This window comes from Corynebacterium sp. HMSC058E07, assembly GCF_001809885.1.
GTDB classification, from domain to species: Bacteria; Actinomycetota; Actinomycetes; order Mycobacteriales; family Mycobacteriaceae; genus Corynebacterium; species Corynebacterium macclintockiae.
The window spans coordinates 2,539-60,209 of record NZ_KV799279.1 but is presented as its reverse complement, the minus strand read 5'-3'; the positions used below and the strand labels follow the sequence as shown (position 1 = coordinate 60,209).

Below are 57,671 nucleotides of genomic sequence, written 5' to 3'. Positions count from 1 at the left end.
GAAGTGGACAGCGCGCAGCCAACCATGTGATCGAGCAGTTAGGCCTTTAGGTCTGTAAATCGCTTTATCCTTCCAGTGCGCGTAGGCTTGGGCAACGATGAGTGATACTGAAAACGTCACCGGCGACGTAAACCAGCCGGCCAATGACGAGGTGGTATCTCAGAGTGAACTGCAGGGTGACATCACGGAGAATTCTTCGCAGGATTCTGCCGTAGAAAAGCAAGAGTCACAGAGTGTGACCAATGAGGCAGTAGAGTCTGAGAACGCCGAAGCGAAAGTTCCAGATAACGACCCAGACAACGACCCGGTCAACGATCCGGTCAAGACCCCAGACAAGGGCGACGAGCGACCCTCTTTTGACGGCCTAGGACTACCAGACAACGTTCTAGCTGCGGTCAAGAAGGTCGGTTTCGAAGTACCATCCCCGATTCAGGCAGAGACCATTCCGGTGCTGATGGAAGGCCACGACGTGGTCGGCCTCGCGCAGACCGGTACCGGTAAGACGGCAGCATTTGCGCTGCCGATTCTGTCCCGCATTGACGTGTCGAAGCGTCACCCCCAAGCGCTTGTATTGGCGCCGACGCGCGAGCTTGCGCTGCAGGTTGCCGAGAGCTTCCAGTCTTTCGCCGAGCACCTGGGTGGCATTCACGTGCTGCCGATCTACGGCGGCCAGGCTTATGGCGTGCAGCTGTCCGGCCTGCGCCGTGGCGCGCACATTGTGGTTGGTACCCCCGGCCGTGTGATTGATCACCTGGAAAAGGGCAGCCTGGATATCTCCGAGCTGCGCTTCATGGTGCTCGACGAAGCCGACGAGATGCTGAACATGGGCTTCCAGGAGGACGTCGAGCGCATCCTGGAGGATACGCCCAGCGACAAGCAGGTTGCGCTGTTCTCTGCGACTATGCCCTCCGGCATTCGCCGCCTATCGAAGCAGTACCTGAATGATCCGCAGGAAATCACGGTCAAGGCTACTCAGCGGACTAGCGAAAACATCGAGCAGGATTACCTGTTGGTCAGCCACCGCGACAAGCTGGACGCGCTGACCCGCATCCTCGAGGTCACTGAGTTCGAGGCCATGATCATGTTCGTGCGCACGAAGAACGAGACCGAGGAGCTGGCCGAGCGCCTGCGCGCCCGCGGTTTCAACGCGGCTGCCATCAATGGCGATATCCCGCAGAACCTGCGTGAACGCACTGTGGACCAGTTGAAGGACGGCCGCTTGGATATCCTCGTGGCCACCGATGTTGCTGCCCGCGGCCTGGATGTCGATCGCATCACGCACGTGTTCAACTACGACATTCCGCACGATACCGAGTCCTATGTGCACCGCATTGGTCGCACGGGCCGTGCAGGTCGCAAGGGTCGCGCTGTTTTGTTTGTGACGCCCCGTGAACGCCGCCTACTGAAGGCCATCGAAAGGGCAACTAAGTCTCGGCTGAATGAGATTGAGCTGCCCACGGTGGACGCGGTGAACGAGGCTCGCAAGGAGAAGTTCCGCGACAGCTTGACCGAGTCTCTGGCAGATCCGCAGATCGGCATCTTCCGCGACCTGGTGAAGGAATACGCGGAGTCCAACGAGGTGGAGCTTGCGGATATCGCCGCAGCTCTGGCCGCCCAGCTGCAGGCGGGCGAGGACTTCCTGATGAAGGAGAAGCCGAAGGAGGAGCGCCCGCGGCGCCGCCGGGAGGGCCGCTATGGCGACGATTCCCGCAACGGCGGCGGAGCCTACAGGCCGATCGACGAGCGCTTCAACAAGGAAGCTCCGCGCATCACGGACCGCAGTGGCAAGGAATTTGCCGTGTACCGTCTGTCGGTGGGGCACCGTCAGCGAGTCCGCCCGGGTGCCATTGTGGGTGCTTTGGCCAACGAGGGCGGTATGAACTCCCGCGACTTCGGTCGTATCAGCATTTTCGCGGAGCACTCCCTGGTGGAGCTTCCGGTGGATCTGCCGATGGAGGTCTTCCACGCGCTGGATCAGACCCGCGTGTCCGGTCAGTTGATCAATATCGAACCGGATCCGGGTGCGCCGTCTGGCCGTCCGGGCAGCCATAAGCGCCAGCACCGCAATGACTTCGGCGATCGCGATCGTGGCGACCGCGGTGGGCGTGGTTATGATCGTGGCGGACGTGGCGACCGTGATCACGGTGGCCGCGGCGACCGCGGGGGACGGGACCGCGGCGGTCGCGGGTTCGACCGCCGGGACGACCGTGGTGATTGGAATGGCCGCGGTGGTCGCGATCGAGGTGGTCGCGATGACCGTAATGGCCGCGGTGGTCGCGGCGGACACGGTGGTCGAGGAGGTCACGGTTTTAAGGGCGACCGCGGGCACCGAGGTGGCCGCCACTAGCAATGAAGGCCGGCACCCCTTGGTAGGGGCGCCGGCTCTTTTGCGCCCTAGAAGGCTGTCCCAGCGACATCAAACAAAAACGCACCCCGAGGGGTGCGTTTCTCGGTCTGAGCGACCGTCTAAAAAATTTTTTGGCTAGATGAACATCAGGATTGCAGTGATCAGCCACAGCAGATTGAAGATGCCGGCGAACATTGCAGCCTGACCCGGGATCTTGGAGGTATCTGCGTCCGCAGCCTTGGCAGCTTCAGTCTCGGAAGCCGGAGCGTCGCCAGCCTCGACAGCATTCAGTGCAACCAGGCCTTTGCGCTGGCTGGGGATAACCAGGGCGATAAGGATGCCCCAGGCGACGATGGCCAGCAGCAGGGCGAAGTGCAGGGCGTGCTCCTTCATTGCTCCATCGACGGTGAAGAATGCAACCAGACCCAGCACCGGAACCAGCAGAGAAACAAACCCGTATGCGCGGGTGATGCGGTGAACCAGGCGCAACGCGCCGACAGCAGCTTGGTCACCGGACTGCGCCTTGCGGAACTGCGGCGCGTACATGGAAGAAGCGATGGCAACGGGGCCGATCAGCAGGATCGCAGCCAGAACGTGAAGGGCAACAATAAAAGTAGACATGTCCTCTACTTTGACAGATCAGCAGGTGACTTGTCACTTTGACAGCCCACCCATTCCCGCACGTCCGCCGGGCGCTTCATGCGCCCCCGAGCTACCCCAGAGCTACCACATCGCGAACCTAGAGCGACCGCGGAGCATAAGCGAGGGAGGCAGAGTCAAATGTCGCAGGACTCACGAGCAGCGCGCGCGTCTGCCTCCGCCAAGGCCAGGCCATAGTCGCCGATTACCCGCACGAAGCGTGCGCTATAAGCACACTGGTCTACGGGAGGCAGCCACTCGCTCAGCGTGGCATCGGACTTTTCCCGGTTCACCGCAGAGTCCGTGACCACCAAGTTCCGCAGCGTATCGTTGGCAAACTCTTGCCGCTGTGCCTCCGGCCAAGCATAGGCTCCCAGGTCCCACGCCGCCGCTAGTGGGACGATGTGGTCGATGTCGACGTTCTGGCGGTCCATGTCTTGATGTGTATAGGGATCGACGCCCCCTCGTTCCCCCGATGCACCGCCTGCGTTGTTGCTGGCACATCCGCCGGAGGAACCCCCGAAGGTTTGCACCAACAACAGGTGGCGGGTGGTGCAGATACCCAGGTTTGTGACCTGCATGCCCCATCCATCGCCGAAGCGTTCCCGCGAATAGCCAATCACCCGGGGACGGGCGGGAATTTGGTGGATGCGTTGCAGGTATTCCGTGACCGCTTGTTGATCTTGGGGGTGGTGACGATGTGGCGTCCTCACCCAAGCAACACCAGCGACCAGCACGGCCAGGAGAAGGCAGTAAATGGTGAAGGGGGCGGGGCGAAAGAGAGTGGGGCGGGAAGAAGGCAAGAAAAAGCGCCGCATGCAGTAATAGACTGCAGCGGCGCTAGAAAGGTTCGCTTGGATTTCAAGCAATTAACCTTGGGTGACTACTTGGCGACAACCTCGGCGGCTTCCTCGAAGTCGATGTCCTTCTTCGTAGCGACCTTGGACAGCTTGGCTGCCTCGTCGAAGGTATCGGTAATCGCCTTGGACGGAGCCTTCGTGAGCAGGGTGACGGTGACCATGACGATGACGTTCAGAGCCACGCCCGGGATCATCTCGTACAGGCCGAACGGTTTTTCCATGACGCCGAACTGTGGCAGGCCACCCCAGATAAAGGCGACGATAGCGCCGGTGACCAAACCTGCAGCAGCACCCGCACCGTTGAGGCGACGCCAGTACAGCGATGCCAGGATGACCGGGCCGAAGGAGGCGCCGAATCCTGCCCAGGCGAACTCGACGAGGCCGAGGATTCCGGAATCCGGGTTGAGGGCAATCAAACCAGCTAGGACGGCGACCACTAGCACCGATACGCGGGAGAGGTTCTTCAGGGACTGATCGGATGCGTTCTTGTTGATCAGGCCGTTGTAGATGTCCTCGATCAGCGCGGAGGAAACCACCAGCAGCTGCGAGGAAATGGTGGACATGATGGCAGCCAGTACCGCGGTCAGAATCAGACCGGCCAACAATGGGTGGAACAGGATGCGGCCCATATCCAGGAAGATGGTCTCGAAGTTCTCCTGGTCAGTGATGGCGATGGACGGATCCATGCCGAAGAATGCCGGGCCGATGATAGCAACCATAACGGTGCCGACCAGGCACAGGAACATCCAGCCAACGCCGTAACGCATACCTGCGCGGGCATCGGACGGGCTGCGAAGCGCCATGAAGCGCACGATGATGTGTGGCTGGCCGAAGTAGCCCAGGCCCCATGCCAGGTTGGAGATGATGGTGACAAAGGAAACGCCGGTAAACAGGGAAAACCAGTCCGGGTTCGGCTCAATGGAATCGAGACCGTAAGAGTTTTCCAGCTGGTAGGTCCAGATCGCGCCTGGGTCGTCCATATACAGGAGTGCCACGACGGGCACCAGCAGCAAGGAGACAAACATGATGCAGCCCTGGACGGTATCGGTGAAGGATACGGCCAGGAAGCCACCGATGAAGGTATAAGCCACGGTGACGGCGGCGATGATGATCATGCCCGTCATGTAGTCGCCTTCGAAGGTGGACTCAAAGTAACGGCCGCCGGCGACCATGCCGGAGGATACGTAGAAGGTGAAGAACACCAGAATGATGATGCCGGCGGCGATGCGCAGGAAGTGGCTGCGATCGTTAAAGCGATTCTCCAGGAAGGAGGGGATCGTGATCGAGTTATTTGCCACCTCGGTGTAGGAACGGAGGCGCGGAGCGGTGACTAGCCAGTTCACCGCAGCACCAGCCAGCAAGCCGATGGCCATCCACATCTCGGAGAAACCGAGCATGTACAGTGCGCCCGGCAGGCCCATCAACAGCCAGCCGGACATGTCTGAAGCGCCGGCGGACAAAGCGGCGACGAAGGGGTGCAGGTTGCGTCCGCCGAGCATGTAATCCTCATACTCGTCGGTCTGGTTGAAACTATAAAGTCCAATCAGCAGCATGATGAACAGATAGATCACCATGGCTATGACAAACCATGTCTGGTCAGTCATAAACAGTCATCTCCTCAAGTTGAATGTATAAGTTCTATACGTCAGCTTTCGGGCTCTCTGTGCTCCGAAGTACAGAAGGCGCGCGCATGTGTGACGCGCACAACTCCGTATCCACGTTAGCGAACAGTTCTGCGCTGCGAAGGTTGTCTGGGGTACGTGGTAAAACTTCCACCATGGGATACACGCATCAGATGCACGTTGTTGCACCCACATCGGGCGGGCTGTGGTTGTGGGTAGAGCGCGTTGCAGGCCACGGGGTGGTGCTCGATATAGATGAACTTGAATCAGGCGATCTGCCTGCGGTTTGTATGGAAATCCTGGGGTCCCGACCGTGGCGAAATCGGGGTGGAATGTGGCTGGCCACGCCCCGTGGGCGGGTGAAGGAATTGCCGGTTCCTGCGGTGGCTCTAACGCCCGAAGAATCTGTTGGGTTAATGGGGTCATTATGCGAGTATGCGAATAATAATATTAGTTCTGGGCATGGTACTAAATCTGGACTGATCGATGGACTCGGTGCGGAAGTTACATTTCTTATGCAGCTCTGCACTTTCGTTGAGGAAGCGGTACTTGCTGGGCGGGTAATGGTGCGCATGGAACGCGTCGACGATCAGTGGTTCCCCCGGTGGACTCTGTCGCCGGCGGGCGACCACATGCGGGTGCTGCAAGAATTCCGCACGCGCGTGCCTGGGGTGCTCACGCGAAACGGCGGCGCCGATGTGGTGGAGCGGATTGCCGACGAGTTTGCTCACTGGATCGCTGTGGCGCACCTGCGCCGCGAGCTGGGCGACTTTACCTCCGACTTCGTCCGCGCCCTGGCGACGGGCACGGCCACCCGACGTGGAGGGGCCAGCACCGTCGTCAACCTGGGGCAGTGGCGGCGCGAGGCTGAAGCGCAGGCCGGGCAGCTGGTCTTTCTGTTGTCTACTCCGTCGGAGGTGCAGGAAGAACAGGAAGAACAGGAAGAAGAGACCGCCGACAATCCAGCAGTAGGCGGTGCTACGCCGAGTTGGTGGCTACAGATCGCCTATTCGCTGAATGGTGGCCCCTTTGAACCTCTCAACCCCGCCACCATGGACGAAGAGCTCAGGGAGCAGATCATCCGTGGCCTCTACCGGGCAGAGGAAGCGTGGAAAGAGTTCAACCCGCACGTGCGTAGCCTGCTGACGTGGATCAACATTGGCGCGAATCCACAGCAGCGGGGATGGTGGCGTCCAGAAGAATTGCCGAGCGAACAGCCGACCTTGGGCACGAACCTGGACATCACCGAGCTCGCGAGCTTCCTAGAAGAAGGAGCGCCGGCGCTGCGGGAGGCCGGGTTCGGCGTGATGATCCCGCGCGAATGGGGCAAGGTGCGCCCGCGGGTGAAGGCGACGGCGACTCCGGTGGGGCAGGGGCCGGGATCGGGAAAGTTGGGGATGGACCAGCTGATGAACTTCTCGTGGGAGGTCAGCCTGGGCGGCGATGGTGCCGGCGGTGCTGGTGGGGCAGACGGGGATCTCGACGAGGCCACGCGCCAGGAGCTGCTCAATGCGGCCGAAGCGATCGTGCGCATCAACGGCGAATACGTGTTCCTGGACCAGGAAGCCCTGTCGGCCGCCCGCAAGTGGTTCGCGGAGGTGACAAAGGAGCAGGATGCGCCCGTCGGCGACGTCACCGTTAGTGTGCGGGACATTGTGGAAGCCGACCTGTTAAGCGCCGCCGAGGTGGTCGATACCGACCATGAGTTCCGGGTGGTTGCCGACGGATGGGTGGCGCGACTGCTGGATGGTGAGGCGCAACTGGATCCTCCGGAGCCGGTGCAGGTGCCCGCTGCGGTGCGAACCACGCTGCGCGACCACCAGCGCCGCGGCTTAAGCTGGCTGGCCTGGATGCACCGCCACCGCATCGGCGCGATCCTGGCCGATGACATGGGTCTGGGCAAGACTCTGCAGGTGCTGTCGCTGCTGGCCTGGGAGCGTGAGGTCGACGACTGCGAAGGTCCGACCCTTGTCGTTGCGCCCACCACCGTTGTGGAAGCGTGGCGTGCCGAGGCTGCCCTGCACGTGCCGAGCCTGGAGGTCCTGGTCGATCACGGTTCGGGGTTGCTCGCTGATGAGGAGTTTGGTGACGCCACGTCTCGGGGGCTAGAGGGCACAGCGAAGCAGCCGGATCTGGTGGTGACAACCTACGGGCGCGTGGCCCGGAACACTGCCCGTTACCAGCAAGTTCAGTGGGGAAGAGTGGTAGCCGACGAGGCGCAGGCGATTAAGAACCCGGCGACGAAGCAGTCCCGGGCGGTGCGCTCGCTGGGAGCTGCGACCCACATTGCGTTGACGGGCACCCCGGTGGAAAACCGGTTGAGCGACCTGTACGCCATCATGGACTTCGCGAACCCAGGGATCTTCGGATCCGCCGCGGCATTCCAGAATCGCTTGGCCATCCCCATTGAGCGCTACGGGGATGAGGAAGCCAAGCGGCGGTTACGTGGGCTGGTACAGCCGTTTATTCTGCGCCGGTTGAAGGGCGACGCTGCGATTGGTCTGGACTTGCCGGAGAAGCAGGACATCGTAGAACGCGTGCCATTGTCCAGGGAACAGGCGGCGCTGTACGAGTCCTTCATTAAGGACATGGAGATGCGCCTGCAGCTGCCCGGCGGCAAACGGCGCGCCAACATCCTGGGCGCATTGGTGAAGATCAAGCAGATTTGTAACCACCCGGCGCATTTTGCGGGTGACGGGTCGGGGATTTTGGCAGACGGGAAGCACCGTTCGGCGAAGATCGAGCGCATCTTCGAGATCACCGGCCAGGCGCTGGAACAAGGCAAGAAGGTACTGATGTTCACCCAGTTCCCGACCTTCGGCAAGATGCTGGCACCGGAACTGCAGAGCACCTTCGGCGTGGAGGTTCCCGTGCTGCACGGCGGCCTGTCGCGTGGCAAGCGCACGCAGATGGTCCGCGTTTTCCAGAGCGCCGATGGGCCGCCGATTATGATCCTGTCGGTGCGGGCGGGCGGTACTGGCATCACCCTGACCGAAGCCTCGGTAGTGATTCACATCGACCGCTGGTGGAATCCGGCGGTGGAAGACCAGGCCACAGATCGCGCCTACCGAATCGGCCAGAACAAGTCCGTGGAGGTTTATAAGCTGGTGGTGCAGGGCACCATCGACGAAAGAATCCACGACATCATCATGAGCAAACGCGAGCTGGCGGGGGACATTGTCGGTGCAGGCGAAGGGTGGATCGCCAACCTCGATGACGCGGAGCTCAGTGAACTGCTGCAGCTGCGCGAGTCCACCCAGCTGGAGGATAACGATGGTTAACAAGCAGCCGAGGAAACGCACGCGCACCGATGCGACCTGGGGTGAGAACGTGGTGCTCGCCGATTTTGGAGCTAAACGACGCCAGGAGATGAACCGCCTGCGCGATCAGCACGGCACGCACATCCGCGGTGAGGATAGCTGGGCTAGTTCGCAGCTGATGGAGGCAATATCTAGGTCGACGGATTCCGGGCGGCTGGCGCGCGGTCGAGAGTACTTCCGGGGTGGGAAGGTCCTGAGCGTGGAGTTTGCGGAGAACGTCGTAGCCGGCTTGATCCACGGCTCGCAGCTGGAGCCGTTTGAAACGTCCATTCATCTGCGCAGGCTTACGGATCGGCAGAGGGATTTCGTACACCACGAGATGCTGACCGATAGCTCGCATGTCCGCTCCCTCCTGGGTGGCGGCGCGCCGGGCTTGGACGTTGCATCGGTGCTGCTACATCCCGGGCACGTCAACCGGGTGAGCTGTACGTGCCCGGACAAGTCCGCGATCTGCAAACACGTGGTGGCGCTGGCCTACTCGGCGGCTGAGAGGCTGGATCGGGACCCCAGTCTCCTTCTGAAATGGCGGGGACTGAACCCACAGGAGCTGCTGCGCCCAGTGCAGGGCTGGGGTGGAGGGGGCGTGGGGGCGTCCCCAAATAGGCAACCGCAAGAACAGGAACGCTTAGACAAGCAGGCTAACCAGCCGGAACAAGTCGATTCGGAAGCATTCTGGGGCACGTCGGCGGAACCAATCGAATGGGAGCCGCTGCGGTGGGAATCCGGGATGGAACAGGGGGACCAGAAGGCTTTGAATGAGGCTCTGCGGTCGGTGACATGGCATGCGGTAGATCAGCTGAAGGCGAAGCATGAGCTGGAGGTTTGCTACGAAACCTTAGAAAATGTCGAACCTATGTTCTATTATGAAACTAGGTTGTCCGGGTCGATTGATAAAACTGCGGACGAGGTAAGCGACGAGGACGGAACGAACAGTACGGAAAGAACAGGTAGGGCAGACACGTGACACAAGCAATGGCGGCAACGTCCGCGCATCGGGCGCGGATCCTGCACACGTCGGACTGGCAATTGGGGATGAAGCGCCACTTTTTGAGTGGGGAGGCGCAGTCGCGCTTCGACGAATCGCGGCTGGCGGCGATCGAGGCGTTGCTGGAGCTCGCGGAGGAAAGGCAATGTGACGCCGTCGTGGTGGCCGGTGACGTTTTCGACGATAACCTGCTGAAACCAGAGATTTACGGGCGTGCGATGGATGTGCTGAAGGGCTCGACAGTGCCCGTATTTCTGCTGCCTGGAAACCACGATCCGCTGGATGCAGCGAGTGTGTATCACCGGAAGGAGTTCGACAAACTGGCGAATGTCTTCGTGCTGAAGGATTCGGAGCCGGTGGCGGTGCCAAAGTCCGGTGGTGGTAGAGCAGAGGGTGCAGCTGCCCTGGAGATCGTCGGCGCCCCATTGCGTGGAAAAACCGCGGACGAGGACTTGGTTGCGGCCGCATTGAGTGGTCTCGATCCGGTGGAGGGGGCCGGGATCCGCGTGCTGGTTGGGCATGGCGGGGTGAGCTCTTTCGGTGAGATCGACGATTTCGACCGCATCGACGTGGACAATGCCGCCCGGGCATGCCACGAGCGAAAGGTGGACTATGTGGCACTAGGGGATACGCACTCGACGATGCCGCTGGACGCAGACGCGACGCAGGCGCGGGTGTGGTACTCCGGGGCGCAGGAGGTCACGGACTTCGTTGAGCAGGACGGGCGGGGCGAGTCGAACTCCGGCAACGTCCTGGTGGTGGAGATTGCAGTGGATCCGGCGCGACCAGAAAAGCAAGCGCAGGTGCAGGTGGAGGAGGTTCCAGTTGGGCGCTGGGCGTTCAAGGCGCTCAACGCGACAGTGAACTCGACCGCTGATATCGACGAGTTCCTGGAGCGGCTGGGGGGAATTGAGTCGAAGCGCACCACCGTGGTGAAGTACGCGCTGGTGGGCACTTTGTCCGTCCACGATGCTGCGTACCTAGATGAGCAGTTGGAGAAGATCGCGCCGACCTTTGCGGCCCTGTATGAGCGCGAACGACTGATGGACGTGCACGTCATCCCCGACGAGGATGAGCTATCCGAAGGGCTACTGAGCCAGGGCTTCATCGGCGAGGCAGTGCAGGAACTCAAGAGCTTGGCCGAGTCCGACAGTCAAGACCCCCAGCAGATGCAGCAGGCGCAACAGGCGCAGGACGCTCTGCGCCTGTTGGTACGTCTGGCGCACCACGCGGAAAAGGGTAACTAGAAGGGTAACTAGGGGAGAGGAACGGCAAATAAATGACAACTTCTAACGAGGCTTCGTCCAACACTCAGACCAAGGCCAGCTTTGTGCTGGAAAGCCTGGACGTCCGCAACTTCGCGGGCATCGAATCTGCACACTTCGCCCCCAGTGCAACGGGTGTGACCGTTATCCACGGCAGTAACGAGGCTGGAAAATCCAGCCTGATGAATGCCTTTGGACTGCTGCTTTCCGATTGGAAGGTCTCGACGAGCTCCAAGAAAGTCAGCATTTACTTCCCTGTGGGTGGTGGTAGTAAGTCGAAGATCACCGCGCGACTGCGCCTGGGCGAGAACCTGGTGGAATACACCAAGGACTTCGAGGGCAAGAAGATGCAGCTGGATGTGCTGCGCCCCTCCGTGCGCAACTACACCGGCGACCAAGCAATGGAGAAGTTCAACGAGCTGCTAAACGAAAGCATCGATTCCGCGCTGCGAGAGGCTCTGTTCGTCAGCCAGGGGCAACGCCTGGATGCCCTCGATTTCACGGCCATCCCTTCCCTTTCCTCGGCCCTGCGCAGCGCCGGCGACGACGCTAGTGACGCCACAGCGGGGACGGGCGCCAGCATCAGCGAAGGTGACCAAGGCGCTGCTGAGCTTCTGGTCCACCTGATTGACGAGGAGGACAAGAAGCTACAGGATCGCCGAGCCAACCGAAATCCCAAAGGGGAGCTAGCCACGGCCGAGGCGGATCTAGCCAGCGCAAAGGAGGCGCTGGCCACGGCACGGAGTGACTACGACAATGCGCAGGAAGCGATTTACGCGATCGAATCCAAGCAGGCACAGCGCGCGGCGGCGGAGGCTGACCTGCCGGAGGCCCAGAAGGAATACGACGAATATGCCAAGCGATTGGAGGCTGCGAAGAAGGTAGCGGAGACTCTCCGCACTTTGGAAAGCGAGCTGGAGCTCAAGGACAGCCAGGTCGGGCGGTGGAAGGAGGCCACCGAAGCCCGGGATAGTCAGAAGTCCGCGCTGGGGAAACTAGAACAGTCGCTCAAGGATGCGAGGGAGGCGCTACGTGGCGTCCAGAAACAAGCAGATGAACAACATGCCGAGCGCGACGAGGCGAAGAAGGCCTTCGATAGTGCTCACGCTGCGTATGTTTTGGCCGATAAGCGGGCGAAGCTGGCCGCGGCGCTGAAGAGTGCGGAGGAAGTTCAGGAGCGCCTGGATGGCTTGACGGAGGAGCGCGACAATGCGGTAAAGCTGGACTCGCAGGTCGCGGAGCTGGCGCAGAAAGTGGCTCGCGACCCGGCTACCCCTAAGGCGGAGCAGAAGATCCGCGAGGCGATGACGGATCTGGAAGCGCAGATAAAGATCCGCGATGCGGGCGCGACCTCCGTGCACATCACTGGGCCGACAGGTGGCACGGTCGTTGATGATGGTGCCGAGACCACCCTGGAAGAAGGTGGCCTGGATAAGAAGATCACCGCCGAATGGACCGTTGGTCTGGGTGAATACCAGGTGCGGGTGACCCCGGCACAAGATTCCAGCAACCTCGACTTGAACGTCGCCGAGGCTCTGCAGAAAGTCAACGCGGAGCTGTCGGCGGTTGGGCGCGAGCACATCGGACTAGAGCACTCCCGTGCGGAGGTTCTCGAGGAGCTTGGGCAGGCAGTACGGGCGCGCAACGAGGAAGAGGAAAACCTGCGCGACCTGCGCGCGAACCTTAAGGCAACCCTCGGCAAGCGCACCCTGTCCGATTTGACCGGCCAGGTCGGTAGCCTCACCGCCGAAGTTGAAAGGCTGCAGGAGCGTTGTGATGTGCTGCGTAGTGACGCCAACGTGGGGGCCGACGAGAATGTCGACGAAGCGGCAGCGGTCACAGCCCTGGAATCGGCCACCCTTGCCCGTGATGAGGCCAACGAACGGCTGCTTTCCCTGCAGAGCAGTGATGCGATCGAGCGGAAAATCCAGCACGAAGCCAAGGTGGAAAACCTGCAGCAGCAACTGGAGGTGGTGATGAAGGACCTGGACACGGCCCGCGAACGCTGCTCCGACGAAGATTTGAAGGCGAAGCACATGCAAGCCACCCAGGCTGTGGCTGCGGCCCGCGAGAAGTTGGTGTCTAAGCGCCTGGAGGTCGGCGAACTAGGCGATGTGGCGGACGTGCAGGCGAGCCTCGACGGTGCCCAGAGCCGCGTGAACATGCTGAACCAGCAGATGCAGGAGTGCCGCGTGGACATTGCCGCCCTGAATGCGAAGCTGGGGCAGGCCCGCGGTTCCGCAGAAGCGAAAGAACAGGCAGAAGCGGAAGTAAAGCGCCTCGGGGGAGTAGTTGCCAGGTTGCGTAGGCAGGCGGATGCGGCGGAGCTACTTCATCGGGTGGTTCAGGCATCGCGGAAGCGGATGCAGGAAAAGTACTCCGAGCCCTACCGCAAGGCTTTGAACAAGCTCTCCGGGATGGTCTTTGGTAGTGACGTTGATTTGGATGTGGATGAGAAGTTCCAGGTTTCGAGCCGCGCTATCGGCAACGTGCGCTTGGACAAGGAACAGCTCTCCGGTGGCGCGCAGGAGCAGGTGGAGATCCTACAGTTGCTCGCTATTGCTCGCTTGGCGGGCCACGACGGCAGCGGTGTGCCGATCTTCCTGGATGACGTGTTGGGCTTCAGTGACACTGACCGTGCCAAGAGCATGAACAAGGTGCTTGGCGCCCTGGGAAAGGACAATCAGATCATCGTTTTGACCTGCGACAAGGATCGATTCTCCCGGATCCCGGGCGTGGATTTCCAAAGCATTGACAGCGTAAAGAAAGCCGGAGCTTCGCAGCCGTGACGGTGGTGAGCGTCAGTAAAAAAATGGTGCCCTCGGCGAGATTCGAACTCACGACCCCTGGTACCGGAAACCAGTGCTCTATCCCCTGAGCTACGAAGGCGCGTATCGGCGGTTCACTTCACGTTCACGTCAATACGGGTTGAAAGTCTAGCACTGCACCGGGGCGGTAGTTTAATCACCTCCGCCACTGCGTGAGTCGTCCAGCCTCACTGCTAGTGTTTAATGCTGTGACTCCTGCTGAATTGTCTGAACTGATTACCGAAACTGCCCGCACGACCCTGGATGCCCACGGTCTGGATTCCTCCGTGGTACCGGAAAGCGCCACCGTGGAGCGCCCGCGCAACCCGGAGCACGGCGACTACGCAACGAACATCGCCATGCAGGTGGCCAAGAAGGCCGGCACGAACCCGCGCGAGTTCGGCACCTGGCTAGCGGAATCCCTCGGCGCCCACGAGGGCATCGACGAGGCCACCGTTGCCGGCCCGGGCTTCATTAATATCCGCCTGGCCGCCGCCGCCCAGGGCAAGATCGTTGAGGAGATCCTTGCCGCCGGTGCAGACTTTGGCCACGGCGACGAGTTCGCAGGCACAGCCATCAACCTGGAGTTCGTCTCCGCCAACCCGACCGGCCCGATCCACCTGGGTGGTACCCGCTGGGCAGCTGTCGGTGACTCCCTGGGGCGCGTCCTCACTGCCCGCGGGGCGAAGGTTACCCGCGAGTACTACTTCAACGACCACGGTGCGCAGATCGACCGCTTCGCCCGCTCCCTGCTGGCTGCCGCGAAGGGCGAGCCCACCCCGGAGGACGGCTACGGCGGCGACTACATCCAGGACATCGCCTCCCAGATCGTGGAGGCAAACCCTGACTGGCAGCAGCTGGGGGAGGACGAGACGCAGGAGCTGTTCCGCTCCCAGGGTGTGGAGCTCATGTTCGCTCACATTAAGCGCACCCTCGCGGAGTTCGGCACGGAGTTCGACGTGTACTTCCACGAAAATTCCCTGTTCGAATCCGGCGCGGTTGAGACTGCGATCCAGAAGATCAAGGACAACGGCAACCTGTACGAGGCCGACGGTGCCTGGTGGCTGCGCTCCACCAACTTCGGCGACGACAAAGACCGCGTGGTCATCAAGTCCGACGGCAACGCAGCCTACATCGCCGGCGACATCGCCTACGTGGCCGACAAGTTCGACCGTGGCCACAACCTGTGTATCTACATGCTGGGTGCGGATCACCACGGCTACATTGCTCGCCTGCGTGCGGCGGCAGCCGCTATGGGCTATGACCCGGAGCAGGTGGAGGTTCTCATCGGCCAGCTGGTGAACCTAGTCAAGGACGGTAAGGCTGTGCGCATGTCGAAGCGCGCCGGCACCGTCATCACTCTGGACGACCTGGTGGAGGCCATCGGCGTGGACGCTGCCCGCTACGCCATGATCCGCAGCTCCGTGGATTCCTCCCTGGATATCGACATGGATCTCTGGGCCTCCCAGTCCAACGACAACCCGGTCTTCTACGTCCAGTACGCGCACGCTCGCCTAAGTTCCCTGGGGCGCAAGGCCGCTGACCTTGGCGTCACTCGTGAGGGTGCCGATCTATCCCTGCTGACTCACGACCGCGAAGGCGACCTGATCCGCACCCTCGGCGAGTTCCCGGCCGTGGTGAAGACCGCGGCTGAACTTCGCGAACCTCACCGTGTTGCCCGCTACGCCGAGTCTCTGGCTGGCACCTTCCACCGTTTCTACGACGCCTGCCAGGTTCTGCCGAAGCCCAGTGACGACGAGCAGACTGTGGCGGAGAGCAAGGCTCTGTTCGCCGCCCGCCTGTCCCTGGCCGCGGCCGCCCGCCAGACCCTGGCCAACGCGCTGGAGCTGTTGGGCGTGACCGCCCCGGAGCGTATGTAGCTGTCGCTTTTTTGGGGACGCCCACACGTCCCCGCCCCCGCACACCACACTCACCTAGGAGGTTCCCTTGGATCCGGAGACTCACCTGAACTCCACACCCTTGCGCCGTCGCACGGCTAACACCGCGGAGTTCAATGCGATCCCCGCGCACGTCTACCCGCAGACCCTTCGCCGTGAGACAGCAGGGGAGCACCGGGGTGAGGTCACCATCGCTGGCGTGCCGCTGACCGAGATCGCCGAGACCTTCGGCACTCCCGCCTTCGTGATGGACGAGGAGGACTTCCGCACCCGTTGTCGTCGCCTGGCCAAGGCCTTCGGCGGTGGGCACTTTGTGCACTACGCCTCCAAAGCGTTCCTGTCGAAGACGGTTGCCCGCTGGGTGATGGATGAGGGTCTGTCCCTGGATGTTGCGTCCCTCGGCGAGCTGCAGGTCGCTTTGGCCGCGGGATTCCCGGCCGAGCGCATCACCGTCCATGGAAATAACAAGTCCCCGGAGTTCCTCCGTCTGGCGGTCTCCGAAGGGGCGGAGCTGATCGTCGTCGACTCGCTGCAGGAAATCGAGGCGCTCTCCACCGTTGCTGGCGAGCTCGGCAAGACCCAGGATGTGCTGGTGCGTGTGACCCCCGGTGTGCACGTCGATACCCACGAGTTCATCGCCACCAGCCACGAGGACCAAAAGTTCGGCTTCTCTCTGGCCTCCGGTGCAGCTCACCATGCGGCCATGGCGTGCCACACCGCCGACGGCGTGCGTCTGCGCGGTCTGCACTGCCACGTCGGCTCCCAGGTGTTCGAGGCCGCCGGCTTCGCCCTGGCCGCCGAGCGCCTGCTGGGCCTGTGGAAGCAGCTGCTGGACTCCATCGCGACGCTCACGGACGAGCACGCTGTTGACCCGTCTCAAGGTGTTGGTTCGGACGCCCCCACGTTGCTGGATACCCTCGATCTCGGTGGTGGCTACGGTATCGCCTACATGCCGGATCAGGAGGCTCTGGACGTGGAAGAGGTGGCGTCCGAACTAAAGAGCAAGGTGCGCAAGGCAGCAGAGTCGGCCGGCGTTCCCGAGCCGACGCTTAACGTCGAGCCGGGCCGTGCGATCGCCGGTCCGTCGATGATCACGTTGTACCGTGTCGGCACGGTGAAGGACGTCGAGGTTGCCGATGGCATTTCCCGCCGATACATTTCCGTCGACGGTGGCATGAGCGACAATATTCGACCCGCCCTCTACCAGGCGGAATACGACTGCCGCGTGGCAAACCGCGAGGTAGCTGGTGAGCTGCTGCCGACCCGCATCGTGGGCTCGCACTGTGAGTCGGGCGACGTGCTGGTGAACGACGCGCTCGTGCCAGAGGATGTGCGCCCCGGCGACCTGCTGATGATCGGCGCGACGGGCGCCTACTGCTATGCGATGGCTTCCCGTTACAACATGATGACCCGACCCCCGGTGGTGCGTGTAGCGGATGGCGAAGCGCGGTTGATGATTCGCCGCGAAACCATTGACGACGTGCTGGCTCTGGAGGAGTAACCTCCCCGCTAAAGGGCTAAAACAGGGGTAATGGACAGCTTTGTCTAGTCGCGGGGTAGATTGGTGCGATAACCTAAGAAAACGATATCGACAATCCTCTCATCGAGACCCCACAAAGGAGCGACATGACCGAGCAGAATTTTAAGCCAGGCAAGGGAATTGGCCAGACCGTTGGTGTGGCTCTGCTGGGCATGGGTACCGTCGGCGCGGAGGTCCTGCGTCTGCTGGAGGAGCGCAGCGAGGAATTCGCCGCCCGCATCGGTGGCCCGCTGGAGGTTCGAGGAATCGCCGTCAGCAACCTATCCAAGCCCCGCCCGGGCGTGGATCAGGACAAGCTGACGGATGATGCGCTTTCCCTGGTGAGGCGCGATGACATCGATCTGGTGATCGAGGTTATCGGTGGCATCGACTACCCGCGCGAGGTCGTCCTGGCTGCTCTGCGCTCCGGCAAGTCCGTGGTTACCGCCAACAAGGCACTCATCGCAGCCCACGCTGACGAGCTGTCTGCTGCTGCCGACGAGTCCGGTGTGGACCTGTTCTTCGAGGCCGCCGTCGCAGCAGCCATCCCAGTGGTCGGCCCGCTGCGCCGCTCCCTGGCTGGCGACAAGGTCAACCAGGTGATGGGCATCGTCAACGGCACCACCAACTTCATCCTCGACGCAATGTATAGCCGAGGCGCCAGCTACGACGAGATGCTGGCAGAGGCCACCGAGCTGGGCTACGCCGAGGCCGACCCATCCGCCGACGTCGACGGCTTCGACGCCGCCAGCAAGGCCGCCATCCTGGCTTCCCTGGCTTTCCACACTCGCGTCTCCGGCGAGGACGTGCACACCGAGGGCATCCGCGACATCACTGTCGCCGACATCGAGGCAGCCAAGGCCGCAAACTCCACCATCAAGTTGCTGGCTATCTGTGAGCGCCTGGTCGATGAGCAGGGTAAGGAGTCCGTCTCCGCCCGCGTGTACCCCGCGTTGATCCCTGTTTCGCACCCGCTGTCCAGCGTGTCCGAGTCCTACAACGCAGTCTTTGTCGAGGCTGAGTCCGCGGGTCGCCTGATGTTCTACGGAAACGGTGCCGGTGGCGGCCCGACGGCCTCCGCCGTGCTGGGCGACGTGGTAGCTGTGGCTCGCAACATCGTCTTGGGTGGCCGTGGCCCAGGGGAGTCCACCTATGCTTCTCTGCCTATCGCCAACTTCGGGGAAATCCGCACCCGCTACCACGTCGACATGCAGGTGGATGATCGCCTGGGCGTGCTGGCCGAGGTTGCGTCCGTGTTCTCTGAGCAGGGTGTTTCGTTGAAGACGGTGCGTCAAGAAGGGTTGAACGACGGTGCCCGCCTGGTCGTGATCACCCACAGTGCGAAGGAACAAGACCTGGAGGAGACGGTAGAGAAGCTCAAGCAGCTCGACGCTGTGAAGCGCATCGACTCCGTCATCCGCATGGAAGGCTAACCCCGGTAGCCGGCTAACTGCGGGCTAAAAACTGAAGGCGCGTTTAAGCGTGCCGGGGAAGCACTACAATGGTGCTTCTACAAAGAACCAACGAGTGGGAAGAAACGACAGGGAATAATGACTAACAAGGTTCTGAACCATTGGACCGGCCTGATCAACATGTACCGCGAGCGGATGCCTTTCGCGAAGGACTGGGAGCCGGTGACTCTTAACGAGGGCGGCACCCCGCTGCTGCGTGCGAACCACCTGTCGGAGCTCACCGGCTGCGATGTTTATCTGAAGATCGAGGGCGCCAACCCCACCGGTTCCTTCAAGGACCGTGGCATGACCGTTGCTGTGACCGACGCGTACCACAAGGGTCAGAAGGTTCTGATGTGCGCGTCGACCGGTAACACCTCCGCCTCCGCGGCTGCCTATGCTGCCCGCGCTGGTCTGAAGTCCGCCGTCCTGATCCCGGAGGGCAAGATCGCCCAGGGCAAGCTCGCGCAGGCCGTCATGCACGGCGCGCAGATCATTCAGATCCGCGGCAACTTCGATGACTGCCTCGAGCTGGTGCGTAAGACCACCACCGAGTTCCCGGAAATTGCCCTGGTCAACTCTGTGAACCCGATGCGCATTGAGGGACAGAAGACCGCCGCGTTCGAGATTGTGGATTGTCTTGGTGACGCCCCCGATGTTCACTTCCTGCCAGTCGGCAACGCGGGCAACATCACGGCGTATTGGAAGGGCTACTCCGAGTATGCCGAGGATGGCGTGTCCACCCACCGCCCAGTCATGAAGGGCGTGCAGGCTGCCGGAGCTGCTCCGCTGGTGAAGGGGGAGCCGGTCCTGGATCCCGAGACGATCGCCACCGCGATCCGCATCGGTAACCCGGCTTCCTGGCAGCAGGCCGTTGCCGCAAAGGAGGAATCTGGTGGCGACTTCCGCGCCCAGACCGACGAACAAATCCTAGAGGCCTACCGCCTGATCGCAGGTCGCGAGGGCATCTTCGTCGAGCCGGCCTCTGCCTCCTCCGTCGCGGGCCTGCTGGATGCGCACGCCAACGGTGAGCTTTCCGCCGGGCAGCGCATCGTCTGCACCGTCACCGGCCACGGCCTGAAGGATCCGACGACCGCCCTGTCGCAGATGCCGGATCCCACCGTCACCGACGTAGATCCGCACGCCGTTGCAGACGCGTTGGGGCTGAACTAATGGGCGTCGAAATACCTGTTGGGCGCAAGGCGACCGTCAAGGTGCCCGCTTCGACCGCGAACCTGGGGCCGGGGTTCGACACCCTGGGGTTGGCGCTGGGTTTGTATGACTACGTGACCGCAGAGGTCATCGATTCGGGCCTGGTTGTCGAGGTCACGGGCGAGGGCGAAGGCGAAGTGCCGCTGGATGAGCGCCACCTGGTTGTTCGGGCACTGCGCGCGACGCTGAAGGAAGCCGACGTGACGGTTCCGGGGCTGCGCGTGAGCTGCACGAACTCCATCCCGCAGTCCCGTGGCCTGGGGTCTTCCGCAGCAGCCGCGACGGCGGGTGTGGCCGCGGGCAATGGCCTGGCAGGGTTCACGCTGGATGATCAGGCACAAGTGCAGATCGCCTCGACTTTCGAAGGTCACCCAGACAACGCCGGTGCGTCCGTGCTGGGTTCGGGCGTGGTTTCTTGGACCAACGTCCCGATCGACGGAGTGTCCGCGCCGGACTACTTTGCCCGGCGCATCGACGTTCACCCGGGCATCAAGGCCACCGCGTTTATCCCGGATTTCCACGCGTCGACGGAGGCAATTCGCCGCGTCCTGCCATCCGACATCAGCCACCTGGATGCCCGTTTCAACGTTTCCCGCACGGCAGTGATGACTGTCGCGCTGCGGGATGACCCGGAGCTGCTGTGGGAGGGCACCCGCGACCGCATGCACCAGACCTATCGCGCGGAGGTCCTACCGGTTACCGCGGAGTGGGTTAACCGCCTGCGCAACCTGGGTTACCCTGCGTTCCTGTCGGGTGCGGGACCGACCATCATGGTGCTTAGCACCAACCCGGTGGAAGAGTCGTTGATCGAGGAAGCCCGTGGGCGTGGGATGAAAGTTCTGGAGTTGGGGATCGCCGGGCCGGTCGAGGTGGAGGTCACCGGATAAGACCGGAAACTAATGCTGGGCGCTAGCCGGAGCGGAAGATTGCTTCTTCTGGCTCCGGCTTTTCTGTATCACTCCGAATAGCATCGGGACGACGGAGAAGGCGACGAGACCGAGGAAGATGGCCTCGATATTGTTGCGCACGAACTCTACACCGCCGAGCAGCGATCCCAGGTAGACGATGCCGCTGGCCCATAGCACGCCACCGATGACGTTAAAGACAATGAACGTGCGGTAGCGCATGCCGGACATTCCAGCTACTAGCGGGGCATAGGTGCGCACAAAGGGTACGAAACGGCACAGGATGATTGTGATCGAACCGTACTTCGCGAAGAACTCCTCGGATCGATGCAGGTGCTCTTGCTTGAAGAATCGACCGTCCTTTCGGTTGCGTAGCGCGGGGTGGAAACGATGGCCAATCCAGTAGCCCACCTGGTCACCCAGGATCGCCGCGATCGGGGTGATCAGCAGCACCTGCCACAGCGGTGCGAAGCCATCTGGTTGGCTGGCCAGCAAACCTGCTGTGAAGAGCATGGAATCGCCGGGCAGGAAAGGGAAGAATAGTCCGGATTCGATGAAGATTATCGCAAAAATGGCGGGCAGGATCGCCGCTCCGAAGGGGCCAGAACCCGAAAGCAGATAAATTGGGTCGAACCATTGTGGCCCGAGGGCCAGCACAGTTACGTCGGTCATGCAGGAAAACGCTACTCTACTTTGCCCGGTAGTAGTTAGAGCGGCACCTGTTAAAAGCTAGTGATTTTACCCTCAACCAGCCTGGAGTAACTCTTGCACGCACTCTAGGCGCGCATCCTAGACCGTGATGATCTCGAACTTCCCCTCGCGGAAGTGCTGGCGCAGGTCCTTCTTGTCGAACTTATCCACGCTGGTCTTGTCGATATGATCCACGAAGGTCCAGTTCTCCGGCACCATCCAACCGGGCACGCGCTCGCGTAGCTCGTCGGCCAGCTTCTGTGCAGTTTCCGCGGTCCATGGGGTTCCTTCGGCCACAACTACCACTGCCAGTGGGCGTTGCCCCCATTTTTCTGATGGGATGCCTATCACGGCGGCTTCGATGACGGCTGCTGGTTCCAGCAAGTAGTTTTCCAGCGCCGCGGAATAGATCCATTCCCCGCCGGAGCGGATGATATCGGACTTGCGGTCGTGGATCGTTAGGTAGCCATCCTTGTTGACGGTCGCGATGTCGCCGGTGCGCAGCCACCCGTCGGGGGTGAAGCGCGAGGCGTCGTCATCAAAATAGGAGCCTGTCACAGTGTTGCCGCGGACTTGGAGCTCGCCCTCGTTGCGGTCGTTGGTATCCAACACATTGTCGTTGTCGTCGACGATGCGATAGCGCATGCCGGCGTGGAAGCGCCCCTGGCTTTCGCGGTACTTCGCACGCGCCGCGCCAGCCACGCCTGCAGGCGGATGGGCAACTGTTCCGACCGGCCCGGTTTCTGTCATTCCCCAGGCGTGGATGATATCCACGCCGAAGCGTTCCTCCCAGGCGTCGATCATGGCGGGGGAGACCTGGGAGCCGCCGACGTAGATTTCCTGCAAGCTCATCTTTTTTGGATGCTGCTTGGCATAGTGCACCAGCAGTCCAGTCCACACGGCGGGTGAACCGTGCGCCTGGCGTGGCATGGCATCGGCAATCACGTGGGCAAGGTGTTCTGGCTCGGCGCTGTGCCCGGTGAACACGATGGGCGCGCCGGCCATAAAAGCCGCCAGCGGCACGCCCCAGCTCAGTACGTGATAGATGGGCACGCAGCATAAGAAGCTGGTGCCGTTGCGGATGCTGAAGCTATCGGCGGCGCGGAGCTGCATGGAGTGCAGCCACAGCGCGCGGTGCGAGTAGACCACGCCCTTCGGCGGACCTTCGGTCCCGGTGGAAAAGCAGATTGCTGCCGGGGCGGTCTCCTCCAGATCCGGCCAGTCGAAGTCGGCGCTGCGTCCGTCCAGGCAGGTTTCCAGGTTGAATACGCGCAACTTCTCCAGGTGTTCGTCCACCAGCTTCTGCACTGCGTCCGTATGTTCCTGGGCGGCGCCGATCACCAGCACTGCCTCGACACACGGGCAGTCGGCGAGCAGCGGGATGATCTGTTCGCCACATGTCGCGTCGATAACCAGGACCTTGGGTGCTGCCTTGTTGATGATGTGGGTGATCTGCTTGCCCATCAGGTGCCGGTTGATGGGGTTAAATACCGCGCCCATCGAAGCTACGGCGAGCATCACTTCCAGATGTTCTGTGCAGTTCGGCAGCACGGTGCCTACTCGGTCGCCGCGACCAATGCCAAACTCGTCTGTGAACATGTTGGCCATGGCCCCGGCCCGGATACCGATGTGCAGGAAGCTGGTCTGCTCTGCTGTTTCGTCAAAATACGTGGTCACGGTCGTATTTCGGTGAACGCTGGCGCCGTATTCCAGGATCCTTGCTACGGAAAGTGGGATCTCCTGCATCGTCGACTTCATGGTTTTCAGCCTAGCCGTTAGGTAATGGTCGCGCGTGTGGTGCTATGGTTAGCTACGGAAGCCGGTTGCGAGTCTCGTTTTTCCTTTCTTTTCTTTCTTTACGACGCCACCCCGCGCTACACCCGCCACCAGTCGCATCGTGGGACTTTAAGGTGGCAATCTTTCTGGAAGATTCCCGCAATCTTTGGGTTAATTTAAAAACTGTTGTCGAATACGCATGTCTGGCCGATCCTGGGGCTTCGCAGGCTCTTGAAGGGTCATTAAAGGCACAAGACGTGAAAGGACTTTTGTGAGCCTGTCCGATATTTTGGCTCGTGGCCAAGCCAATGGCCTCGCCTCGTTGAAATTGCCGGAGCTGCGCCAGATCGCAGCAGCGCAGGGGCTGAAAGGCACCTCCGGTCTACGCAAGGGTGATCTGATCGCCGCTATCGAATCTGCCGGTACCGGTGGGGGCGGGGGAGCCGCCCCCAAGTCGCGACCGGAAAAGGCACCTGCTTCGCAGGAGGCGCCGGTAGCTGGGGCGCGGGAGGGGCGTCCAGAAGAAAGCGACCGCGAGCGAGGCAACGACCGCGCCGATAACGAGCGCGGTGACAACAACCGCGGTGACAGCAACCGCGGTGAGGATAGCCGCGGTGACAACGAGCGCGGTGACAACGAGCGCGGTGACGACAACCGCGGCAACCGCCGTAATCGTCGCAACCGCCGAAACCGCCGTAACCGTGGCCGCGATAACAACCGCGACAACCGCAACAACAATGGTGGCGACAACAACGGGGATAACCGGGACAACCGGGAAAACCAGAACCAGAAGCCGGAGGAACTGACTCCGGTCGCAGGAATCCTCGACTTCGCCGACGCGAACACCGCCTTCATTCGCACCACCGGATACCACGCTGGCCCGACCGACGTGTACGTGCCGATCAACACGGTGCGCAAGTACGGCATGCGCCACGGTGACGCGATTACCGGCACCATCCGCCCGAAGAACAACAACAATAACGGCGGTGGCCGCGGGCGTAACCGCCAGAAGTACACGCCGATTCACCAGGTAGAGACCGTGAACGGGCTGACCCCGGAGCAGGCGGCGGCGCGACCTCACTTTGCCAAGCTCACCCCGCTGTACCCGAACCAGCGCCTGCGCCTGGAAACCGACCCGAAGACGCTGACCACGCGCGTCATCGACCTCATTATGCCGATCGGTAAGGGCCAGCGCGCGCTGATCGTCTCCCCGCCGAAGGCCGGTAAGACGACGATCCTGCAGGACATCGCCAACGCGATTACCACGAACAACCCCGAGTGCTACCTTATGGTTGTGCTGGTCGACGAGCGTCCGGAAGAAGTGACGGACATGCAGCGCTCCGTCAAGGGCGAGGTCATCGCCTCCACGTTCGACCGCCCGCCGGGGGAGCACACCAACGTCGCCGAGCTGGCCGTCGAGCGAGCAAAGCGCCTGGTGGAGCAGGGCAAGGATGTTGTTCTGCTGCTGGATTCCATTACCCGTCTGGGCCGTGCGTACAACAACTCCTCGCCGGCCTCCGGCCGCATCCTGTCCGGTGGTGTGGATTCCAACGCGCTGTACCCGCCGAAGCGCTTCCTGGGCGCCGCCCGCAACATCGAAAACGGCGGTTCGCTGACGATCATCGCCACCGCGATGGTGGAAACCGGCTCCGCTGGCGACACGGTGATCTTCGAGGAATTCAAGGGCACCGGCAACGCGGAGCTGAAGCTGGACCGCAAGATCGCCGAGCGTCGCGTGTTCCCGGCCGTGGACGTCAACCCGTCCGGTACCCGCAAGGACGAGCTGCTGCTCAGCCCGGAGGAGGCGCGGATCATGCACAAGCTCCGCCGCATCCTGTCCGCCCTAGATCCGCAGGCCGCCATCGACCTGCTAATCAAGCAGCTGCGTAAGAACAAGACCAACCGGGAGTTCATGCTGCAGGTTGCCAGCTCCGCGCCTTTGGCGGGCGAGGACGAGGAGGATTAAACCATGAGTCAATCACCATCAGTCATCGACGATATTCTGGCCGAATACCAGGGCCTGGAGATGCAGCTGGGCGACCCGGAACTGCACAACGACCCGGCCGCCGCCCGCAAGGTCGGAAAGCGTTTCTCCGAGCTGCAGCCGATCATCCAGACCCACGAGAAGCTGCAGCAGGCCCGTGAAGACCACGAGGCTGCAGCGGAGATGGCGTCTGAGGACAAGGAATTCGCCGAGGAAGCCAAGCGCCTGGAGCAGGAGATCAGCGAGCTGGAGGAGCAGCTGACCGACCTGCTGGCCCCGCGCGATCCGCACGACGGCGATGACATCGTCATGGAGATTAAGTCCGGTGCAGGCGGCGAGGAGGCCGCTCTGTTCGCCGGCGAGCTGGCGCGTATGTACCAGCGCTACGCAGAACGCCACGGCTTTAGCACCGAGATCCTGGGGCTGAACGAAACCGACCTGGGCGGCGTGAAGGACATGACCTTGTCTATTCGCTCCAAGCAGCCGTCCCGCGACGGTGCCTGGTCGGAGTTCAAGTTCGAGGGTGGAGTGCACCGCGTGCAGCGCATCCCCGTCACTGAGTCGCAGGGCCGTATTCAGACCTCCGCCGCGGGCGTGCTGGTCTACCCGGAGCCCGACGAGGTCGAGGACGTGCAGATCGACGACAAGGACATCCGCGTGGACGTTTACCGTTCCTCCGGTAAGGGTGGCCAGGGCGTGAACACCACGGACTCCGCCGTGCGCATCACGCACCTGCCGACCAACATCGTGGTGACCTGTCAGAAGGAGCGATCCCAGATCCAGAACCGCGCCCGCGCGATGCAGGTTCTGGCCGCGCGCCTGCAGCAGTTGAAGGAAGAAGAGGCCGAGGCAGAGGCAGCCGAAGGCCGCGCAGCGCAGATCCGCACCATGGATCGTTCCGAGCGCATCCGCACCTACAACTTCCCGGAGTCTCGCGTTTCCGACCACCGCATTGGCTACAAGGCCAACAACCTGGACGCCGTCCTCGGCGGCGACCTGGAGGCTCTGTTCGCCGCGCTGAAGGAAGCCGACCGCGCTCGTCGCCTCGAGGCAGAAGGCTAGCTTCCGCTGCTCGGGGCAGAGGCAGGGTAGAACGTTGACCATCAACCAGGCAGTCCGCGAGGCCACCGCGCAGCTGGCCGCGGCGGGCATTGATTCCGCCGCGGTCGAAGCGCGCCTGCTGATGCGTTACCTGCTGGCGGAGCCAGGCGCTGCCGAGGCCGCTGGTGCCGGTGAAGCCACCGAGGCCGCCGCGTCCGCGCCCCGCGCCGCCGTGGATCCCGGCACCCTGTTCCTGCGCGCCGACGATCCCGCCCCGGCCGAATACGGCGCTTGGATCGCCCGCCGCGTCGCGCGCGAGCCCCTGCAACACATCGTCGGCTCCGCCCCCTTCTGCGGTATGGACCTCTTCGTCGAGCCCGGCTGCTTCGTTCCCCGCCCCGAAACCGAATTGCTCGCCGAATGGGCCGCGCGGTTCCTCGCCGGTCGCCCCACGCCGCGCGTGGTCGATCTGTGCTGTGGACCCGGCACGTTGGGGCTCGGAGTGTCTTTTCTTTTTGACGCCCCCATCTCCCTCATCGGCATCGACATCTCTCGCGCAGCGCTTCAGCTGGCCGAGAAGAACGCGGGGCTCGTTCCGCAGGCTAAAGCCAGGTTCATTCAAGCCGACCTGTCTGCCGATAGTCCCGCAGAGTTGTCAGCGATTCTCGGGGCAGTCACCGTTAACCTCGAACCCGCGGACGTGGTGGTGTGCAACCCTCCCTATGTCCCGGAATCCACCGAAATTTCCCCAGAGGTCGCCGCGGACCCGCACGCTGCGGTCTTTTCCGGTGCAGACGGTTTGGAACTAATGCCACGGGTGCTGCAGTGGGCTGAGGCGCTGGGACGCCGAGGTGCTGGCGTCGGTATCGAACACGACGATTCGAACGGCGCGCAGGTAGCGGCGATGATGCAGGAACGCGGGTGGACAGAAGTGATTCAACACCGCGACCTGGCAGGTCGACCGCGCTTCGTGACCGCCCTGCTGCCGCAGTAGTTCGGGCGTTGGGGTTAAGGTAGAGCACGTAATTAGAAAGCAAGGAAGGGCCGCTATGTCGAGAACCGTAGACGCAACCGATCCGCAGAACCGCGAGGCCGCGCTAGACGCCGCGGCGAACGCGGTATCCGGTGGGCGTCTGGTCGTGCTGCCTACAGATACGGTCTACGGCATCGGCTGCGATGCCTTCGACAACGAAGCCGTCGCCGCGCTACTGCGCGCCAAGGGGCGGGGCCCCGACATGCCCGTGCCGGTGCTTGTGCCGAGCTGGTCCACGATCGAGGGGCTCGTGCGCGAGTACACCTACAACATGCGCAAGCTCGTCGAGGCCTTCTGGCCGGGCGGACTATCCATGGTCGTCCACCAGGCTCCCAGCCTGCCGTGGAACCTGGGCGATACCAGAGGCACCGTGATGCTGCGCATGCCGAACCAGCCCATCGCGCTGGAACTGCTGGAGCGCACGGGGCCCATGGCCGTATCTAGCGCAAATATTTCCGGCCAGCCGCCGGCGACGAATGTGCAGATGGCCGAAGACCAGTTGGGTGCGGATGTGACGACCTATATCGACGGTGGGGAAGCGCACCACGGCGTGGCTTCCACCATCGTGGACCTTTCCTCCGGGCGGCCGCGCATCCTGCGTGAGGGCGCTGCGACCACCGAGCGGGTAGCAGAGGTACTGGGCATGAGCAGCGCGGAGCTGCGGGGAGACGTCTAATGGACGTACTTGCCCAGCCGACCATCGGCGCAGGAATTCCCCTGCGCGAGTTGGTGCTGGTGCTATTCGTCGCGTGCTCCGTGACCTACCTGGTCACGGGTGTGGTGCGATCGCTGATCTTGCGTTACGGGCGGATGGCCGCACCGCGCGAGCGTGACATGCACACGGTGCCCATGCCGCGCCTCGGCGGGGTGGCGATGTTCACGGGACTGGTGGTCGCGGTTGTTGTAGCCAACCAGCTGCCCGCATTGACGCGCGGATTTCCGCCGGTCACGCCAGATATGACGGCGGTCATCATAGCTGCCTTTGTCATCGTGGTTGTGGGCGTGGTGGATGACCTTTACGACATCTCCTGGGTGCTGAAGCTCGGCGGGCAGGTCGTGGGCGCAGTGGTGATGAGCCTCATGGGTCTGAGCTGGTACCTGATCTACCTCCCCTTCGGGGACGGCACTACGTTGATTCTGGATCAAGTGCAGTCCACCATCCTGACCGCGCTGTTGACCGTGACGATCGTCAACGCCATGAACTTCGTCGACGGGCTGGATGGGCTGGCCGCGGGACTGGGAGCAATCGCGGCGGGCACGATCCTGATTTACTCGCTTACGATTCTGCACGACCAAGGTGGCACGGTAGCCGCCTATCCGCCGGCCATCATCTCCGCCGCGTTGGTGGGCATTTGCCTAGGATTCCTGCCACATAACTTCTCGCCCGCGCGCATCTTCATGGGGGATAGCGGTGCGATGCTGATCGGGGTGTTGTTGTCCGCGGCCTGCACGTCGGCTTCCGGGCGCATTAACGCCGCGCTGTACGGTCCGGCCGACATGCTGGCACTACTGTCGCCCATGATCGTGGTGCTGGCTGCTTTGTCTATCCCGCTGCTGGATCTGGTGATGGCAGTGGTGCGACGCGTGTCCCAGGGTAAGAGCCCCTTTTCGCCAGACAAGATGCACCTGCACCACCGGCTGCTGCGCATTGGCCACACCCAGAAGCGCGTGGTTTTGGTTTTGTACACCTGGGTTGGGGTAGTGGCCTTTGGTGCAGTGGGACTGACCGTGCTGCCCCTGCACGTAATGGCAATCTCCTTCGGGGTGCTGGTTGTCCTGGCTACTGTGGCGACGATCGTGCCGCTGTGGCGGGAGAATCGGAAGTCAAACACAGCTCAGGTAAGCTAATCGCCATGAGTGACGCGACTGAGAACAACGGGGCCGCAGAGTTGCCCGAGCTCAACGACGTATCCCAGGCCGCCGACCACGCGGCTCCGCTAAAGGCAGCAATGCGCGCTGGCGCGCTCGCGCTGATTGTGCTGGGAGTGCTTTCGCTGCTGGTGTGGTGGTTGATTAGCGGCACCGCCGGTCTGTGGGGAGCCGGAATTGGCTGGTTAGTCGGCGGCGGATTCATGCTGCTGACTGTGGTGATTGTGCTGTTTAGCTCCAATACTTCGCCCACCGCCACGATGGGGCTGATCCTTGGCAGCTGGATCGTCAAAGCTGCGCTGCTGTTGGGAATTCTGTTCTTCTTGAAGGACAGGACTTTCTACGACACCCCGGCCCTGACCGTGACCGTTATGCTGAGCATGCTGGCCGTGCTGGTCATCGAAACCCTGGCCGTCACCCGTACGCAGAAGCTCTACATCAGCTAGCCAGTAGATAGCTGGTTGATAGTCGGTCGAGAGCCGGTAGTCAATCTTTGGCGCTGCTCGGAGGCACTGGCAGGAAGCAAAACATTGTTCAACCAAAAAGGTTGGATAACACGACCAAGTGGGGGGACCCACGGCGCGTCTCGCTTAGCGATTAGTGAATCAATACTGATATTGTTTTAGCGGGCCTTTTATTGGCACACGTATGTGTGAACAGTAGATACGGCACCGGCTGATTATGTAGGGACGTGCGACGGAGTCCCTCAATATCGGCCTAACTCTTCGAAAAGAGACCTCCATCGCACCGCAGTGATTCAATGCAATCTTGCGGCCCAATCACGGGAGAGAACGCTGAGCGTAACAACCTTGGCCATGAAGGGCGAATTCCACGTACCTTCATTGGAACACGAATTCTTCCCGGGGCAAGTGGATAGCGACCACCTGTGGTTCAGTGAGTTTGCTGGTGGAGCGTTTGCGCTCGACCGCCTCATGGTCATCCGTATTGTGATGATTCTTCTGGTCTCCGCATTCTTCTTCTTTGCAATGCGGAAGCCGAAGCTGATTCCGAGCGGCGTGCAAAACGTTGCTGAGTACTTTTTGGACTTCGTTCGGATTCACATTGCGGAGGATGTCTTGGGCAAGAAGGAGGGGCGCCGGTTCCTACCGATCATCGCCGCAATCTTCTTCACCGTCCTTGCCGTCAACATGTCGACGATCATTCCGTTCATGAACATTTCAGCCAGCGCTCGAGTGGGTCTGCCACTGGTGCTGGCTGTTGTTGCGTATATCGCATTCATTTACGCGGGTGTGAAGCGCTATGGCTTCGGCAAGTACATCAAGTCCTCGCTGATCATTCCTGGTTTGCCTTCTTGGCTCCACTTCATCGTGGCGCCGATCGAGGCATTCTCCACATTCGTCCTCCGTCCGGTAACGCTGACGATTCGTCTGATGGCGAACATGTTGGCTGGACACATCATCCTCGTCATGCTGTTCAGTGCCACGAACTTCTTCTTCTGGCAGATGAGCGGTTGGACTGCGGCTGCTGGCGGCACGATTATCTTCGCGATCGCCTTCACCCTGTTCGAGCTCATGGTGATCTTCCTGCAGGCGTACATCTTCGCCCTGCTGACCTCCGTGTACATCGAGCTGTCCCTCCACGCAGACGAGCACTAATTCGCCCCTTTTAAGTACTCAAAATGACTAAGCCGGACAACAATAGAAAAGCTGCAACCGGCTGGTTCTCAGAAAGGTAATGGAAACCAAATGAACGACATCTTCCTCATCGCGCAGGACACCACCACCAAGTTCCAGGGCTTCGGCACCATCGGCTACGGCCTGGCTGCTATCGGCTCCGCCATTGGTGTGGGTAACGTTGCAGGTAAGACCGCTGAGGCTATGGCTCGCCAGCCCGAGATGGCCGGCCAGCTGCGCACCACCATGTTCCTGGGTATCGCTTTCGCCGAGGCTCTGGCTCTGATCGGCTTCGTCGCCGGCTTCCTGTTCTAATTTCAGTGCGATTGGCCGCTCGTTAAGAGCACTTTCTAACCACCGCACCAGAATCGAAAGCTGGAGACTATGACGAACACCTTTTTGTTAGCAGCTGAGAAGCTGCCGATGGAGGAGTCGGTAAACCCGCTGCTTCCTCCGCTGTACGACATCGTCTGGTCCATCATTCCTTTTGCAGTCATCCTGTTTGTCTTCTGGAAGTTCGTACTTCCGAAGTTCCAGGAAGTGCTGAATCAGCGCGAGGATCAGATCGAGGGTGGCATTCGGCGCGCCGAATCCGCCCAGGCAGAGGCTAAGGCTGCCTTGGAGAAGTACAACGCTCAGCTTGCTGAGGCCCGCACTGAGGCCGCCCAGATTCGCGATGACGCCCGTTCCCAGGGCCAGAAGATCATTGCGGACATGAAGGCTCAGGCAACCGAAGAGTCCAACCGTATCGTCGAGTCGGGACACAAGCAGCTCGAGGCACAGCGTTCCGCTGTTGTTTCCGATCTGCGCAAGGAGATGGGCGAGAACTCCATCAACTTGGCTGAGCGCCTGCTGGGCGAGCAGCTGTCGGACGACGTAAAGCGCTCGGGCACCATCGATAACTTCCTCGCCGGACTGGATAACGTCGGCGCATCCGGGAAGTGATCGGTATGCACGCAGCGAGCCGAGAGGCAATTGAGCGCCTTGAAAAGACCCTGGACCAGGGTCTGAACGAGACCTCCGACAAAGTGGGCACCGGTGTAACCACCGGCACCGAGCTTTTCGACGTTGTCGATCTGCTCGACAGTGACCGCGGCCTGCGTGTCGCGCTGATCGATCCGGCGAGGGATGCCAACACCCGCGCGCAGCTGGCCAAGAGCCTGCTCGGCGGCAAGGTATCTGCCTCGACGGAAGAAATCGTGTCTGCTGCTGTATCCCAGACGTGGTCCAACACTCGCGATCTGCGCGACGGACTAGTCAAGCTGGGCCGCCTGGCCCTGCTGCGATCCGCCGACGCCCAGGGGCAGCAGGACCGCGTCGAAGAAGAACTGTTCCAGCTGGCTCGAGTCATCGAGCGCGAGCCGGAGCTGGAGCTGAAGCTGGCCGACCGCGCCGCATCCCCGGATGCTCGCCGCGACCTGCTGGCCAAGGTTCTGTACGGAAAGGTCACCTCTACGACCGAGGCTCTAGCGCTGCAGGCCATTGGCCGACTGCGCCAGCGTCCAGTCGAGGAGCTTGACTCTTTGACGGAAGAGGTAGCCGCACTGGAAGGGCGCACCGTAGCGCGCGTCCGTTCCGCAGCTGCCTTGGGTGAACAGCAGAAGTCGACTCTGTCGGACAAGCTGGAAAAGATTTACGGTCGCAAGATTGCGGTCCACTCCGAGGTTGATACCAGCCTCCTCGGCGGTGCCGTGATCCGCGTTGGGCACGAAGTTATCGACGGAAGCACTGCAGGTAACCTGCGGCGCCTCCGCGCGTCGATCGCTTAGGGCGTCAATAAAAAGACGTCACGGGCACAGCGAAACAGTCAGAATTAAAGACTAAAAAGACCGAGCAAGATAGTAAATGCTGGAAGACGAAACCGAGAGCAGGAAGAACATGGCGGAGCTGACGATCTCCTCCGACGAGATCCGTAGCGCGATTGCGAACTACACCTCGAGCTACTCCCCGGAGGCCTCCCGCGAGGAGGTCGGCGTGGTCACGGCGGCTGCAGACGGTATTGCCCAGGTAAGCGGCATGCCCTCTGTGATGGCTAACGAGCTACTCGAGTTCCCAGGCGGCGTGATTGGCGTCGCACAGAACCTCGACACCGACACCGTCGGCGTCGTGATCCTGGGTAACTTCGAGACCCTCAAGGAGGGCGACGAGGTCAAGAGGACCGGCGAGGTCCTGTCCATCCCGGTCGGGGAGAAGTTCCTCGGCCGCGTTATCAACCCACTGGGTCAGGCCATCGACGGCCTGGGCGACATCGAGTCCGAGGAAGAACGCGCCCTCGAACTCCAGGCGCCCTCCGTCCTGATGCGTCAGCCCGTCGAGGAGCCGATGCAGACCGGCATCAAGGCTATCGACGCAATGACCCCGATTGGCCGTGGTCAGCGCCAGCTGATCATTGGCGACCGCAAGACCGGTAAGACCTCGGTCTGCATCGACACCATCCTGAACCAGCGCGACAACTGGGCAACCGGCGACCCGAAGCAGCAGGTTCGCTGCATCTACGTTGCCGTCGGCCAGAAGGGCTCCACGATCGCTTCGATCCGGAAGACCCTGGAGGACCACGGCGCGCTGGAATACACCACCATCGTGGCAGCACCGGCATCCGACTCCGCCGGCTTCAAGTGGCTGGCACCGTTCACCGGCGCCGCACTGGGGCAGCACTGGATGTACCAGGGCAAGCACGTTCTGGTTATCTACGATGATCTGACCAAGCAGGCAGAGGCCTACCGTGCGATCTCCCTGTTGCTGCGTCGTCCGCCGGGCCGCGAGGCTTACCCGGGTGACGTCTTCTACCTGCACTCCCGTCTGCTGGAGCGCGCTGCGAAGCTCAACGATGAGCTGGGTGGCGGTTCCCTGACGGCACTGCCGATCATCGAGACGAAGGCAAACGACGTTTCCGCCTTCATTCCCACCAACGTTATTTCCATTACCGACGGTCAGGTGTTCCTGGAGTCCGACCTGTTCAACCAGGGCGTCCGACCGGCTATCAACGTTGGTGTGTCCGTCTCCCGTGTTGGTGGCGCCGCACAGACCAAGGGTATGAAGAAGGTTTCCGGCTCCCTGCGTCTGGATCTGGCCGCATACCGCGACCTGGAGGCCTTCGCAGCCTTCGCTTCCGACCTGGACCCGGCTTCCAAGGCACAGCTGGAGCGCGGTAAGCGCCTGGTCGAGCTGCTGAAGCAGAAGGAAACCCAGCCGCAGTCCGTCGAGGATCAGATGGTTTCCATCTACCTGGCTGGCGAGGGCGAGTTCGACGACGTTCCGGTCGAGGACGTTCGCCGCTTCGAGGCCGAGCTGCTGGAGACTCTGCACGCTAACCACAGCGGTGTGTACGAGCAGATCAAGGGTGGCACCCCGTTCAACGACGAGTCCAAGGCCGAGCTGGCCGGTGCTGTTCGCGACTTCAAGCAGGGCTTCCAGACCACCGATGGCACCCCCGTCATCAACGAGCCTGAGGCTCGTCCGCTCAGCGACGACGAGGTCTCGAAGTCTCAGATCACTGTCTCCCGCAAAGCAAAGTAACTGCGGAAGGTAAGTGAGCACAGTGACCACCAAGAACATTAATGAAACAGAAGGGAGGCGATAGTTATGGCTAGTCTTCGCGAGCTGAGGACACGCATCAAGTCCGTGAACTCAACCAAGAAGATCACGAAGGCCCAGGAGCTCATCGCCACCTCGAGGATCACCAAGGCCCAGGCACGCGTTGACGAGGCCGAGCCCTACGCGGATGAGATCACCCGCGTGGTTCAGCGCCTGGCTTCCGCCAGCACCCTGGATCACAAGATCCTGCAGGAGCCGGCAGACGCTTCCCGAGCTGCGATCCTCGTGGTTTCAAGTGACCGTGGCATGTGCGGTGGCTACAACAACAACGTCTTCAAGAAGACTGCAGAGCTGCGCAAGCGCCTGGAGAACGAAGGCAAGGACGTTGTTCTGTACGTCTCTGGTAACAAGGGAATTTCCTACTACAACTTCCGTGGCGAGGACATCGCAGGCTCTTGGTCGGGCTACTCTCAGGATCCCGACTACGCAGCTACCCACGATGTTCGCCGCCACCTGATTGACGGCTTCGTCGCCGGTTCCGAAGGAACCGCCAAGTGGCGCGAGGGCCTCAATGTGGAAGAGGGTCAGGGAATTCAGGGATTCGACGAGGTACACATCGTGTACACCCGCTTCGTATCCATGCTGAGCCAGACGCCAGAGGCACACCGACTGTTGCCGATCGAGACTGTGGTTGAGGAAGAGAAGCTCGAACTCGGTGAGGACCTGGTTACGGATAAGTCCGACCACGTCTCCGCCGACTACGACTTCGAACCCGACCCGGACACCCTGTTGAAGGCTTTGCTGCCGCAGTATGTCTCCCGTGGCATTTTCGCAGCAATGCTGGAGTCTGCGGCGTCGGAATCCGCAGCGCGTCGTACCGCGATGAGCGCCGCAACCGACAACGCAACCGACCTGGTCAAGCAGCTCTCCCGAGTTGCCAACCAGGCTCGTCAGGCCCAGATTACCCAGGAAATTACAGAGATCGTCGGTGGCGCATCCGCGCTCGCCGATAGCGGAGAAAGTGATTAAGTATGACTACAGCAAACATGGTTCAGCCTTCCGCTGAATCGGCTGTTGCGGGCCGCGTCGTGCGAGTTATCGGCCCGGTCGTCGACGTGGAGTTCCCGCGTGGCCAGCAGCCAGCACTGTTCAACGCACTGACCGTCGAGGTTGACCTCGAGGCAGTGGCAAAGACCATCACCCTGGAGGTTGCACAGCACCTCGGGGACAACCTCGTGCGCGCCGTGTCCATGGCCCCCACCGACGGCCTGGTCCGCGGTGCAGAGGTCACCGACACCGGTAAGCCGATTTCCGTGCCCGTCGGTGACGTCGTCAAGGGCCACGTCTTCAACGCCCTGGGCGACTGCCTGGACGAGCCGGGCCTGGGCCGCGACGGCGAGCAGTGGGGCATCCACCGCGAGCCGCCGGCATTCGACCAGCTCGAGGGTAAGACCGAGATCCTGGAAACCGGTATTAAGGTCATCGACCTGCTGACCCCGTACGTGAAGGGCGGCAAGATCGGCCTGTTCGGTGGTGCAGGTGTGGGTAAGACGGTTCTCATCCAGGAGATGATTACCCGTATTGCCCGTGAGTTCTCCGGTACCTCCGTGTTCGCCGGTGTTGGTGAGCGTACCCGTGAGGGCACCGACCTCTTCCTGGAAATGGAAGAGATGGGCGTGCTGCAGGATACCGCGCTTGTGTTCGGCCAGATGGACGAGCCGCCGGGAGTCCGTATGCGCGTGGCTCTGTCCGGTCTGACCATGGCGGAGTACTTCCGCGATGTTCAGAACCAGGACGTGCTGCTGTTCATCGACAACATCTTCCGTTTCACCCAGGCCGGCTCTGAGGTTTCGACCCTGCTGGGTCGTATGCCTTCCGCCGTGGGCTACCAGCCCACCCTGGCTGATGAGATGGGTGTGCTGCAGGAGCGTATTACCTCGACCAAGGGTCGTTCTATTACCTCCCTGCAGGCCGTGTACGTGCCGGCCGATGACTACACCGACCCGGCACCGGCTACGACCTTCGCCCACCTGGATGCGACCACCGAGTTGGATCGTTCCATCGCCTCGAAGGGTATTTACCCCGCAGTGAACCCGCTGACCTCTACCTCTCGAATCCTCGAGCCGGGTATCGTCGGCGAGCGTCACTACGAGGTTGCCCAGCGCGTGATCCACATCCTGCAGAAGAACAAGGAGCTGCAGGACATCATCGCCATCCTGGGTATGGACGAGCTCTCGGAAGAGGACAAGATCACCGTTCAGCGCGCACGTCGCCTGGAGCGCTTCCTGGGCCAGAACTTCTTCGTTGCGGAGAAGTTCACCGGCATCCCGGGCTCCTACGTGCCGCTGGCCGACACGATCGATGCTTTCGAGCGCATCTGCGACGGCGAGTTCGACGCTTACCCGGAGCAGGCCTTCAACGGTCTGGGTGGCCTGGACGATGTCGAGGCCGCTTACAAGAAGATGACCGAAAAGTAAGGGGTTAAGCACATGGCTGAGATTGCCGCACAACTGGTTTCCGTGGAACGTCCGCTGTGGGTTGGAACCGCAACGTCCGTTACCGCGCAGACCACTGAGGGCGAGATCGGCGTGCTCCCTGGTCACGAGCCCCTGCTCGGCCAGCTGGTCGAGAACGGCGTCGTTACCATTCGGACCAACACCGGTGAGAAGCTGGTCGCGGCGGTACAGGGCGGGTTCCTGTCCGTGTCCGACAAGAAGATCACCATCCTGGCGGATTCTGCAACGTGGGCTAACGAGGTCGACGTTGCGGATGCCGAGGCTCGCGTACAGTCCGCTGAGACTGAGCACGAGAAGGCCGTCGCCGAGTCCGAGCTGCGCGCTGTGAAGCGTTTGGACGCAAGCTAGAACTAGCTTTTAAGTCCCTTTTAAAACGGGTCCCGCTTAATTCTTAAGCGAGATCCGTTTTGCTTTATCTAAAACCCCTCCATGCCTGTAGGTTAAATGTATGGCGTGGTTGTTGTATTTCCTTGCGGCGGTGGCGCTGTTCGTTGTCATCGCCGTGCTGTGGCGCTTTTTTACGCTGCGTTCCCAGGGCTATCCCGTGGTTGTGCGACGCCTGCCGAATTCCGATGGCAGGCATTGGCGCCACGGGATTTTGAAGTATTCGGGCCAGGCCGCGAAGTTCTATAAGTTGCGTAGCCTGCGCCCCGCCTCCGACGTTGTGTTGACCCGCCTGGGCACCAGCATCGTGTCCCGCCGAGACATCACGCCGCGCGAGTCGGCTTTCCTAGAGGATCACGTCCACGTCGTTGAGGTCGTTCACCGCAGTACTCACTGGGAGATCGCCCTGGATAGCTCCGGCGATACTGCCCTGGTTTCGTGGTTGGAATCCGCGCCCTCCGAGCGCCGCATACCCCGTCATTGATTCGCCGTTGGCCGCAGTAGCGTAGGCTGAACAACCATGCGCTTAGTCATTGCTCGCTGCTGTGTCGATTACGTTGGTCGTCTGGAGGCTCACCTGCCTCCCGCCGATCGCTTGATCCTGATCAAGGCTGATGGTTCCGTTTCGATCCATGCCGACGATCGCGCGTACAAACCGCTCAACTGGATGATGCCGCCGTGTTCCCTCGAGGTTGTCGAGGCTAACTCTTTTGATGGTGGTGACGCCCCTACGGAGTATTCGGAACTAGAGAACGAAGGGGTCGAGCAGCTGTGGATCGTCACGAATCCAAAGGGGGAGCAGCTGCGAATCCAGATCTTCGAGATCTTCTCAGATACGGAGCACGACCTGGGGGAGGACCCGGGTCTGGTTAAGGATGGCGTGGAGGCGCACCTGCAGGAGCTACTGGCGGAGCAGATCGAGATTTTGGGCGAAGGCTTCTCTTTGGTCCGCCGCGAGTACCCGACGGCGATTGGTCCGGTGGACATCCTTTCCAAGGACTCGACGGGTGCCACGGTGGCGGTGGAGATCAAGCGCCGCGGTGGCATCGACGGCGTGGAGCAGTTGACCCGCTACGTGGAGCTGTTGAACCGCGACGAACTCCTAGCCCCGGTGCAGGGCGTGTTCGCCGCGCAGGAGATCAAGCCGCAGGCCCGCACACTGGCGGAGGACCGCGGTTTCCGGTGCGTTACCCTGGACTATGAAGCAATGCGGGGAACGGATTCCTCGGAGCTGCGGCTTTTCTAGGAAGCCAGCTTTGGCCTTAAACCGGCGATCATTTTCGCCCGCGCGGTGCGTGGGTTGCCAAGCAGAAAGGACACTTCAAGGTGACTAATCCTTCCAATATCCCTCCGTCGCGTTTCGTGGCCGGGGCTGTGGATCTGGGTGCGGTTAAGCAGCAAGCTGAGCAGCGCGCGCAGGCGCAGGCCGCACAAGCTCAGGCGGCCCAGGCGGCTCAGACTGCACGGGCGCAGGGAGCACCCGGCCAGCCGAGCGCAGGCGCGGACGCAGGCGCCCCGGGCGCTGCAGGGCCTGTGACTTTCGTTAGTACGATCACCCCGGAAAACTTCGAGTTTGACCTGGTGGTGCGCTCTACCCAGGTGCCGGTGGTGGTGTTGCTCGGCTCCGCCCGCTCGGAGGCTTCGGAGCAGATGCGCCAGGACTTCACCAACCTGGCCGAGTCCCAGCAGGCGCCCACAAAGTGGCTGTTCCGCTATGTGGATGTGGATGCCACCCCGGAGGTTGCTCAGGCCTTCGGCGTGCAGGCGATCCCGACCGTCATCGCGCTGGCCGCTGGTCGCCCGCTGACCAACTTCGAGGGCGGCCAGCCCGCCGCCCAGCTGCACGGCTGGGTCGATGCGGTCGTGCAGGCTGTAGACGGCAAACTGCGCGGTCTGGCGCCGGAGGAGGACCCGGCCAACGCGACCGGCGGTGGCGTTGGTGCGGGCGCGGACGCTGCTAACCCAGATCCGGACGCAGGCGACCCCCGCTTGGTTGCAGCCGCCGAGAAGCTAGAGCAAGAGGACTATGCGGGCGCCATTGAGGAGTATGACGCCATCCTTGCCCACCCCGCACAGGCCGACGAAGAGCTCGTAGCCGAGGCCCGCGCGGCGCGTGCCAACGCCTTGTTGATGCAGCGACTGTCCACGGGCGGGGACGAGTTCGCGGAATCCGATCGTCTGCTGCTGGCCGGGGACAAGCCCCAGGCTTTCGACCTGCTGATCGAGGAGCTGCGCCCCTCCGCCGAGGGAAGCGCGGATCACAAAAAGCAGGCGAAGGCTCGCCTGCTCGAGCTATTCAGCCTTTTCGACCCGGCGGACCCGGAGGTCATCGCCGGGCGCACCCGCATGGCCTCCGCGCTGTTCTAGACGCCAGCGCCAGCCAGGCGCGCGGGCGGCGCAAGCACCGGCGCTGACGCTCGCCACCTCAGGCGCGACACTCGCCGCCGTGGCCGCGAGTGCTGAGCCGGGCTTAGCCCTCCAGCACGAACCAGCGCGCGGAGTGCGCCGGGATCTGCAGCACGGCGGAAGTGGCCATGCCGTGCGAACCGGTGTCTTCGGTGTGCAGATCACCACTGACGCGCCCGGCGCCCTCGTACTGCACATCGTCCGTATTCAGTACCTCGCGCCACGTTCCGGCCTGCGGCAGGCCGATGCGGTAGTTCTCCTGGGTGGTGCCCGAGAAGTTAACTACGCACGCCAGTTCGCGCCCACGGTGGCGTCGAATAAAGGAAAGAACGTTATTAGTCGAATCGTCGCTGGCGATCCACTGGAAGCCCTCCGGGGAGTGATCCTGTCCCAGCGCGGGCTCGGAGTGGTAGAGCTTATTTAGCTGGCTAGTCAGGGCGCTGAGGCCGCGGTGGTATTCGCCCTCCCAGCCTTCCATGTCCTGCCAGTCCAGGCCGCGGGACTCGTTCCACTCCTTAGTCTGCCCCCATTCCTGTCCCTGGAACAGCAGCTTCTTGCCCGGGTGCGCCCACATGAAAGCCAGGTAGCTGCGCACCATGGCGGCCTTGTCCCAGGCGGAACCGGCGGGCATGCGCGACCACAGGGTGCCCTTGCCGTGCACGACCTCGTCGTGGCTGATCGGCAGCACATAGTTCTCGGAGTAGGCGTAGACCATGGAGAACGTGATCTCGTTGTGGTGGTAGCTGCGGTAGGCCGGGTCGCGCTGGATGTACTCCAGGCTGTCGTGCATCCAGCCCATATTCCACTTCAGGCTGAATCCCAGGCCGCCCTCGTGGGTGGGGGCGGTCACGCCCGGCCAGGAAGTCGACTCTTCGGCGATCGTCAGCGAGCCCGGGCATTCGCGGTGCACGGTGGCATTCATTTCCTTCAGGAACTCCACGGCATCCAGGTTCTCGCGGCCACCGAACTCGTTGGGCAGCCAGTCATCGCGGGAGTAGTCCAGATACAGCATCGAGGCCACGGCATCCACGCGCAGGCCGTCGATGTGGAACTCCTTGCACCAGTACAAAGCGTTGGCCACCAGGAAGTTGCGGACCTCGTTGCGGCCGAAATCGAAGACGTAGGTGCCCCAGTCCGGCTGCTCGCCGCGGCGGGGATCGGGATGCTCGTAGCAGGCCTCGCCGTCGAAGCGGCCCAACGCCCAGCCGTCCTTGGGGAAGTGGCCCGGAACCCAGTCCATGATCACGCCGATGCCGGCGCGGTGCAGGGAATCGATCAGGTAGCGCAGATCGTCCGGCCCGCCATAGCGGTTGTTCGGCGCGTAGTAGCTGGTGACCTGGTAGCCCCACGAGGGTTCGAAGGGGTGCTCGGACACACCCATCAGCTCTACGTGGGTGTAACCCAGGTTCTGTACGTATTCCACCAGCTCCACGGCCAGGTCCCGGTAGCTGAGCCCCTTGCGCCAGCTGCCCAGGTGCATCTCGTAGATGCTCATGGTCTCGTCAACGCCGGTCGCAGCGCGGTGAGCCATCCATTCGTCGTCGGACCAGGCGAACTCGCCGTCGGCCACCACGATGGAGGCAGTAGCGGGGGCGGGCTCGGCCAGGCGCGCCATCGGATCGGCCTTATCTAGACGCACGCCGTCACCGGTGGTGATGGAGAACTTGTAGCGGGCACCGGCGCCCACCTCCGGAAGCCACAGCTCCCAGATTCCGCTGCTGCCCAACGCACGCATGGGGTGTTGGTTGGCGTTCCACCCGTTGAAGTCGCCGATCACGGACACGCCCGCGGCGTGCGGTGCCCATACGGAAAACGCCACGCCGCCGTCCACGGGGTGCGCGCCGAGTACCTTCCACAGCTCTTCGTGGCGCCCCTCACCGATGAGGTAACGATCCAGGTCGCCAACCGTAGGCAGGTGGCGGTAGGGATCCTCCAGGGTGGAAGTAGTGCCACCAGCCCAGGTGACTTCGAAGGTGTAGGTGTCCACGAAGTAGTCCACGTTCACGCTGAACAGCGCCGGGTATTCCTCCGCCGGCGCCATCGGCAGAGGCTCGCCACCGTTGATGCGTACGGCCACGGATTCCGCCCCGCACTGCACGGTACGGATGGTGGTGGTTCCGTCGCCGTTGTCGTGTGCTCCTAGTACATCGTGTGGAGCGTGGTGCCTACGTTCTGCGAGCCGGTGGTAATCGTGGTTCATACCCGACGATTCTACCTGCGGGGATCGTATTCTTCCTGGGCTCGCATGCATACGCGCTCGCGCTCACCCTCACCAAGGGTGGGCAGGCGGAAGATGTGCGCCACCTGGAAATCCGGGTCCAGTCGCACGTAGTTGTTGGCGCCCCAGGTGTAGGTCTGGTTGGTCGGCAGGTCGGTGACCTCGAAGTGCGCGTCTTCCGGCTTGCCCAGGCCAAGAGCCTCGGTATCCAGGTTCACGGATCCCTCGACGATCGCGTTCGGGTTCAGATTCACCACAACCAGGACCGCATTGCCGGTCACACCGTCGACCTTCGAATACGCGATGAGGTCGTCGCTCGTTGTTTCGTGCAAGCGCAAGGTGCGCTGTTGCTGTAGTGCCGGGTTTTCTTGACGCCACAGGTTCAGATCCCTGATCCATTCAGCGCAGTTGTCGACGGAGTAGTCGCGCGGGCGCAGCTCGTACTTCTCGGAGTCCAGGTACTCTTCCGAACCTGCGTGGACCGGCGTGGATTCGTAGATCTCAAAGCCGGAGTACACGCCCCACAGTGGGGACATGGTGGAGGCCAGGGCGGCACGGATGGCGAACATCGCCCGGCCACCGGTCTGCAGGGATTCGTGCAGAATGTCCGGAGTGTTGACGAACAAGTTCGGGCGGAATACGTCGGCGTAGTTGGCAATGTCCCCGGCGAACTCTTCCAGTTCTGCCTTGGTGGTCTTCCACGTGAAGTAGCTGTAGGACTGCGTGAAACCGGCCTTGGCCAGGCCGTACAGGCGCGCCGGGCGAGTGAAGGCCTCGGAGAGGAAGACCACGTCCGGGTCGGTGGCGTGGATCTCGGCGATCAGCCACTGCCAGAAATTCGCGGGCTTGGTGTGCGGATTATCCACGCGGAAAATTCGCACGCCGCGGCCGATCCACAGGCGCACGACCTTCAGCACTGCGTGGTACAGCCCCTCGGGGTCGTTGTCGAAGTTCAGCGGGTAGATGTCCTGGTACTTCTTCGGCGGGTTCTCCGCGTAGGCGATGGTGCCGTCCGGCAGTACGGTGAACCACTCTGGGTGTTGCTGTGCCCACGGGTGGTCGGGGGCGCACTGCAGCGCCAGATCCAGGGCCACCTTCAGCCCCTGGTCGTTGGCCGCCGCGACGAAGTCCTCGAAGTCCGCGACAGTGCCCAGGCGCGGGTGGACGGCCTCGTGTCCGCCATCCTTGGAGCCGATAGCCCACGGTGAGCCGACGTCCTCCGGGGTGGGGGTCAGAGTGTTGTTCTTGCCCTTACGGTTGATCTCGCCGATCGGGTGGATCGGCGGCAGGTACACCACGTCGAAGCCCATGCCCGCGATGCGCGGCAGGTCGGCAGCTGCAGTGGCGAAAGTGCCGTGCACCGGGTTGCCCTCGGCATCCCAACCGCCGGTGGAACGGGGGAACATCTCATACCACGCGCCCACACCAGCGGTCTTTTCCTCCACCAGCACGTGGAACTCCGGGCCACGGGTCAGCAGGTCGCGTAGCGGGCGCTTCTCCAATGCTTCGCGCACCTCCGCGGACAGGGCGGTGGCAAGGCGTTCGGTGACGCTCAAGGATTCATCACGCAGCTGTCCCGGAACGGAGGCCACCAGCTCGCGGTGCTTGCGGGAAGCTTTTTCCGACGCCCGCTCGAACAGCCGCGCGCCGACCTCAAAATCGTTCGCCAGGACTTGTGCATCCTGGCCCGCGGCTACCTTCTTGGTGATTGCGTTGAACCATGTGGCGGCTGGATCCGACCAGGCGTCAACACGAAAGGTCCACATACCCGGCACATCAGGAACGAACACGGCATGGCGACGGTCGACGTCATCAGGGTCGGGCGACATGGTGATCTTCGCGCGACCGCCCTCGGCGCCGGCGGGGCGGCGGACGACAAGGGGGGCAGATATAGCATCGTGCCCCTCGCGCCAGACGCTGGCGCTGACCGGAAAGACCTGGCCGACGATGGCCTTGGCGGGGGTAGCTCCGTGGGAGATAACGGGGGAGATGTGGTCGATGCCGAGGCGGCCGGTCATGGGGGAAGCTCCTTCAAATGGCAGTTGGTGAATCCGTAGGCAGTTGGTGTTGGTGCTTACACAGCAAGCCTATGTTGTTGGCACACTTCGCGCGGATTATGAGGCACCATGGGGGAGTGAGCGACAATGTGACGAACCTGATTTCCACCCCGGCAACCGCCCAGGTCGACGAAGACGACCTGATCATCAACATGCGCGGCGTATCCGTCGTACGCGACGGGCGGGCGATCCTGGCGCCGATGGACTGGCAGGTAGAGCTGGACGAGCGCTGGATCATCGTCGGCCCGAACGGTGCAGGCAAAACCACCCTCATGCGCCTGGCCTCGGCACAGATGTTCCCGACCACCGGCACGGTGAAGCTGGTGGGCGAACAAGTGGGCAAGGTGGATCTGCGTGAGTTGCGCACCGCGATTGGCATGAGTTCCTCCGCGCTGGCGCAGCGCGTGCCGGGGGAGGAGAAGGTCGCGGACATCGTCATCTCTGCCGGCTACGACGTGATGGGCCGCTGGCGCGAAGACTACGACGAGATGGACTACGAGCGCGCCATCGAAATCCTGGAAAGCGTCGGCGCCTACCACCTGGCCGAACAGACCTGGCGGACCCTCAGCGAGGGCGAACGCAAGCGGGTGCTGATCGCCCGCGCCTTGATGAACGACCCCGAACTGCTGCTGCTGGACGAGCCAGGTGCGGGGCTGGACCTCGGCAGTCGCGAGGACTTGGTGGCGCTGCTGTCCGATCTAGCGGCGGACGCGGACTCCCCGACGATCGTGATGATCACCCACCACGTAGAGGAAATCCCACCGGGATTCACCCACGCGCTGCTGCTGGACGAAGGGGAAGTCGTCGCCCAGGGAATCCTGGAAGACGTAATGACCAGCGAGAACCTGACCCGTACCTTCCACCAGCCAATCGAAGTTAAGCACGAGGACGGCCGCTGGTTCGCCCGCCGCAGCCGAACCCGCCGGGGCAGCCACCGTTTGCGCGGAGATCAATAGCGGGAAGATCGGTAGACTCTGCCCCATGAAGGAAAACCGTTTGGGCCCAGTGCAGCCACGCCACGCGTCAACGGTGATTCTGTTGCGCGATACGTTGTCGGGGATCGAGGTGTACGTCCAGGAGCGCGCCTCGACCATGAAGTTCTGCGCAGAAATGACGGTTTTCCCAGGCGGCGGGGTGGATTCCCGCGATATGCCGGGTGACGTGGACGGCGATGGCCACATGTCCCCGGCCATCAACTGGCAGGGCGCGGAGGTCAAGTGGTGGGCCAAGCGCCTGCAGAAGCCGGAATCCATGACCCGCGCCCTGGTTTGTGCGGCGGTGCGTGAGACCTTCGAGGAAAGCGGCACGTTGCTGGCCACCCACCGCGATGGCTCGCCGGTGGAGGACACGACCCCCTACCAGAAAGAGCGCAAGTTGCTGGAAAACCACCAGCTGAGCTTCTCCGACTTCATGAGCAACAACGACCTGGTCCTGCGCTCCGATCTGCTGCGCCCCTGGGCCAACTGGGTCACCCCGGTGGAACAGCCGATTCGCTACGATACGGCCTTCTTCGTCGCCGCCATGCCGGAAGGCCAGCAGACGAGCGCCGGCACCCCCGAGGCGACGTCGACGGGTTGGTTCCGCCCCTCCACACTGTTGGATGGTTGGCGCTCCCGCAAGATCTCCCTGATGCCGCCGACGTGGGCGCAGCTGAAGCTGTTGGATACCTTCCGCACGGTCGAGGAGGTCCTGGATTTTTCTTCCAACCTCTCCGTCGACCCGGTGTTGGCCGAACCCGTCGACGAGCCGTACATGGCCGAGTACTACCTGATGGAACAGCAGATGTACGGCGCGCCCGCCCGCCAGTTCGCGCCGGGCATGAAGTTCGCGGTCGACCCAGCTGACCTTCCCGCTAACCCCTTCGCCAGCCGCCCCCATTCCTACGAGCAGTAGGTGCGCATAGGACATGGCCTTTTCTTCTGCCGAGCTGTCTTTTCTGCTCGCCGATTGCGCCGCTGGCTCGCCCCTTATTAATGACGCCACCACGTACCAGCTGACCAAGAAGTCACTGGTGCAGGATCTTTCCCAACTGCGCAAAGCTCACGGCGATCACGCCCGCGCCCTGGTGGAGCTAGTACAGGCCCGCCGGGCGGGAAAGCTGCCAGAGGACTGGCTGATGGATAGCGAATCCACTCAACAGGCCACCCCGCCGGTCGTGGCGGCCTGGCGCGCTGAAGCGCTGAAGGGTGCCGGGGTGGAAGTGGCCGTGGACGTCACTTGCAGCATCGGCACCGAGTTGCATGCGCTGGCTGAAGCAGGGCTGCGCGTGCTGGGCGGGGACCTGGACCAGCAGCGCCTGCGCATGGCGCGTTTCAATGTGCCGGAGGTTCCGGTGGTGCGCATGGATGCGCTGCGTCCGGCGTTCGCGTTCGCGGGTGCCCAGAAATCCGGTGTGGTCGTGGCGGATCCGGCACGGCGAAACTCCTCGGGGCGCATCGCCAAACTGGAGGATCTGCAGCCGCCACTACCGGAGCTCATGGACTGCTACGACAACTTGGTGGTCAAGTGTGCCCCGGGGATCGATTACTCAGAGTTCGACGGACACGTGGAGGTCGTGTCCGTCGATGGGGGAGTTAAGGAGACCTGCCTGTACTCACCCGGCATCCTTGGGCGGGGGCGCCAGGCGGTGGTGATGGGGGCGTCATCAGTTAAAGAAACAGTGAGCAGCGACGAACCCGAGACCGACCGTGTGGGCGGGGTAGGGCGTTACATCGTGGACCCCGACGGTGCCATCGTTCGCGCCGGGCTGGTGCGCCAATACGCGGCGCGGCATGGGCTGTGGCAGCTGGACCCGCACATCGCATATCTGACCGGCGACGAGCTGCCCGCGGGCGTGCGTGGGTTTGAGGTTCTAGAAGCGGTGCCGCTGAAGAAGGCGCGACCCGCGTTGGTGGGGCTGGGCGCGAAGAGCGTGGAGATCCTCGTGCGGGGCGTGGACGTGGATCCGGACGAGCTGCGGAAGAAGTGGAAGTTGAAGAAGGGTGCGGGCAGTGCGGGCGCTACTCACAGTGGCGCCAGCGCGGCGGATTCCGCGTTCTCTGTGGTGGTTACTCGCGTCGGTGAGGGCGGCGCGGCGAAGGCCGTGGCCTACATTTGCCGAGCGCGCTGCGGCTCGCGGGGGTAGTTCTAAAACAATATAGGAAAGTTGTGGCGATGATCACCCGGTGGTAGGTACTATGGTGCCAAATCACAATACCCAAGCAGGAAGGTCAACGAATGTCGAACATCGTTGTTCTGGTTAAGCAGGTGCCGGACACCTACTCCGAGCGCAAGCTCACCGACGATGACTTCACCCTCGACCGCGACAGCGCAGACGCTGTCCTGGACGAAATCAACGAAAACGCTGTGGAGGCTGCACTGCAGCTGAAGGAAGCTGACAGCTCCCGTAACGTCATCGTCCTGTCCGTCGGCCCGGAGCGCGCAACCGAGGCGCTTCGCAAGGCACTGTCCCTGGGCTGCGACGAAGCCAAGCTGGTTGTCGACGAGAACCTGGCTGGCTCCGACGCACTGGGCACGGCATGGACCCTGTCCAACGCTCTGAACCAGATCGAGGACATCGAGCTGATTATCGCCGGTAACGCCTCCACCGACGGTGGCGCTGGCTCCGTTCCGGGTCTGCTGGCTGAGTACCGCCAGATCCCGGCTCTGACCCACATGGAAGAGCTGAACGTTGAGGGTGGCAAGGTCACCGGTAAGCGCGTCACCGAAGAGGGCGTGTTCGGCCTGGAGGCTCCGACCCCGGCCATCGTGTCTGTGACTGAGAAGTCCAACACCCCGCGCTTCGCTGCCTTCAAGGGCATCATGGCTGCCAAGAAGAAGACCATCGAAGAGCTGTCTCTGGGCGAGATCGGCGTGGACGCTGCAAACGTTGGCCTGGCAAACGCCACCACCTCCGTTTCTGCTTCCACCCCGAAGCCGCCGAAGTCGGCTGGTGAGATCATCAACGACGAGGGCGAGGGCGGCAAGAAGCTGGTCGAGTTCCTGGTCAAGGAAAAGCTGGTTTAAGGGAAGTAGGGATTTAAGGACATGACCAACGTACTAGTACTGGTTGAGCACGGTGAGGGTCAGCTGAAGAACTCCACCGTCGAGCTGATCACCGCTGCACGCGTGTTCGGCACCGTCGGCGCCGTTGTTGTTGGCGCTCCCGGCACCACCGAGAAGCTGCAGGGCGCCCTGGCCGAGGCTGGCGCAGAGACCATCTACGCCGCAGAGTCCGATCAGGCAGAGTCCCTGCTGATCACCCCGGAGGTCGACGCACTGTCCGGCCTGGCAGCGCAGCTGCAGGTTCCGGTTGTCGTCTCCGCTACCGCAACGGGCAACGAGGTTGCCGGCCGTGTTGGCGCCCGCGTTGCTTCCGGTGTTCTGTACAACACCAACAACATCACCGCTGAGAAGACCGCTGAGATCAGCATCTTCGGTGGTGCTTACACCGTTACCGCTTCCGCCGCTGGCGCTTCCCCGGTCTTCACCCTGGCACCGGGCTCCCTGGATCCGGAGCCGCAGGCTGCTGCTGGCAACGTCCAGCAGGTTGAGCTGCCGGCTGCTGGCCCGACCGCAGTCTCCATCACCTCCTTCGCACCGGCTGAGGCCGGCGATCGTCCGGAGCTGACCGAGGCCAACATTGTGGTTTCCGGTGGTCGTGGCGTGGGCGGCCCGGAGGGCTTCACCGACGTTGTCGAGCCGCTGGCCGACGTCATGGGCGCTGCTGTTGGTGCTTCCCGTGCGGCTGTGGACGCCGACTACTACCCGGGCAAGTTCCAGGTCGGTCAGACCGGTGTTACGGTCTCCCCGAACCTGTACATCGCACTGGGCATCTCCGGCGCTATCCAGCACAAGGCTGGTATGCAGACCTCCAAGACCATCGTCGCTGTGAACAAGGACGAAGAGGCTTCCATCTTCGAGATCGCAGACTTCGGTGTTGTTGGCGACCTGTTCAACGTTGCACCGCAGGCTACCGAGGAGCTGAAGAACCGCAAGTAGTTCTTCGCCCTAGGCTTAAACCGGCGCCCTGTCGCCTCTACTGGCGCGGGTGGCAGCCATTAGCCGGCGTCCTTTCGCTTAGCTTTACGCTGGCGAGAGGGCGCCGGTTTTTCTTTCGCCCCGTTCGGCGCTACGCGTCCTGCTGCCGGATGTAGTCGTCCATGTACGGCAGCGTGAAACGCACATGGCCGAATCCCGCCGGCTCGATCAGGTCGCGCGTGATCAGGCGGCTACGCCAGGTGGACAGGCCCCTCGGCTCCACGCCCAGGTGAGCGGCGATGTCGCCAGTCTTGACAGCTCTCGTTGCCGGTGCTGCTGTGCTTACCGGTTCTGGTTCGGACGCCCCCTCGTCGGCAATAATCGCAGCCATCGCGCGGAGGAAGTTCATTTCGCCTTCTGGCAGGCGGCTGAGTGCGGGCCGGTGAACGTGGCTAGTCATGCGGTCGATAGCCCGCTGGGAGGCAGTTTCCACGTGTGCGGCCTCGATGGTGCCCGAACTGTCGATCCCGGCAGCCGCCCAGGACAGTGCGCCGACCACTTGGATGAGGTAAGGGTATCCGCGGCACATGTCGGTGGCGCGGGCTAGGGCGTCATCAGTAAATGGGCGACCAGAATCCGCGGCGGTGATGGCGAGGGTTTTCGAGACTTCCTCGGTGGGTACAGCGTGGAGATCTACGCGGAAGGCGCGGCGGAGAAACGTGGTGCCCTCGTGCTGCAGTAGCGTGTCCACGCCGTGAGGCAGGCCCGCGCAGACCAGGGCAATGTCGCGCTCGTCGCGCATGAGGTCCTGGACCGCGGTGGCCAGTCGGTGGAGTTGGTCGAGGTCGGCGGATTGCAGCTCGTCGAGGGTGATGAGGATGCCGGCGCCCGTGATCGCGTCGGAGAGCTCGCGCAGGCGGGTGATGAGTGTCGGCACACTGCGGAGTTCCTCGGCCCGCGAGTGCGCTTCCGTGCGGAAGCTGCCCACGCCGGTTATGGAGGCCCCGGAGAGCTTGCGCTCCGGGGGCTGCTCGATACTTGTAATGGCGGTGGGGATAGTCGTTTCGACCAGCTCGGAGATCATGTCGCTATTCGGGTAGGCGCGCAGGACGATCCAGCCCTGGGTGCGGGCCTTGTCCTCGATCTCGTTGAGCAGTACCGTTTTACCCACACCACGTAGACCACTGGCCAAGATCGTGCGGTGCGGGGAGCCGGGGCCCTCGGCGAGGCTGAGCTCGAAATCCTGCAGCAGCTCCGCTCTGCCCGCCAGGTAGTACGGCGACGTGCCGAAGCTGGGGCGGAAGGGGTTGCGCGGGCCGGGTACGGTGGCTTGGTATGAGGGTTCGGACATGCCTCACACCATAGTGAAAAGCCTGGCGTTTTTGTTAGATCTGTTAGATTCTGGTGGGCTTGTTAGAAGTGTTAGATCCGGAATCTTTCGATCCGGCTGTCCCCTTGTCTTTGCGTCGAGGGAAGTAGGGTAGGGGACGTGAACATGGAAAACCACGCAGCGAAGAGCCCGGCGCCCGGCACGTCGGCTGATGTGACGGGCGGCGCAGGTACTGGTGGCGCGGAACCCGGCGGAGCAGCTGCGCAGGGACGCCTGTACGTGGACAACGCGGCGTCCCAGGCCTTGCGGCCCGAAGCACAGGAGGCGATGGATCGCGCCGCGGAGCTGCTGAACCCCGCAGGCCAGTACAAGACCGGCCGCGATGCCCGTCGCAGCCTCGAGGACGCCCGCGAGCAAATCGCCGAACTCCTCGGCGCGGATGCAGCTGAGGTGATCTTCACCGGCTCCGGAACGGAGGCCGACAACATCGCCATCCAGGGGCTCGCGTTTGGATCGAAGGCCCACCGGGGCGCGCACATGATCGCCAGCTCCGACATTGAGCACCCCGCCGTGGTCGAGTCCGTCGATTGGCTCACCGCGGGGCCGCTCCACCTGGGGTTTGAATGCGCGGTCCTTCCTGTGGACGCCGCCGGTCGCATCCGTGCCGAAGACTGGATTGCCGGTCTAGAAAGCGGCGCGGGCTCGCCCAGCGACCTGGCGCTAATGACCTGCATGTGGGCCAACAACGAAACCGGCGCGATACAGCCGGTGGAGACTCTCGCCAGCTTCGCCCGCGACAATGGCGTGCCCTTCCACACCGACGCAGTGCAAGCCGTCGGCCACATCCCCGTCGACTTCCACGCCCTTGGCGCCACCACACTGGCCGCCAGCGCCCACAAGTTCGGCGGCCCGAAGAACACGGGCCTGCTGCTCGCCCGCCGAGACGCGGACATCTTAAGCCCCGTGCGCGGAGGCGGCCAGGAGCGAAAGCTCCGCTCCGGCACCGTTAACGTGCAGGGTGCGGTGGGATGTGCGGCGGCGCTGGCGTCATCAATAAAAGAGCTAGAACAAGCAACCGCCAGAATGCGCGTGGCGCGCGAGACGCTACGGGCGGCGGCGCAAGGCATCGACGGTGTGCGGATCTGGACTCCCGAGGTTGGCGCGCTGCCCGGGCACCTGCACATGAGCTTCCCCGGCGCGGAGGGAGACTCGCTGATCATGCTTTTGGACGCCGCCGGGGTGGACGCATCGACAGGCTCTGCCTGCAGCGCCGGGGTGAACCGCGCCAGCCACGTGCTGACCGCCATGGGCGTACCGGTGGATGTTGCCCGGGGAGCGCTGCGGATAACCCTGGGCGCGGACATCACCGACGAAGAAGTCGGGTATCTGGCGGGCATCCTCCCGCGCGTGGTCGAACAGGCCCGCGCCGCCGGAATGGCCTAACCGGCGGGTACCCGAGTAGGGTGCCAAACATGCGAGTAGTAGCAGCAATGAGTGGCGGTGTGGATTCCGCCGTGGCGGCCTCCCGAGCGCTCGAAGCCGGACACGAAGTGATCGGCGTACACCTGGCGCTATCCCAGTCTCCCGAGGCCGTGCGGGCGGGCTCGCGCGGGTGCTGCTCCCTGGAGGACTCCGCGGACGCGCGCCGCGTGGCCGACAAGCTGGGGATTCCGTTCTACGTGTGGGACTTCTCCGACCGCTTCAAAGCCGACGTGATCGACGACTTCGTGGATTCCTACGCCATCGGCGAGACACCCAACCCGTGCCTGCGCTGCAACGAGAAAATCAAGTTCGAGGCGTTGCTGGACCGTTCCATCGCGCTGGGGTTCGATGCGGTGGTGACGGGCCACTACGCCCGCCTGCACGACGGCGTGATGCGCCGCGGCGTGGACGCGAACAAGGATCAGTCGTATGTGCTAGGCGTGCTGACCGACGAACAGCTAGCGCACTGTATGTTCCCGGTCGGCGACACGATCAAGCCGGAGATTCGCGAAGAGGCGAAGGACCGCGGATTCGGCGTGGCCTCCAAGCCGGATTCCCACGACATTTGCTTCATCCCCGACGGGCAGACGCAGGCGTTCCTGGGCAAAAAGATCGGCCTGCGGCCGGGGCTGATGAAGGACCAGGACGGGTCGACCGTCGCGGAGCACGACGGGGTATACGGCTTCACCATCGGCCAGCGCAAGGGGTTGGGGCTGCCGCGTGAAGGCCTGGACGGCAAGCCGCGCTATGTGACGGATATTGACGCCGCCACGGGCACCGTGACTATCGGTCAGCGCGACGACCTACGCGTCGGCGGGATCACGGCCGACCGGCTGAAGCGCCTGGACCCTGCCGTACACGGCCGCGAATTTGAGTGCGAGGTCCAGGTGCGCGCCCACGGTGGGGTAGTGCCCGCCACCGCGCGGCTGGTGGACGACCCGGAGGGGACTACGCCGGCGGGGCGCGTCAAGAAGGAGGGCGAGAGCCCGTGGCGCCTAGAGCTCGACCTGCACGAGCCGCTGCAAGGCGTGGCGCGCGGGCAGGCCGCCGTGGTGTACCAGCCAGACGCCGACGGTGACATCCTGCTGGGCAGCGGAACCATCCGCGCTACCGCGCCGTGGGACGACGCCGGAGCTGCTGGCAATACGGGCGAGCTCGCAACGCCAGCAGAGGCGTAGTACGGCGATGGCAAGAGACACCGCGCAGCCGGAGCCGATCGAGCGACTGGGCTGGTGGGAGAACACCGTCACGGATCACGCGGAGGTGCGCGCCGCGATCCAGTCCGCGCTGACCCGCACCTGCGACGTGGACGAGGACACGGGCGCGCCGCCGGTATTGTCGTTCCCGCGCTGTGGAAAGGCGGGGGATCTCACGGCGCTGACGGCCAGCTTCGCGCAGCTGCCGATCCGCGCTAATCCGCGCGGGTGGGAGCTGACGGCCCACCCGAGCCTGGAATCTCGCCGCATGGACGGCTGGGTTCGCGAGGCCACGGATGCCGCCGAGGAGCTGCTGGCGGGCAAAGTCGAGCGCCTGATGTTGCACGTCACCGGACCCTGGACCTTTGGCGCGGAGGTGGAGTTCCGCGGCCACCCCGTGCTGCGCGACCGCCCGGCGTTTAAGGACTGCGCGCTGCACCTGGGCTTTGGCATAGAGCAGGTCGCCGGCGCGTTGTCGGCGGCTCTCGGCTGCGAGGTCATCATTGCACTCCACGAGCCGCGCGTCCGCGAGGTCATGGGCGGCCTGCCCGGCGCCACCCGCTTCGACACGATCCCCGCCGTCGACCGCGAGTTCATCTACGGGGTGTGGCAGCGCTTCCAGCAGCAGGTCGCGCGCCCGGTGGTGCTGGATACGGGGTCTTTTATCGATGACGCCCTCTCGCACGCGCCCGGCTTCCACCGCATCGTGGTGCCCGCGGATCAGTTGCGGACAGTCAGCGGAAAAGACCTGGTCGGCGGGATGATCGGACGCGGGCAGGGAATCAGCTGGGCGGTGAATACTGACCAGGGGAATGCCAACGTGGAGTCCGCCGCGGGCGAGATCGCCCGCGCCGTTCTGCGCCAGTGGACGCAGTGGACTCTGCCCGCCGATGAACTGCCGGGGATGGTGGACATCGTGGTGTCCGAGGGCAAGCGCACCGCGGCGCAGTCCTCCGTGGCTGCAGCTCGTGCCCGCCACGCGGCGGCGCTGCTCTGGCGCAATTGATACCTTGCGAGCGCACGCCGGCAGCGACTAAGCGCGCCTGACCACGGCACAGACCCGGCGCGGCTGAGCGCGGCGCTGGCCCGGCGCGGCTGAGCGCGGCGCTGGCCAGTCCCGCTAGAACTCCTCGTAGACCGCCGGGTCCTGGTTCTTCCGGCGCCCGTCCGGGCGGCCCAGCGCGGTGATCGCCTCGATCTCCGCGTCACTCAGGGTGATATCCAACGACTCCAAGTTCTCGCGCTGCCGGTCCGCCGAGGAAGCCTTCGGGATCGCCAACACCCCGCGGCCGCGGTGCCACGCTAGAACGACCTGGCCAGGAGTTGCGGAGTGGGCGTCCGCAACTTCAGCAATGACCGGCTCCTCCAGAACCGCGCCACGCAACAGGGGCGACCAGGCTTGCGTCACGATGCCCAGTTCGCGGTGGGCCGCGACGGCCTCGGCCTGCGGGAAGTGCGGGTGCAGCTCAATCTGGTTGACGACCGGGTACTCGCCGGTGGCGGCGTGGACGGCCTCCAGGTGCTCGGGGAGAAAATTGCACACGCCCACATGGCGGATCAGCCCGCGTTCCCGCAGCTCCAGCAGCGTTTCAAAGGCCTCCACGTAGAGACCCTGCTTGGGATTCGGCCAGTGGATGAGGTGCAGGTCGATGCGGTCCAGGCCCAGGCGGAAAAGGGATTCTTCGACGGATGCGACAGCGTCTTCGTGGCGCTGGTAGCGGCCGGGCAGCTTGGAAGTGACGATCACCTCGTCGCGAGAGATCGCTCTGGCGGGGTCCGCGGCGTCAGGTGCGCCCGCGGTTCCGGGCGCTGGGGAACCAGTCGCCGTGCGGACGCCCGCGCCTACCGCGCCCTCGTTTTCGTAGTTGTAGGCCGTGTCAATCAGTCGGTAGCCCGCGCGGATGCCCGCGGCCACGGAGTTCGCGCCCGCCTGGCCTTGCATCTTGTACGTGCCGAGCCCGATCTCCGGGAGGGAAAGTGCTGTGGTCTCAGTCATTCGATCCTGCCTCTCTACTCTGTTTGGTTCGCGCCGTGTTCCAGCAGCTCCTTGAAGCCTGCCTCGTCCAGCACCGGCACGCCCAGGTTCTCGGCCTTCTTCAGCTTGGAGCCAGCCTTTTCGCCAGCCACCAGGAAGTCCGTCTTCTTCGACACGCTGCCCGCAGCTTTGCCGCCGCGAGCCTCGATGGCCTCCTTCGCGGCCGTCCGGTCGAAATCCTCCAGTGAGCCGGTGACCACGATCGTCAGGCCCTCCAACAGTGTGGAATCCACACCGTCCTCTGCGCCGGAAGCGTCCCCGACCTCCTGGCGCATTCGCACGCCAGCAGCCGTCCAGCGGTCTACGATCCGGCGATGCCAATCCACCGCGAACCACGCGGAGATCGACTCCGCGATCGTCTCACCCACACCGTCGATGCCGGCCATGTCCTCCACCGTGGCAGAAGCGATGTCCTCTACCGACTCGAAGTGCTTCGCCAAAGCCTTCGCTGCAGTCGGCCCAACGTGCCGGATAGAAAGCGCAACCAGCACCCGCCACAGGTCCGCCTCCTTCGCGGACTGCAACTTCTCCAGCAAAGTCTCGCCGGACTTATTCAGCTTCCCGGCTTTCTTCGCATACGAACTGGTCTTTTCCAGATCCTCCGCGCTGAGGTCGAACAGCTCCGACTCGTCGGCCAACACCCCGGAATGGATCAGATCATAAGCACCCTTTTCCCCCAACGCGTCGATATCAAACGCCTTGCGGGAAGCCAGGTACGTCAAGCGGGTATGCAACTGGCCAGGACAGTATTGAGTGTTGGGGCAGCGCCAGTCGGCGTCCCCAACCTTCGAAGGAGCCAACCGGGTGCCGCACTCGGGGCAGAACGTCGAGAACAGGAAAGGCCGCTCCGCACCCGTGCGCTTGTCCTCGACCGGGCCCAGTACCTCCGGGATAACCTCGCCGGCCTTGCGGATAGTGATCGTATCGCCCAGCATCACGCCCTTGCGGTGCGCCTCCGTGGGATTGTGCAGCGTGGCCATCGAAACCGTGGAGCCCGCGACGTACTTCGGCGCCATGACGGCATACGGCGTAGCACGGCCCGTCCGGCCGATGCCGACGCGGATGTTGTGCAGCGTGGTCATCGCCTCTTCCGGCGGGTACTTGTACGCGATCGCCCAGCGCGGGGCGCGGCTGGTGTGCCCCAGCTCCAGCTGCTCTTCCAGGGAATCGACCTTGACGACCAGCCCGTCCATCTCGTGCGCCGCGTCGTGGCGGTGCTCACCCCAGTACTCGACCTGCTGCTGGACCTCCTTAGCGGAGTGAACCTGCTTGGTGTACGGGCTAACCGGCAGCCCCCACGCGGCAATCGCGCGATACGCATCGTGCTGGGAAGCAGGGGAGAAGCCCTCACGCGCGCCGATACCGTGGCAGATCAACTTCAGCGGGCGCTTGGCCGTGTCCGCGGAGTTCTTCTGCCGCATCGCGCCAGCCGCAGCGTTACGAGGGTTGGCGAACATCTTCAGCCCCTCGGCCTGGCGCTGGGCATTCATGGTGGCGAAGTCCTCGACGTCGATGAACACCTCGCCGCGGATTTCCACCAGGGCGGGTACGGGGAACTCGTCGGTGCCGTGGAGGGTATCCGGGATGTCGTCGAGCGTGCGCGCGTTGTGCGTGATGTCCTCGCCCGTTGTACCGTCGCCGCGGGTCAGCGCGAGTTCCAGCTTTCCGTCGATGTAAAGGAGGTTTATGGACGCCCCGTCGATCTTCAGCTCCGTCAGATATGTCTTCGCGGGGGTGCGGTCCAGCCAGCCGGCGAGTTGCTCTGTATCGAAGACGTTATCCAGACTGAGCATTTGTTCGCGGTGGTCGACGTTGCGGAACGGGCTGCTGGTGGGCGGGGCCGGGGCGACTTCTGTGGTGGGGGATGGGCCGGTGACAACTTCGGGGTGGGCTTGCTCCAGGTCTTTGAGCTCCTGCAGCAGTGCGTCGAAGTCCGCGTCCGAGATCTCCGGGTCGCCGTAGTAGTAGAGCTGCCGGTGATGACGCACCTGGTCAGCGAGTTCTTGCCAGCGGGAATGAGTACTCACCCCCGTTAGTCTACTGACGTGCTAGTTAATTGCGGCGCCCGGCGACGAGGACCGCCACGACGATGATTAGGACGATAGCCAGGAGTCCCAGGCCGATTAACAGGATCGTGTTGTTCTGGGATGCATTGTCGACGTCCTCGGCGCGCACGTCGGGGTTGGCGCTGGAATTGCCGGCGCCCCCGTCGTTGTCGCTGGATGGCTCGGCAGAGGGTGCCGGTCCGGGCTCGAGGGTTTGACGCCACTCCGGTCCATCGACCTTTTCGCCGTCCAAAGCAGTCGACAGGCGGAACTCGATGTCCATATCCTGCTTTCCGTTCTCATTACCTCCATCAAGGGTGACCATGACGTACCACTGACCGGCATCCGCGGCTTCATCCTGCGACGTGGATCCTTCGCGGTTGCGGTAGAAGACGTACGGCGTACTCACAGCGCGTGCAGTGACGGGAATGTCATCGTCCAAGGATTCCGCATTCGAATAAGACGTGTGGGTGCGTCGTGGCGAGGCGACGAAGACTTGGCCGGAGCGGTAGGAATCAGTCTGCTTCTTGTCGAATTCCACTTCCGCGAGGGGGCGCTGGCCCCAATCGACGTTCATGCGGTAGAACTTCGTCTCCCCGGGAACTAGGGTGTCGGACACCGTGCCCGGGGTGATTTCGGTTGCCTTGTTGTA

46 protein-coding genes, 1 tRNA gene and 1 pseudogene (1 of these 48 running past the window's edge) are annotated in these 57,671 nt (G+C 62.9%); 36 read left to right on the top strand and 12 right to left on the bottom strand.

Features of this window, described 5'->3' with window-relative positions; all coding sequences use genetic code 11:
* Both HMPREF2678_RS07945 and HMPREF2678_RS07940 read left to right on the top strand, forming a co-directional pair.
* Window positions 1-50, top strand: the 3' end of a protein-coding gene (locus HMPREF2678_RS07945; RefSeq protein WP_034970885.1) for an NAD(P)/FAD-dependent oxidoreductase. Its footprint begins 1,309 nt before the window's first position; 50 of the gene's 1,359 nt are visible here — the last part of the coding sequence; its start codon lies off the left edge, out of view; the stop codon is at window positions 48-50.
* Window positions 51-97: 47 nt separating this feature from the next.
* A complete protein-coding gene (locus tag HMPREF2678_RS07940) occupies window positions 98-2,347 on the top strand; it encodes a DEAD/DEAH box helicase (RefSeq protein WP_070551897.1) in 2,250 nt (749 codons plus the stop codon).
* Between the two features lie 135 nt (window positions 2,348-2,482).
* Here the strand turns inward: HMPREF2678_RS07940 and HMPREF2678_RS07935 are convergent, their stop codons facing one another.
* The 3 genes from HMPREF2678_RS07935 to putP form a co-directional block, all read right to left on the bottom strand.
* Window positions 2,483-2,968 (bottom strand): hypothetical protein, encoded by a 486-nt coding sequence (locus HMPREF2678_RS07935; protein WP_035000924.1) that lies wholly within the window; start codon window positions 2,966-2,968, stop codon window positions 2,483-2,485.
* Between the two features lie 155 nt (window positions 2,969-3,123).
* Complete coding sequence (locus tag HMPREF2678_RS07930) at window positions 3,124-3,804, bottom strand: HNH endonuclease family protein (RefSeq protein WP_035000925.1); 681 nt, start codon at window positions 3,802-3,804, stop codon at window positions 3,124-3,126.
* 65 nt (window positions 3,805-3,869) lie between these two features.
* On the bottom strand, window positions 3,870-5,450 hold the full coding sequence (gene putP / locus HMPREF2678_RS07925; RefSeq protein ID WP_070551895.1) for a sodium/proline symporter PutP: 1,581 nt from the start codon (window positions 5,448-5,450) through the stop codon (window positions 3,870-3,872).
* 533 nt (window positions 5,451-5,983) lie between these two features.
* On the opposite strand from putP, the gene HMPREF2678_RS07920 reads away from it, so the two are divergent.
* From HMPREF2678_RS07920 to HMPREF2678_RS07905, 4 genes are read left to right on the top strand one after another with little or no spacing between them, the layout of a single operon-like run.
* Window positions 5,984-8,749 (top strand): DEAD/DEAH box helicase, encoded by a 2,766-nt coding sequence (locus tag HMPREF2678_RS07920; RefSeq protein WP_246817917.1) that lies wholly within the window; start codon window positions 5,984-5,986, stop codon window positions 8,747-8,749.
* The gene (locus HMPREF2678_RS07915) at window positions 8,742-9,752 is read left to right on the top strand and encodes an SWIM zinc finger family protein (RefSeq protein WP_035008549.1); all 1,011 of its coding nucleotides are present in this window, start codon (window positions 8,742-8,744) and stop codon (window positions 9,750-9,752) included. Before HMPREF2678_RS07920 ends, HMPREF2678_RS07915 begins: the two co-directional genes overlap by 8 nt.
* A gap of 8 nt (window positions 9,753-9,760) precedes the next feature.
* On the top strand, window positions 9,761-11,020 hold the full coding sequence (locus tag HMPREF2678_RS07910) for a metallophosphoesterase family protein (RefSeq protein WP_051898181.1): 1,260 nt from the start codon (window positions 9,761-9,763) through the stop codon (window positions 11,018-11,020).
* A gap of 32 nt (window positions 11,021-11,052) precedes the next feature.
* A complete protein-coding gene (locus HMPREF2678_RS07905; RefSeq protein WP_070551891.1) occupies window positions 11,053-13,827 on the top strand; it encodes an AAA family ATPase in 2,775 nt (924 codons plus the stop codon).
* A 24-nt stretch (window positions 13,828-13,851) separates the two neighbouring features.
* Here HMPREF2678_RS07905 and HMPREF2678_RS07900 read toward each other — a convergent pair.
* Window positions 13,852-13,927 (bottom strand) — tRNA-Arg (locus HMPREF2678_RS07900).
* 127 nt (window positions 13,928-14,054) lie between these two features.
* Between HMPREF2678_RS07900 and argS the strand changes: the two genes are divergently transcribed.
* The 5 genes from argS to thrB all read left to right on the top strand — a co-directional run bounded on the left by argS (window position 14,055) and on the right by thrB (window position 20,812).
* Window positions 14,055-15,725: an arginine--tRNA ligase gene (argS, locus tag HMPREF2678_RS07895; protein WP_070551889.1), complete on the top strand. Its 1,671-nt coding sequence runs from the start codon at window positions 14,055-14,057 to the stop codon at window positions 15,723-15,725.
* A 67-nt stretch (window positions 15,726-15,792) separates the two neighbouring features.
* Complete coding sequence (gene lysA / locus HMPREF2678_RS07890; protein WP_034973672.1) at window positions 15,793-17,244, top strand: diaminopimelate decarboxylase; 1,452 nt, start codon at window positions 15,793-15,795, stop codon at window positions 17,242-17,244.
* 125 nt (window positions 17,245-17,369) lie between these two features.
* Window positions 17,370-18,695, top strand: coding sequence for a homoserine dehydrogenase (locus tag HMPREF2678_RS07885; RefSeq protein ID WP_070551887.1), 1,326 nt, complete (start codon window positions 17,370-17,372; stop codon window positions 18,693-18,695).
* 117 nt (window positions 18,696-18,812) lie between these two features.
* Window positions 18,813-19,886, top strand: coding sequence for a threonine synthase (gene thrC, locus HMPREF2678_RS07880; protein WP_034970873.1), 1,074 nt, complete (start codon window positions 18,813-18,815; stop codon window positions 19,884-19,886).
* A complete protein-coding gene (gene thrB / locus HMPREF2678_RS07875; RefSeq protein ID WP_034970872.1) occupies window positions 19,886-20,812 on the top strand; it encodes a homoserine kinase in 927 nt (308 codons plus the stop codon). The genes thrC and thrB overlap by 1 nt, the downstream gene beginning before the upstream one ends.
* A gap of 9 nt (window positions 20,813-20,821) precedes the next feature.
* Here the strand turns inward: thrB and HMPREF2678_RS07870 are convergent, their stop codons facing one another.
* Window positions 20,822-21,502 carry a DedA family protein gene (locus HMPREF2678_RS07870; RefSeq protein WP_034970871.1) on the bottom strand — a complete coding sequence of 227 codons (681 nt, stop codon included), beginning with the start codon at window positions 21,500-21,502 and terminating at the stop codon, window positions 20,822-20,824.
* A 117-nt stretch (window positions 21,503-21,619) separates the two neighbouring features.
* Window positions 21,620-23,278: a long-chain fatty-acid--CoA ligase gene (locus HMPREF2678_RS07865; RefSeq protein ID WP_034978412.1), complete on the bottom strand. Its 1,659-nt coding sequence runs from the start codon at window positions 23,276-23,278 to the stop codon at window positions 21,620-21,622.
* A gap of 289 nt (window positions 23,279-23,567) precedes the next feature.
* Between HMPREF2678_RS07865 and rho the strand changes: the two genes are divergently transcribed.
* From rho to HMPREF2678_RS07780, 17 genes are all read left to right on the top strand, one after another.
* The gene (gene rho, locus HMPREF2678_RS07860; RefSeq protein WP_035008555.1) at window positions 23,568-25,262 is read left to right on the top strand and encodes a transcription termination factor Rho; all 1,695 of its coding nucleotides are present in this window, start codon (window positions 23,568-23,570) and stop codon (window positions 25,260-25,262) included.
* A 3-nt stretch (window positions 25,263-25,265) separates the two neighbouring features.
* Entirely contained in the window at window positions 25,266-26,342 is a 1,077-nt protein-coding gene (gene prfA / locus HMPREF2678_RS07855; RefSeq protein WP_034970868.1) for a peptide chain release factor 1, read from the top strand.
* Between the two features lie 34 nt (window positions 26,343-26,376).
* Window positions 26,377-27,315, top strand: coding sequence for a N5-glutamine methyltransferase family protein (locus tag HMPREF2678_RS07850; protein ID WP_070551885.1), 939 nt, complete (start codon window positions 26,377-26,379; stop codon window positions 27,313-27,315).
* 55 nt (window positions 27,316-27,370) lie between these two features.
* The gene (locus HMPREF2678_RS07845; RefSeq protein ID WP_034970866.1) at window positions 27,371-28,030 is read left to right on the top strand and encodes an L-threonylcarbamoyladenylate synthase; all 660 of its coding nucleotides are present in this window, start codon (window positions 27,371-27,373) and stop codon (window positions 28,028-28,030) included.
* The gene (locus HMPREF2678_RS07840) at window positions 28,030-29,202 is read left to right on the top strand and encodes an MraY family glycosyltransferase (RefSeq protein ID WP_043012765.1); all 1,173 of its coding nucleotides are present in this window, start codon (window positions 28,030-28,032) and stop codon (window positions 29,200-29,202) included. The genes HMPREF2678_RS07845 and HMPREF2678_RS07840 overlap by 1 nt, the downstream gene beginning before the upstream one ends.
* A gap of 5 nt (window positions 29,203-29,207) precedes the next feature.
* Window positions 29,208-29,669: a Cg1360 family ATP-synthase-associated protein gene (locus HMPREF2678_RS07835; protein WP_070551883.1), complete on the top strand. Its 462-nt coding sequence runs from the start codon at window positions 29,208-29,210 to the stop codon at window positions 29,667-29,669.
* A 369-nt stretch (window positions 29,670-30,038) separates the two neighbouring features.
* The gene (atpB, locus tag HMPREF2678_RS07830) at window positions 30,039-30,839 is read left to right on the top strand and encodes a F0F1 ATP synthase subunit A (protein ID WP_034970863.1); all 801 of its coding nucleotides are present in this window, start codon (window positions 30,039-30,041) and stop codon (window positions 30,837-30,839) included.
* Between the two features lie 90 nt (window positions 30,840-30,929).
* Window positions 30,930-31,172, top strand: coding sequence for an ATP synthase F0 subunit C (locus tag HMPREF2678_RS07825; RefSeq protein WP_005292984.1), 243 nt, complete (start codon window positions 30,930-30,932; stop codon window positions 31,170-31,172).
* 69 nt (window positions 31,173-31,241) lie between these two features.
* Complete coding sequence (locus tag HMPREF2678_RS07820; RefSeq protein ID WP_034970862.1) at window positions 31,242-31,802, top strand: F0F1 ATP synthase subunit B; 561 nt, start codon at window positions 31,242-31,244, stop codon at window positions 31,800-31,802.
* 5 nt (window positions 31,803-31,807) lie between these two features.
* Window positions 31,808-32,626, top strand: coding sequence for a F0F1 ATP synthase subunit delta (locus HMPREF2678_RS07815; RefSeq protein WP_034970861.1), 819 nt, complete (start codon window positions 31,808-31,810; stop codon window positions 32,624-32,626).
* Window positions 32,627-32,735: 109 nt separating this feature from the next.
* Window positions 32,736-34,373 (top strand): F0F1 ATP synthase subunit alpha, encoded by a 1,638-nt coding sequence (gene atpA, locus HMPREF2678_RS07810; protein ID WP_034970968.1) that lies wholly within the window; start codon window positions 32,736-32,738, stop codon window positions 34,371-34,373.
* A 66-nt stretch (window positions 34,374-34,439) separates the two neighbouring features.
* Window positions 34,440-35,420 (top strand): F0F1 ATP synthase subunit gamma, encoded by a 981-nt coding sequence (locus HMPREF2678_RS07805; protein ID WP_034970860.1) that lies wholly within the window; start codon window positions 34,440-34,442, stop codon window positions 35,418-35,420.
* Between the two features lie 2 nt (window positions 35,421-35,422).
* Window positions 35,423-36,868, top strand: a complete 1,446-nt coding sequence (atpD, locus tag HMPREF2678_RS07800; protein WP_034970859.1) for a F0F1 ATP synthase subunit beta — start codon at window positions 35,423-35,425, stop codon at window positions 36,866-36,868.
* Window positions 36,869-36,880: 12 nt separating this feature from the next.
* Window positions 36,881-37,255, top strand: a complete 375-nt coding sequence (locus tag HMPREF2678_RS07795; RefSeq protein ID WP_034970858.1) for a F0F1 ATP synthase subunit epsilon — start codon at window positions 36,881-36,883, stop codon at window positions 37,253-37,255.
* A 100-nt stretch (window positions 37,256-37,355) separates the two neighbouring features.
* Complete coding sequence (locus tag HMPREF2678_RS07790) at window positions 37,356-37,775, top strand: DUF2550 domain-containing protein (protein WP_034970857.1); 420 nt, start codon at window positions 37,356-37,358, stop codon at window positions 37,773-37,775.
* Between the two features lie 36 nt (window positions 37,776-37,811).
* Entirely contained in the window at window positions 37,812-38,537 is a 726-nt protein-coding gene (nucS, locus tag HMPREF2678_RS07785; RefSeq protein WP_034978427.1) for an endonuclease NucS, read from the top strand.
* Window positions 38,538-38,617: 80 nt separating this feature from the next.
* Window positions 38,618-39,658 carry a tetratricopeptide repeat protein gene (locus HMPREF2678_RS07780; protein WP_070551881.1) on the top strand — a complete coding sequence of 347 codons (1,041 nt, stop codon included), beginning with the start codon at window positions 38,618-38,620 and terminating at the stop codon, window positions 39,656-39,658.
* 103 nt (window positions 39,659-39,761) lie between these two features.
* On the opposite strand, the gene glgB is transcribed toward HMPREF2678_RS07780, so the two are convergent.
* Both glgB and HMPREF2678_RS07770 read right to left on the bottom strand, forming a co-directional pair.
* Complete coding sequence (gene glgB / locus HMPREF2678_RS07775) at window positions 39,762-41,897, bottom strand: 1,4-alpha-glucan branching protein GlgB (RefSeq protein WP_083303445.1); 2,136 nt, start codon at window positions 41,895-41,897, stop codon at window positions 39,762-39,764.
* Between the two features lie 11 nt (window positions 41,898-41,908).
* Window positions 41,909-43,933, bottom strand: coding sequence for an alpha-1,4-glucan--maltose-1-phosphate maltosyltransferase (locus tag HMPREF2678_RS07770; protein ID WP_070551874.1), 2,025 nt, complete (start codon window positions 43,931-43,933; stop codon window positions 41,909-41,911).
* Window positions 43,934-44,004: 71 nt separating this feature from the next.
* On the opposite strand from HMPREF2678_RS07770, the gene HMPREF2678_RS07765 reads away from it, so the two are divergent.
* From HMPREF2678_RS07765 to HMPREF2678_RS07745, 5 genes are all read left to right on the top strand, one after another.
* Window positions 44,005-44,928 carry an ABC transporter ATP-binding protein gene (locus tag HMPREF2678_RS07765; RefSeq protein WP_141747069.1) on the top strand — a complete coding sequence of 308 codons (924 nt, stop codon included), beginning with the start codon at window positions 44,005-44,007 and terminating at the stop codon, window positions 44,926-44,928.
* Window positions 44,929-44,953: 25 nt separating this feature from the next.
* Window positions 44,954-45,865, top strand: a complete 912-nt coding sequence (locus HMPREF2678_RS07760; protein ID WP_070551870.1) for an NUDIX hydrolase — start codon at window positions 44,954-44,956, stop codon at window positions 45,863-45,865.
* Between the two features lie 13 nt (window positions 45,866-45,878).
* Window positions 45,879-47,096, top strand: coding sequence for a class I SAM-dependent methyltransferase (locus HMPREF2678_RS07755; protein ID WP_070551868.1), 1,218 nt, complete (start codon window positions 45,879-45,881; stop codon window positions 47,094-47,096).
* Between the two features lie 92 nt (window positions 47,097-47,188).
* Window positions 47,189-47,977: an electron transfer flavoprotein subunit beta/FixA family protein gene (locus tag HMPREF2678_RS07750; protein WP_034970850.1), complete on the top strand. Its 789-nt coding sequence runs from the start codon at window positions 47,189-47,191 to the stop codon at window positions 47,975-47,977.
* Between the two features lie 21 nt (window positions 47,978-47,998).
* Window positions 47,999-48,952 carry an electron transfer flavoprotein subunit alpha/FixB family protein gene (locus HMPREF2678_RS07745; RefSeq protein WP_070551866.1) on the top strand — a complete coding sequence of 318 codons (954 nt, stop codon included), beginning with the start codon at window positions 47,999-48,001 and terminating at the stop codon, window positions 48,950-48,952.
* Window positions 48,953-49,082: 130 nt separating this feature from the next.
* Here the strand turns inward: HMPREF2678_RS07745 and HMPREF2678_RS07740 are convergent, their stop codons facing one another.
* On the bottom strand, window positions 49,083-50,282 hold the full coding sequence (locus HMPREF2678_RS07740; protein WP_070551864.1) for an ATP-binding protein: 1,200 nt from the start codon (window positions 50,280-50,282) through the stop codon (window positions 49,083-49,085).
* Between the two features lie 138 nt (window positions 50,283-50,420).
* Here HMPREF2678_RS07740 and HMPREF2678_RS07735 point away from each other — a divergent pair, with 138 nt between their 5' ends.
* The 3 genes from HMPREF2678_RS07735 to HMPREF2678_RS07725 are packed head-to-tail and all read left to right on the top strand — an operon-like array spanning window position 50,421 to window position 53,945.
* Window positions 50,421-51,704, top strand: a complete 1,284-nt coding sequence (locus HMPREF2678_RS07735; RefSeq protein WP_246817916.1) for a cysteine desulfurase family protein — start codon at window positions 50,421-50,423, stop codon at window positions 51,702-51,704.
* Window positions 51,705-51,733: 29 nt separating this feature from the next.
* Window positions 51,734-52,921, top strand: a complete 1,188-nt coding sequence (gene mnmA, locus HMPREF2678_RS07730) for a tRNA 2-thiouridine(34) synthase MnmA (protein WP_034970847.1) — start codon at window positions 51,734-51,736, stop codon at window positions 52,919-52,921.
* A 7-nt stretch (window positions 52,922-52,928) separates the two neighbouring features.
* Window positions 52,929-53,945, top strand: coding sequence for a uroporphyrinogen decarboxylase/cobalamine-independent methonine synthase family protein (locus HMPREF2678_RS07725; RefSeq protein WP_070551862.1), 1,017 nt, complete (start codon window positions 52,929-52,931; stop codon window positions 53,943-53,945).
* A gap of 114 nt (window positions 53,946-54,059) precedes the next feature.
* Here HMPREF2678_RS07725 and HMPREF2678_RS07720 read toward each other — a convergent pair whose 3' ends face one another.
* The 3 genes and pseudogenes from HMPREF2678_RS07720 to HMPREF2678_RS10390 all read right to left on the bottom strand — a co-directional run.
* Window positions 54,060-54,935, bottom strand: coding sequence for an aldo/keto reductase (locus HMPREF2678_RS07720; protein ID WP_070551860.1), 876 nt, complete (start codon window positions 54,933-54,935; stop codon window positions 54,060-54,062).
* A gap of 14 nt (window positions 54,936-54,949) precedes the next feature.
* On the bottom strand, window positions 54,950-57,001 hold the full coding sequence (ligA, locus tag HMPREF2678_RS07715; protein ID WP_070551858.1) for an NAD-dependent DNA ligase LigA: 2,052 nt from the start codon (window positions 56,999-57,001) through the stop codon (window positions 54,950-54,952).
* A 25-nt stretch (window positions 57,002-57,026) separates the two neighbouring features.
* Window positions 57,027-57,671, bottom strand: a pseudogene (locus tag HMPREF2678_RS10390) (hypothetical protein); the annotation flags it as partial.

Bases quoted from the DNA above. Each gene is read 5' to 3' on its own strand.
- HMPREF2678_RS07940 (WP_070551897.1), top strand. From the start codon at position 98: ATGAGTGATACTGAAAACGTCACCGGCGACGTAAACCAGCCGGCCAAT.
- HMPREF2678_RS07935 (WP_035000924.1), bottom strand. From the start codon at position 2,968: ATGTCTACTTTTATTGTTGCCCTTCACGTTCTGGCTGCGATCCTGCTG.
- HMPREF2678_RS07930 (WP_035000925.1), bottom strand. From the start codon at position 3,804: ATGCGGCGCTTTTTCTTGCCTTCTTCCCGCCCCACTCTCTTTCGCCCC.
- putP (WP_070551895.1), bottom strand. From the start codon at position 5,450: ATGACTGACCAGACATGGTTTGTCATAGCCATGGTGATCTATCTGTTC.
- HMPREF2678_RS07920 (WP_246817917.1), top strand. From the start codon at position 5,984: ATGCAGCTCTGCACTTTCGTTGAGGAAGCGGTACTTGCTGGGCGGGTA.
- HMPREF2678_RS07915 (WP_035008549.1), top strand. From the start codon at position 8,742: ATGGTTAACAAGCAGCCGAGGAAACGCACGCGCACCGATGCGACCTGG.
- HMPREF2678_RS07910 (WP_051898181.1), top strand. From the start codon at position 9,761: ATGGCGGCAACGTCCGCGCATCGGGCGCGGATCCTGCACACGTCGGAC.
- HMPREF2678_RS07905 (WP_070551891.1), top strand. From the start codon at position 11,053: ATGACAACTTCTAACGAGGCTTCGTCCAACACTCAGACCAAGGCCAGC.
- HMPREF2678_RS07885 (WP_070551887.1), top strand. From the start codon at position 17,370: ATGACCGAGCAGAATTTTAAGCCAGGCAAGGGAATTGGCCAGACCGTT.
- thrC (WP_034970873.1), top strand. From the start codon at position 18,813: ATGACTAACAAGGTTCTGAACCATTGGACCGGCCTGATCAACATGTAC.
- thrB (WP_034970872.1), top strand. From the start codon at position 19,886: ATGGGCGTCGAAATACCTGTTGGGCGCAAGGCGACCGTCAAGGTGCCC.
- HMPREF2678_RS07870 (WP_034970871.1), bottom strand. From the start codon at position 21,502: ATGACCGACGTAACTGTGCTGGCCCTCGGGCCACAATGGTTCGACCCA.
- HMPREF2678_RS07865 (WP_034978412.1), bottom strand. From the start codon at position 23,278: ATGAAGTCGACGATGCAGGAGATCCCACTTTCCGTAGCAAGGATCCTG.
- prfA (WP_034970868.1), top strand. From the start codon at position 25,266: ATGAGTCAATCACCATCAGTCATCGACGATATTCTGGCCGAATACCAG.
- HMPREF2678_RS07845 (WP_034970866.1), top strand. From the start codon at position 27,371: ATGTCGAGAACCGTAGACGCAACCGATCCGCAGAACCGCGAGGCCGCG.
- HMPREF2678_RS07840 (WP_043012765.1), top strand. From the start codon at position 28,030: ATGGACGTACTTGCCCAGCCGACCATCGGCGCAGGAATTCCCCTGCGC.
- HMPREF2678_RS07835 (WP_070551883.1), top strand. From the start codon at position 29,208: ATGAGTGACGCGACTGAGAACAACGGGGCCGCAGAGTTGCCCGAGCTC.
- atpB (WP_034970863.1), top strand. From the start codon at position 30,039: ATGAAGGGCGAATTCCACGTACCTTCATTGGAACACGAATTCTTCCCG.
- HMPREF2678_RS07825 (WP_005292984.1), top strand. From the start codon at position 30,930: ATGAACGACATCTTCCTCATCGCGCAGGACACCACCACCAAGTTCCAG.
- HMPREF2678_RS07820 (WP_034970862.1), top strand. From the start codon at position 31,242: ATGACGAACACCTTTTTGTTAGCAGCTGAGAAGCTGCCGATGGAGGAG.
- HMPREF2678_RS07815 (WP_034970861.1), top strand. From the start codon at position 31,808: ATGCACGCAGCGAGCCGAGAGGCAATTGAGCGCCTTGAAAAGACCCTG.
- atpA (WP_034970968.1), top strand. From the start codon at position 32,736: ATGGCGGAGCTGACGATCTCCTCCGACGAGATCCGTAGCGCGATTGCG.
- HMPREF2678_RS07805 (WP_034970860.1), top strand. From the start codon at position 34,440: ATGGCTAGTCTTCGCGAGCTGAGGACACGCATCAAGTCCGTGAACTCA.
- atpD (WP_034970859.1), top strand. From the start codon at position 35,423: ATGACTACAGCAAACATGGTTCAGCCTTCCGCTGAATCGGCTGTTGCG.
- HMPREF2678_RS07795 (WP_034970858.1), top strand. From the start codon at position 36,881: ATGGCTGAGATTGCCGCACAACTGGTTTCCGTGGAACGTCCGCTGTGG.
- HMPREF2678_RS07790 (WP_034970857.1), top strand. From the start codon at position 37,356: ATGGCGTGGTTGTTGTATTTCCTTGCGGCGGTGGCGCTGTTCGTTGTC.
- nucS (WP_034978427.1), top strand. From the start codon at position 37,812: ATGCGCTTAGTCATTGCTCGCTGCTGTGTCGATTACGTTGGTCGTCTG.
- glgB (WP_083303445.1), bottom strand. From the start codon at position 41,897: ATGAACCACGATTACCACCGGCTCGCAGAACGTAGGCACCACGCTCCA.
- HMPREF2678_RS07770 (WP_070551874.1), bottom strand. From the start codon at position 43,933: ATGACCGGCCGCCTCGGCATCGACCACATCTCCCCCGTTATCTCCCAC.
- HMPREF2678_RS07765 (WP_141747069.1), top strand. From the start codon at position 44,005: ATGTTGTTGGCACACTTCGCGCGGATTATGAGGCACCATGGGGGAGTG.
- HMPREF2678_RS07760 (WP_070551870.1), top strand. From the start codon at position 44,954: ATGAAGGAAAACCGTTTGGGCCCAGTGCAGCCACGCCACGCGTCAACG.
- HMPREF2678_RS07755 (WP_070551868.1), top strand. From the start codon at position 45,879: ATGGCCTTTTCTTCTGCCGAGCTGTCTTTTCTGCTCGCCGATTGCGCC.
- HMPREF2678_RS07750 (WP_034970850.1), top strand. From the start codon at position 47,189: ATGTCGAACATCGTTGTTCTGGTTAAGCAGGTGCCGGACACCTACTCC.
- HMPREF2678_RS07745 (WP_070551866.1), top strand. From the start codon at position 47,999: ATGACCAACGTACTAGTACTGGTTGAGCACGGTGAGGGTCAGCTGAAG.
- HMPREF2678_RS07740 (WP_070551864.1), bottom strand. From the start codon at position 50,282: ATGTCCGAACCCTCATACCAAGCCACCGTACCCGGCCCGCGCAACCCC.
- mnmA (WP_034970847.1), top strand. From the start codon at position 51,734: ATGCGAGTAGTAGCAGCAATGAGTGGCGGTGTGGATTCCGCCGTGGCG.
- HMPREF2678_RS07725 (WP_070551862.1), top strand. From the start codon at position 52,929: ATGGCAAGAGACACCGCGCAGCCGGAGCCGATCGAGCGACTGGGCTGG.
- HMPREF2678_RS07720 (WP_070551860.1), bottom strand. From the start codon at position 54,935: ATGACTGAGACCACAGCACTTTCCCTCCCGGAGATCGGGCTCGGCACG.